Below are 57,358 nucleotides of genomic sequence, written 5' to 3'. Positions count from 1 at the left end.
TAGCGGCCTGCCAGACACCGCTGAATGATCAGGATCATCCATGAGCAACCCCAAACCCCGCATCGCCCTGATCGGCGAATGCATGATCGAACTGCAACAACGCGCCGATGGCAGCCTGCTGCAAAGCTTCGGCGGCGATACCCTGAACACCGCGGTGTACCTGGCCCGCGCCTTGGGCGACAGGGGCACGGTGGATTACGTCACGGCCCTGGGCGACGACAGTTTCAGCGATGCCATGTGTGAAAACTGGGCCGCCGAGAACATCGGGCTGCAACGGGTCCAGCGCTTGCCTGGACGCCTGCCGGGTTTGTATTGCATCCAGACTGACGCGGCGGGGGAGCGGCGATTCCTGTACTGGCGCAACGAGGCGGCGGTGCGCGATTGTTTTACCACCCCGGCCGCCGCACCGATCCTGGCCGCATTGCCGGATTACGAGGTGCTGTATTTCAGCGGCGTCACCCTGGCGGTGCTCGGCGAGCAGGGGCGTGGCAAACTCATCGAAACCCTGGTCGAAGCACGTCGGCGCGGGGCGCTGGTGGTGTTCGACAATAACTTCCGGCCCCGGCTCTGGGCCTCGATCGAAGCGGCGCGGGTGGCGTATCGCAGCGTCTTGCCCTATGTGGAACTGGCGCTGCTGACCGTAGAGGACGAGCAGGCATTGTTCGGTCATGCCGACAGCGAAGCGGTGTTCGCCGCCTATGCGCGGCTTGGTACGCCCGAGGTGGTGCTCAAGCGCGGTGCCGAGGCCTGCCTGATTCGTTGCGACGGCCAGTCCTATGAAGTCCCTGCCTTGCGGGTCGAGCGCGTTGTGGACACCACGGCGGCGGGGGACTCCTTCAGTGCTGCGTACCTGGCGAGTCGTTTGCTGGGCGGCAGCCCGTCGGAGGCGGCCGAGGCAGGGCACCTATTGGCGAGCCGGGTGATCCAGGTGCCGGGGGCGTTGATGCCCAAGGACTGACGACACGAGTATCAGGCTTTCCTGTGGCGAGGGAGCTTGCTGTGGCGAGGGGATTTATCCCCGTTGGGCGCGAAGCGACCTCAAGCAGGTTGAACGCAGTCGGGCTGATACACCGGGGTGCCAGGTCTTGGGACTGCTTCGCAGTCCAGCGGGGATAAATCCCCTCACCACAGGGACGGTGTTGGCAGCACACCATCATTTTCAATCCCGGTAGAACACCTGCACCAGGTGATACCCGAACTTGCTCTTGATCGGCCCATGCACCACCCGCAGCGGTTTCTTGAAAATCACCGCATCAATCACGCCGACCATCTGCCCCGGCCTGACTTCACCCAAATCGCCGCCGCGTTTGCCCGAAGGGCAGGTGGAGTATTTCTTGGCCAGCACATCGAAGGCTTCGCCCTTGGCGATGCGTTGCTTGAGCTGTTCGGCTTCTTCGGCGGTTTTCACCAGGATATGGCGGGCTTGGGCTTTCATTGCTGCGATGACCTGAACGGTGCGACGGGGCGGCGATTATGCCTCAAGTCAGTTGCCATGGTTGATCATCGTCCGGATCTTGTTGGCCAGCAGATCCAGGGTGAACGGCTTGGCCACCATGTCCATGCCTTGCTCGAGGAACCCCTGGCGTTCGGCGGCTTTCTGCGCGTAACCGGTCATGAACAGCACTTTCAGCCCCGGGCGGTGCTGGCGGGCGATTTCCGCCAGTTGCCGACCATTCATGCCCGGCAGCCCAACGTCGGTCACCAATAGGTCGATGCGCTGGTCCGATTCCAGCATGGGCAGGGCCGTCATGGCGTCCCGTGCTTCCAGAGCGGTGTAGCCCAAGGCCTGCAACAGGTCGAGCACCAGCATGCGCACGGCGGGTTCATCCTCCACCAGCAACACGGTCTCCCCGGCGATGGCCGGCGGTACGACGACCGTCTCTGGCGTCTCGGGTGGTTGGGGCGACGAAACGTGCAAGCGCGGCAGGTACAACTGCACCCGCGTGCCTTGGCCCGGCACACTGTCCAGGTTGAGGTGTCCACCCGACTGCTGGGCAAAGCCGTAGATCATCGACAAGCCCAGGCCGGTGCCTTGGCCGATAGGCTTGGTGGTGAAGAACGGATCGAAAGCCTTGGCCAGCACGGCGGGGGTCATGCCGCTGCCGTTGTCACTGACGGCGATCATCACGTAATCCCCGGCCTTGACCGGCTCCAGGGTGTTGATGTCCGTACCGTCGAGATAGACATTGGCGGTTTCGATGATCAATTCGCCGCCCTCGGGCATGGCATCGCGGGCGTTGATCACCAGGTTGAGCAGGGCGTTTTCCAACTGGCTGGCGTCGGTGTTGACCGGCCACAGCTCGCTGGCCAGTTGCAGCCGCAGCACGATGTGATCGCCGGTGGTGCGGCTCAGCAGGTCTTCGAGCGAATGCACCAGGTCATTGGCGTCCAGCGGTTTGCGGTCCAGGGACTGGCGCCGGGAAAAAGCCAGCAGCCGATGGGTCAGGGCCGCCGCGCGGTTGGCCGAGGAAACCGCTGCCTCGGTGAAGCGCCCGATCTCGGCGGTGCGACCGGCGGCGATGTAGCGTTGCATCAGGTCGAGGCTGCCAAGGATGCCGGTGAGCATGTTGTTGAAGTCATGGGCAATGCCGCCCGTGAGCTGGCCGACGGCTTCCATTTTCTGCGCATGGCGCAAGGCTTCTTCGGCGCGCTCGCGTTCGAACATCTCGCTTTGCAGGCGGTGATTGGCTTCGGCCAGTTGCTGGGTACGGGCGATGACGCGTTCTTCCAGTGTTTCGTTGAGGTTGCGCAGGGCCTCCTCGGTTTTCCGGCTCTCGGTTTCGTCGATCACGAAGATGTAGAAACCGTTCACCGCACCGTCCGCGCCATGGCGAGGCAGGTAGTTGATCAGCGAATGGCGCGGGCGCCCGTCGCGATGGTCCATCTGCACAGTGAAGCTGCACGGCTTGCCGGTCAGGGCATCGGCGATCTGCTGGGCCCGGGCGGCATAGGCTTCTTCGCCGAGCACTTCACGGATGGTCTTGCCGTAGAGCTCCTGCGGGGTCAGGCCGTACCAGTCCAGGTAAGCGCTATTGTTCAGACGGAAACGCTCTTCGCGGTCCACGTAGCTGATGAGGATCGGCATGGCATTGATGATCAGCTGCAGCTCGGTCTGGCTCTGGCGCAGGGCCTGCTCGGTGCGCTTGCGTTCGGTCAGGTCCAGCGCCGCGCCAAGAAAACGCTTGGGTCGGCCGTGGCGATCCTTGTAGCAACGGCCGCGCACGTACACCCAGCGCAACTCATCGTCGGGCTGCAGCAGTCGGTACTCCTCGGCGTATTCGGTGCCATGGGTGATGCAGTGCTTGATGCTGCGGGCAACCATCGCCCGGTCCTCGGGGTGCACGCCTTCGAGGTAGGCACTGATAGGCAACTGGCGTGACAGGCTGGGGTCGACGCCATGCAACAGGGCGAAGTGCGCATCGGCAATGAAGCGGTCTTCGCTGATGTCCCAATCCCAGGTGCCCAGCGCATCGGCGGCGGCCAGGGCCAGTTGCAGGCGTTCTTCGCTTTCGTGCTGGGCCTTGAGGCTGGCCTCGGAGCGGCGTTCGAACTCCATGGCCAGGCGGCGGCGTTCGCTGGTCTCGATGGCGGTGACCAGGATGCCGGCGACGCTGTTGCTTTCGTCACGCACCGGGCTGTAGGTCAGGTCCAGCCAGACATCACAGAGACGGCCGGCGAAGGGTACGCGCCATTGCTGGTCGCGGCAGGAGTGCGTCTGGCCTTGCAACACCCGGTGATAAATCCCTTCGGTCGTACTCTTGAGTTCGGGCCATGCTGTATGGGTCGGTTGGCCGAATGCCCGGGGGTGCTTGTCACCGGCCAGTCGGCCGAAGGCGTCGTTGTAGAGATGGGACAGCTGCGGTCCCCACAGCAAGGCCATCGCCATGGGCGAATGGAGCATGATGTCCACGGCGGTGCGCAGGCTCTGGGGCCAGTTCCGGGCGGCGCCCAGCGGGGTTAGGGCCCAGTCCACCTGGCTGATCAGGCGCTGTATATCGCTGCCGGCGGGTGTCGCGTTCATCAGGCGACCCCTGGCTGTCGTGTCTGTACCACGGCGTCTACTATCTTTTGAGGAAGGTAAGTGCGGGCGGGTCTGAAGAGGTTCATGTTCGGCTCAGCTTGTTTCATTGGTGTCTCGCGGAAGTTTCAGTCCATGGAAATCGATCCGTTGTTGCGAATCCTGGCGAGCCAGAATGGTTCCGACCTTTACATGTCCACGGGTGCGCCGCCGTGCGCGCGTTTCGAGGGGGTGCTCAAACCCTTGGGTAACGAGGCGTTCAAGGTCGGCGACATTGCCAGGCTCGCCGAGTCTCTGATGGACGCCGAACAGCGCCTTGAGTTCGATCGGGAATTGGAAATGAATCTGGCGATCTCCCTGGCCGGCGTCGGGCGGTTCCGGGTCAATATCTTCAAGCAGCGCAATGACGTGTCCATGGTGATTCGCAACGTCAAGCTGGACATCCCGCGCTTCGAAGACCTGAAACTGCCTCGAGTGCTTTTGGACACCATCATGCAGAAACAGGGGTTGATGCTGTTCGTCGGTGCGACAGGCTCGGGCAAGTCGACCTCCCTGGCGGCGCTGATCGATTACCGCAATCGCAACAGCAGCGGCCACATCATCACCATCGAGGACCCGGTGGAGTATATCCATCGGCACAAGAAATCCATCATCAATCAACGGGAAGTCGGTGTCGACACCCGCAGTTTCCATGCCGCCCTGAAAAACACGCTGCGCCAGGCGCCGGACGTGGTGCTGATCGGCGAAATCCGTGACCGGGAAACCATGGAGCATGCCTTGGCCTTTGCCGACACCGGGCACCTGGTGATTTCCACCTTGCATGCCCATAACGCCAACCAGGCCCTGGATCGGGTGATCAATTTCTTTCCGGAAGAACGCCGGCCGCAACTGCTCAATGACCTGGGCAACAACCTCAAGGCGTTTGTCTCCCAGCGCCTGGTGCGTACCCGCACCGGCCAGCGGCGAGCGGCGGTGGAGGTCATGCTGGGCTCGCCCACGGTGGCCGACCTGATCCGGCGCAACGAGCTCGGCGAGCTCAAGGGCATCATGGAAAAGTCAGAGGAGTTGGGGATGCAAACCTTTGACCAGGCCTTGTTCAACCTGGTGGTCGAAGGCGCCATCGATGAGGAAGAAGCGCTGAAAAATGCCGACTCGGCGAACAACCTGCGGTTGCGGTTGAAGTTGCATACCGAGTCGGGCGCGGTGCCACCGGCCGATCCGGCGGCGGGAGAGTGGGGGCTTATGGACTGATCGTGTCGGGGACCGCCCCTTGCCACAAAACTGCCTGTTGCGCTCAGTCGGCAAGCTCCGGCCGATCCCGAAACTGCTCCAACGCCTCGGGGTTGGCCAGGGCATCGGTGTTCTTCACTGCCTCGCCATGCACCACGTTGCGCACCGCCAACTCCACCACCTTGCCGCTGATGGTTCGTGGAATATCACTGACCGCGAGGATCTTCGCCGGCACATGACGCGGTGTGGTGTTGGCCCGGATGACCTGGCGGATCTGTTGCGCCAAGGCTTCATCCAGCGTCACGCCATCGCGCAGGCGCACGAACAGCACCACCCGGACATCTCCCTGCCATCGCTGGCCGATGGCGACGCAGTCCAGCACTTGCTCGACTTTTTCCACCTGCCGATAGATTTCCGCCGTGCCGATGCGCACACCGCCCGGGTTGAGCACGGCATCGGAGCGGCCATGGATCAGGAAACCGCCGTGGAGCAGTTCTTCGGCGTAGTCGCCTTGGGCCCATACGCCGGGAAACTGGGTGAAGTAGGAGGCGCGAAGCTTTTCCTGCCGAGGGTCGTTCCACAAACCAATGGGCATCGCCGGGAAATGCCGGGTGCACACCAACTCACCTTTTTCACCGATGACCGGATTGCCGCCCTCGTTCCAGACCTGCACGGCCATGCCCAGGCTCTTGCCCTGCATTTCGCCCCGGCGCACCGGTGACAGCGGGTTGCCGTTGACGAAGCAGGACACAATGTCGGTGCCGCCGGACATCGAGGCCAGGCAGACATCGGCCTTGATGTCGCGGTACACATAATCGTAGCTATGGGGCGCCAGTGCCGAACCGGTGGAGAGCAGGGTTTTCAGACTGTCGAAACGGTGCGTCTGGCGGGGCTTGAGGCCCTCGCTTTCCAGGGCGGCGAGGAACTTGGGGCTGGTGCCGAATACGCTGATGCGCTGCTGGTCGATCAGGTCCAGCAAGTGCTCGGGACCGGGGTGGAACGGCGAGCCATCATAGAGCACCACCGTGCTACCCACGGCGAGGGCCGACACCAACCAGTTCCACATCATCCAACCGCAGGTGGTGTAGTAGAACAGCCGATCCTCGGGCCCGAGGTCGACGTGCAGGCCGTGTTCCTTGACGTGTTGCAGCAGCACGCCACCGGTGCCATGGACGATGCATTTCGGCACGCCGGTCGTGCCGCTGGAATACAGGATGTACAGCGGGTGGTCGAAGGGCACGCTGACGAACGCCGGTTCGCCACCGCTTTGATAAAAGTCATTCCACAACGCGACAGCGGCCGGGGTCTTGAAGTCCTCGACGCGGGCGTCAGGCTGGGCATAAGGCAGTACGATCAATTGCTGCAATGACGGCAAACGTTCAAGGATTTCGTTGACCTTGGTTCGCTGGTCGATGACCTTGCCCGCGTAGCGATAACCGGCGCAGGTGATCAGCACCTTGGGTTCGATCTGGCCGAAGCGGTCGATGACCCCTTGGGTGCCGAAGTCCGGTGACGAGCACGACCAGATGGCCCCCAGGCTGGTGGTGGCGAGCATACCCACCAGGGTCTGCCAGGTGTTGGGCATGCAAGCGGCGACTCGATCTCCCTGGGTGACGCCGGCGGCTTTCAAGCTTGTTTGCAGGCCAGCGACATGGGCGGCGAGTTCGGCCCAGGTCAGTTGTTCCTGGCTGCCGTTTTCGTCGAGCGCCACCACCGCGACGGTGTCATCGCGGCGGCGCAGCAGGTGCTCGGCGAAGTTCAGGGTGGCCCCAGGGAACCACTGGGCGCTGGGCATCTGCGAACCTTCCACCAACACCGCGTCGGGCGCTTGGTGAAAGCGAATCTCGAAAAAATCGACAATGGCCTGCCAGAAGGCTTCGCGCTGGTCGATGCTCCAGGTATGCAGGGCCGGGTAGTCGTGCAGTTGCAGGTGATGTCGCGCGTTGACGAACTGGCGAAAGGCGTTCATGCGCGACTGGGCGATGCGTTCGGGGCTGGGTTGCCAGAGGATGTCGGACATGGGGTGCCTCTTGTTTTCTTATGTACACACTATAGAGCGACCCAATCCTGTGGCGAGGGGATTTATCCCCGTTGGGCTGCGAAGCAGCCCTCAAGCTGCAGACTCAATTTGCCTGACAGATCGAGGTGCCAGGTTTTAGGGTCGCTGCGCAACCCAGCGGGGATAAATCCCCTCGCCACAAGGAGTCGCAGGACCTTACTGAGCCAGCCACCCACCATCAATATTCCACGCCGCGCCGCGTACCTGGCTGCCGGCTTCGCTGCATAGGAAAAGCACCAGTTCCCCCAGTTGCGGCGGGGTGACGAATTCCAGGGACGGCTGTTTCTCGGCCAACAGGTCATGCTGCGCCTGTTGCGGATCGACGCCGGCGGCAATGCGATCATCGATCTGTTTTTGCACCAGTGGCGTCAGCACCCAGCCCGGGCAGATGGCGTTGCAGGTCACGTTGCTGGTGGCGGTTTCCAGGCCGACCACCTTGGTCAGGCCAATCACCCCATGCTTGGCCGCGACATACGCCGCCTTGCCCACCGAGCCGACCTGGCCGTGCACCGAGGCGACGTTGATAATCCGCCCCCAGCCCTTGGCCCGCATGCCCGGCAGGCTCAGGCGGGTGGCGTGGAACACCGAGGACAGGTTGATAGCAATGATCGAGTCCCAGCGCTCCACGGGGAAATCTTCCACGGCGGCCACGTGCTGGATCCCGGCGTTGTTCACCAGAATGTCCACGCCGCCGAACTCGCGCTCGGCGTAGGCGAGCATGTCGGCGATCTGCGCCGGGTCGCTGACATCGGCCGGATGATGACCGACCTTGCCGCCGAACTGTTGCACCTCGGCGATCACCGCCGAGGCATCGCCAAAGCCGTTGAGGATCAGGTTGGCGCCGGCCTTGGCCAGGCTCAGGGCGATGCCCAGGCCGATGCCGCTGGTAGAACCGGTGACCAGGGCGGTCTTGCCCGAAAGAGGGGATGTCATGGGAACCTCACACAATGCCAGTGGCGTAGAACACAGCGATCACGAAGAACACCGCGAGGGTCTTGATCAGCGTAATGCAGAAAATGTCTTTGTAGGCTTCGCGGTGGGTCAGCCCGGTCACCGCCAGCAGGGTAATCACCGCGCCGTTGTGGGGCAGGGTGTCCATGCCGCCGCTGGCCATGGCGGCCACCCGGTGCAGCACTTCCAGGGGAATGTTGGCGGCGTGGGCGGCGCTGATAAAGCTTTCAGACATTGCCGCCAAAGCGATGCTCATGCCGCCCGAGGCGGAACCGGTGATGCCCGCCAACAGCGTGACCGTCACGGCTTCGTTGACCAACGGGTTGGGGATGCTCTTGAGCCAGTCGGCCAGTACCAGGAAGCCCGGCAAGGAGGCGATGACCGCACCGAAGCCGTATTCCGACGCAGTGTTCATTGCCGCCAGCAATGCACCGCCCACGGCGCTCTTGCTGCCTTCGGCCAATTTGCTGCGGATAGCCCGGAAGCCGAACAGCAGGACCATGATGATGCCCACCAGCAACGCCGCCTGCACGGCCCAGATCGCGGTGAGCTTGGCGATGTCACTGGTCACTGGCGTCGCCATGCCCGGCAGCGCCAGGCTGTGGGTCTTGCCGTACCACTGGGGGATCCACTGGGTGAACAGCAGGTTCATGATGCCCACCGCCAGCAGTGGCGAAACGGCGATCCAGGGGTTGGGCAGCTTGATGTCCTCGGCGGTTTCCGGTTCGTTGCGCAGTTCGGTGCCGTAACCTTCGCCCACACGCTGGGCCTTGTTGCGCTGGCGTTGCAAAAACAGCATGCCGAGGCTGAACACGAAGAGCGTACCGATCACACCCAGCCAAGGTGCGGCCCAGGCGGTGGTGTTGAAGAACGTGCTGGGGATGATGTTCTGGATCTGCGGCGTGCCGGGCAGGGCGTCCATGGTGAACGAGAACGCGCCGAGGGCGATGGTGGCCGGGATCAAGCGCTTGGGAATATTACTCTGGCGGAACATCTCGGCGGCGAACGGGTACACCGCGAACACCACCACGAACAGCGACACGCCGCCATAGGTGAGCAAGGCGCAGACCAGCACGATCACCAACATGGCCTGGCGCGTCCCCAGCAAGCGAATCGCCGCGGCGACGATGGAGCGGGAGAACCCCGACAGCTCGATCAGCTTGCCAAACACCGCGCCGAGCAGGAACACGGGGAAATACAGTTTGATGAAGCCGACCATTTTCTCCATGAACACCCCGGTGAATGCGGGGGCGACGGCAGACGGGTCGGTGAGCAGGACGGCACCGAGGGCGGCGATGGGGGCAAAGAGGATAACGCTGTAGCCACGGTAGGCGGCGACCATCAGCAGCGCGAGGGCTGCCAAGGCAATGATCACACTCATGGTGTGTCTCCTGGATTGTTATTGTTGTGATGAAGCTGTGGGAGGGCTTTAGCGAGTTTTGTGCCAGGTATGTAACTGACTGAAATATAAGGAAATTAATTGAGGTTGTGGGATGCGAATGAGAGGTATGTCTCTGTTTTGAGAATTTTGTGGAGTGTGCAGGACCTCATCGCGAGCAAGCTCGCTCCCACAGTTGACCGTGTACTTAAGAAGAACACCTATCCCTGTGGGAGCGAGCTTGCTCGCGATGAGTGCAAAGCGCTCCAAAGCTAAAAGTCTATATTTTGAGAATTAAGTCTCTTTATTGAGACTCTGCAATCCCCAGCGCCACCATCTTCTTGTACAACGTCGACCTCCCCAACCCCAACCGCTCGGCCGCTTCCACCACCTTGCCCCCGCATTGCGCGAGGGTGGTTTCGATCAGGTGCCGGTCGAAGCGTGCCCGGGCCTGGCTGAAAGTTTCTTGCGGCAACGGTTCCAGGCTCGGGCTTGTCGTGTGGGTTACCGGTATGAACGTACCGATGGCCGCGCGGATGTCCGCCGCCGTGAGCACCAGGTCGTCGCTGAGCAACGCGGCGCGTTCCAGCACGTTGCGCAGTTCGCGGATGTTGCCCGGCCAGGCGTGTTGCCGCAGCAGGGCGAGGGCGGTGGGGTTCAGTTCATGCTGGCTGCGCAACTCTTCCAGGATCGCTTCGCTCAGGGCCGGCAAATCATCCAGGCGTTCACGCAAGGGCGGAACGTGGATCGGCAGCACATTGAGGCGGTAATACAGGTCGGCGCGAAACTCTCCGCGCTTGATCGCCGCCTCCAGGTCCATGGAAGTGGCGGCGATCACCCGCACGTCGCTTTGCAGCACCTCATTGGAACCCACCGGTTCGTATTCCTTTTCCTGAAGCACCCGCAGCAGCTTGCTTTGCAGCGGCAGCGGCATGTCGCCGATCTCGTCGAGGAACAGCGTACCGCCCTGGGCGATCTGCAGTTTACCGGCGCGGCCCTTGCGGTCGGCCCCGGTAAACGCCCCTGGCGCGGTGCCGAAGAATTCAGCTTCCAGCAGCGATTCAGGAATCGCCGCGCTGTTGATGCTGACGAACGCCTTGTGCGCCCGCGGCGAAGCACTGTGGATGGCCTGGGCCAGCAGTTCCTTGCCGGTGCCGGTTTCGCCGAGCAACAGCACCGGCGAATCGGCGCTGGCGCTGCGCCGGGCACGACGCTTGACCTCAAGGCCGGCGTTGCTGGTGCCAATGAAATGGGCAAAGTTGTACTTGGTCTGCCGCGCCCGCAGCAGCGAGCGGGTGGAGGCCAGTTCTTCCTGCATGCTCAGGTAGCGCTTGAGCATCGGCGACAGGCTGCGCAACTCATCGAACAAGGCAAAGCCGATGGCACCGATCACCGCACCCGCGCTGTCGTGGATCGGCAGGCGCATCACCACCAGCGGCTCCTTGGGCGTGTCTTGCATGTCCAGCAAGATCGGGCGCCCGGTGCGCACAACCTCCCGCAACAGGCTGCCGGGAATCACGCTTTCGCACGCCCGGCCAATCGCCTCCTGCGCCGAGTTCAGGCCGAAACGCCGGGCGTAGCGTTCGTTCATCCAGACGATATTCGCGTCACGGTCGACAATCACCGTGCCTTCGCTGGACTGCTCGATGATCTCGAACAACGAACGGATCGCCAGCGTGCGCACGCGCTTGTAATCCTTGAGGCTTTCGGTGGGGTTCATCGGGCATTTCCAGAGAGGAGGGATTTGCCGGCAGCCATGGACGGATGCCAAGAGCCGCATTATGCCGGGGGAAATCCCAGGATCGAAGCGCCGCCGCTACTTTCCAGCTAACTTGTACGGTTAGAAACTCTCCAAATGGATGGCCCCGGCCAAGCTGCCCGGAGCAATCAAATGTTTATCCGCCCGTGCGGTCGCCACCACCGTGCGCGGCGATGAACATGGCGACGGCCGCCCGGCAATAGGATTCGATTTCGTTGTCGTCCTTTGCCCTGGCCTCATCGAAGCGGGCGATCATCAGGAGATCAGATCCTTTGAACAGCGCGGCAAACAAGCGGGCGGATCCCAGGGGGTCGGGCACGTTCAGGACCGCCTTCGAGTGCAACTGACGCAACAGGGCCTCGATCTGGGCGATGACATAGGCGGGGCCGGCTTCGTAATGGCGCTTGCTTAACGATTTTTGATTCGTCTTGTCGGCCATGATCATGGCTTCGACACTGCGCACGTCGGGGCTCAACAACGTGTGCAGCAGGGATGTTCCCACTGCCATGAGTTGATCTGCCGCCGAACCGCCGACGCCTTCAATAAGGGCCTGCGGTGCAAATTGATGGCAGTGGGCCGCGATGGCCGCACTGAACAGCGCCTCCTTGTTCTCGAAGTGCCGATAGATGCTGAGCTTGGAGATCTTCGCCCGCTGGGCGACCTTGTCCATGGTCGTCGCTTGAAAACCCAACTCCACAAAAAGTTCGCCCGCAGCGTCGACTATAGTTTGGCCAAGGGCCTCGTTGGCAGGACGGCCGCGCCGGGTCTGGTTGTTTTCGGTCATAAAAAATTCCAGTACTTGACAGTATTCTAATTCTTGAATTACGGTACTTCAAAGTATCTTAAAGTTGCAAGCCAATCTTCCTTCATCCATACGCGGAGCCCATCACCATGAATGACGTCATCATCATCGGCGGCAGCTTTGCCGGGCTCGCCGCCGCCCTGCAGCTCGGCCGTGCCCGCCGCAAGGTCATCGTTCTCGATACCGGCCTGCCGCGCAATCGCTTCGCCGACCACTCCCATGGCGTGCTCGGCCACGACCACAAGCCACCGCTGGAGATCTTGGTCGAGGCGCGGCAGCAGCTGGCGCGCTATCCCACGATCCAGATGGTCAATGCCCGGGCCGAGAGTGTCTCCGGCGCCATCGATGATTTCTCCGTCCTCACGGGCGAGGGCGAAACTCTCAGGGCGCGCCGCCTGATCCTGAGCTATGGCGTTGCCGACCAGATGCCTGAAATTCCTGGCTTTGCCGAAGGCTGGGGCACCTCCATCGTGCCCTGCCCCTATTGCGACGGCTTTGAAGTTGCCGGCCGGCATTGGGGGCTCGTCTGGTCCGGCCCGGCGTCGCACAACTACGTCAGGCTGTACCATGACTGGACCGATACGCTGACAGTCTTCGCCAATGGTCACGACATTTCACCCGACATCCGGGCCGATCTGGCGCGCCGCGGCATCCCTGTCGTCGATGGCCGGATCACCGAAATCGACCATGACGAGAGCCATAACGCCACCGTCAGGTTCGACGTCGGTCCCGCTGTCGCGGTCGACATCCTGTTCGCGCATCCGCGCAACAAGCCGTCCGCACGCCTGCATGAATCGCTGGGCCTCGCCACGGTCGATACGCCCCAGGGCATCGCCCTCAAGGTCGACGAGCGCCGCGAAACCAGCGTGCCCGGCATCTATGCCGCCGGCGACCTCGCCAACCCCGCAATGCCCTCGGTCACCACGGCATCATGGCAGGGCGCAACGGCGGGTATCTTCGCGCAGCAGTCGATGCTGGTTTGAGAGCAATCAGCATCGATCACCCCAGTTTCAATTGCGCAATAGACAGGAGCGCCACCATGCCCGCCGTAAAACCATTCAAACCTCTAGACGAGAAATTTCCATTTGACCGCCAACTCGGTATCGCGGCCGCGCCTCTCGTGCTGATCAATCTCTTCACGGTCGTCGATCCCGCCGATGAAGCGGGCTTCCTGGACGCTTTCAAGGCAGCTGCCGAAGTCATAACGAAGCAACCGGGCTTCATTTCCATGCAACTGCATCGAGCGATCGGCGATAGCCCGACTTACCTGAACTATGTGGTGTGGGAATCCACCGAGGCGGTCCGCGCCGCCTTCACTGATCCCGCGTTCCTCGCGAAACTTCCTGCATATCCGTCATCCGTCGTGGCCAGCCCGCACCTGTTCCAGAAGGTCGCCGTCCCCGGCTTTTGCGTGGCCTGAAGAACGACTCAAGACGAGGAGATGTCATGACAGAGCAAAATGCCCATCAAGTCGCCGACTGGAATGGCCAAAGCGGAGAGTACTGGGCCGCCAACCAGGCTCGGCTCGACGCCATGTTTGCGGTGTTCGGCCGGGCCGCGATCGAAGCCGCCGCGCCCGCCATGGGCGAACGCGTGCTGGACATCGGCTGCGGCGCGGGCGCGTCGAGTCTGGCTCTGGCCTCCCGCGTCGGCGCGGGCGGCCATGTGCTGGGCGTGGACATATCCGAACCGCTGATCGGTCGAGCGCGCGCACTGGCGCCACAGGATACGCCGGCCCAGTTCCGGGTAGCCGACGCCAGCAGCGCCGAGCTGCCCGAGGGTGCGTTCGACATCCTGTTCTCGCGCTTCGGAGTCATGTTCTTCGACGATCCCACAGGGGCCTTCACCCATATGCGACGCGCGCTGCGGCCGGGCGGGCGGGTCGCTTTCGTCTGCTGGCGTGGCGTGGCCGAGAACGATTGGGTGCGCCTGCCGATGGCCGCAATCAAGGACATCGTCCCGCTACCCGCGCCGCCCGGTCCCGAAGCACCCGGCCCGTTCTCGTTCGGCGACCGGGGGCGGCTGACACGCATCCTGACGACGGCTGGCTTCACCGATATCGCTATCGCGCCCTTTGATGCTTCTATCCCGTTCGGTGAGGGCGGGACGCGGGACGAAGCGATCGACGACGCGGTGAAGATGGCGTTCGAGGGCGGCCCATTGTCGCTTGTGTTGGCTGATCAGTCCGACGACATCCGCGCCCGCGCCTGGGCCGCCGTTCGTGCCGTCTTCGCGGGTCTCCCTGGCGAGCGGTCGGTGATGATGGACGGCGCGGCGTGGATCGTCACGGCACGCAATCCTGCAAGCTGACAGGATTACCCGGGATGCGCCGCCGCCAACAGCTCCTTGGTGTAGGGATGCTGGGGTGAGTCGAACACGTCATGGCTGGCGCCTTGCTCGACCACTTTACCGTCCTTGATCACGATCATGTCGTGGGCCAGGGCGCGAATTACCGCCAGGTCGTGGCTGATGAACAGGTAGGTCAAGCCGTACTTTTCCTGGAGCTGACGGAGCAGGGCGACCACTTGCTTTTGCACCGTGCGGTCCAGGGCCGAAGTCGGTTCGTCCAGCAGAATCAACGCCGGCTTGAGCACCAACGCCCGGGCAATGGCGATGCGTTGGCGCTGGCCGCCGGAGAATTCGTGGGGGTAGCGATGGCGGCTCTGCGGGTCGAGGCCGACTTCCTTGAGCGCCTGGATCACCTGGGCTTCGCATTCTTCAGGGCTGGACGGGCTGTGCACCTCCAGGCCTTCGCTGATGATCTGCTGCACCGACATCCGTGGGCTGAGGCTGCCGAACGGGTCCTGGAACACCACCTGCATCTGCTTGCGCCACGGCCGCAGGGCTTTTTGCGACAGATGATCGAGGGCCTGGCCCTGGAAACGAATGCTGCCTTCGGACTCGATCAGCCGCAGGATTGCCTGGCCGAGGGTGGACTTGCCGGAGCCGGATTCGCCGACGATGCCCAGGGTCTTGCCGCGCTGGATGCTCAGGCTGATACCGTCCACGGCGTGCAGGTATTCCTTGCGCCGGAACAGCCCACCGGCCAGGGGAAAACTCACGCGCAGGTCTTGCACTTGCAACACCTCCTCGCGGTCGTCCCGGGGCAGGGCCTCGCCTTCCGGTTCGGCGTGCAGCAGCTCGCAGCTGTAGGGATGTTTTGGTGCGCTGAACAGGGTTTCGCACGGCGCCTGCTCGACGATTTCCCCGGCCTTCATCACGCACACACGCTGGGCGATGCTGCGTACCAGGTTGAGGTCGTGGCTGATCAACAGCAAGGACATGCCGAGCCGTTGTTGCAAGGACTTGAGCAGCAGCAGGATCTTGCGCTGCACGGTCACGTCCAGCGCGGTGGTCGGTTCGTCGGCGATCAACAGCTCCGGCTCGCAGGCGAGCGCCATGGCGATCATCACTCGTTGCCGCTGGCCGCCGGACAGTTGGTGGGGATAGGCCTTGAGCCGCTCGGCGGGTTTCTGGATGCCCACCAGGGCCAGCAGTTCCAGAATGCGCTGGCGCGCCGCTTTGCCGCCCAGGCCCCGGTGCAGCATCAGGGTTTCACCGATCTGCTTCTCGACGCTGTGCAGCGGGTTCAGCGAGGTCATCGGCTCCTGGAAGATCATCGCGATGCGATTGCCGCGCAACTCCCGCAGGGCCATGGGATCGGCCCCCAGCAGTTCCTGGCCGCGGTAGCGAATGCTGCCGGTGGTGCGGGCCTCTGTCTCGGGGAGCAATTGCAGGATCGAGTGGGCTGTCACTGACTTGCCGGAGCCGGACTCGCCCACCAGGGCCAGGCACTCGCCGGGGCGGATGTCCAGGCACAGGTTGCGTACCACCGTCTGGTCGTTGAAGGCCACGCTCAAGTCGCGGATTTCGATCAGGTTGTCGCTCATCTCAAGGTTTCGCTTCATGGCTGTTTTCAAGAGCGTGGGTCGAACGCGTCTCGCAACGCCTCGCCGATAAACACCAACAGGGAAAGAATCAGGGCCAGGGTAAAAAACGCCGTCAGCCCCAGCCACGGCGCTTGCAGGTTTTGCTTGCCTTGGGCGATCAGTTCCCCCAGCGACGCGCTGCCGGCGGGCATGCCGAAGCCGAGGAAATCCAGGGCGGTGAGGGTCGAGATTGCCCCGGTGAGGATGAAGGGCAAGTAACTCAGGGTGGCGTTCATCGCGTTGGGCAGGATGTGCCGCACGATCACCTTGCGATCACTGAGCCCCAGGGCCCTGGCCGCCTTGACGTATTCCAGGTTGCGCCCGCGCAGGAACTCGGCACGGACCACGTCCACCAGGGCCAGCCAGGAAAACAGCGCCATGATCCCCAGCAGCCACCAGAAGTTCGGCTCCACGAAGCCGGACAAGATGATCAGCAAGTAGAGCACCGGCAGCCCGGACCAGACTTCCAGCAAGCGTTGCCCGAGCAAATCCACCCAACCACCGTAATACCCCTGCAACGCACCGGCGGCGATACCGATCAGCGTGCTGATGGCGGTCAGTGCCAGGGCGAACAGGATCGACACTCGCGCACCGAAGATCACCCGGGCCAGCACGTCCCGGGATTGGTCATCGGTGCCCAGCCAGTTCACGGTCGAGGGTGGGCTCGGGGCCGGCTGGTTGAGGTCGTAATTGGGTGTGTCGTCGCTGAACGGGATCGGTGGGAACCACAGCCAGCCGCCGTCCTTGTGGATCAGGTTCTGCACGTAGCTGCTGCGGTAGTCGGCCTGGAACGGTAGCTGCCCACCAAATTCCTGTTCGGTATGGCGTTTGAACACCGGGAAATACAGCGAGCCTTGGTAGCTCACCACCAGCGGCTTGTCATTGGCGATCAGTTCGCCGCCCAGGGTCAGGATGAACAGGCCGATGAACAGCCACAGCGACCAGCAGCCCCGACGGTTTTTCTTGAAACGCTCGAAGCGCCGGCGACCCAAGGGTGAAAACTTGAACATCAGGCGTTCCTCGCGGCGAAGTCGATGCGCGGGTCCACCAGGGTGTAGCAGAGGTCGCCGACGAGTTTGATCAGCAGGCCGAACAGCGTAAAGATGAACAACGAGCCGAACACCACCGGATAATCCCGGGAGACTGCGGCCTCGTAGCTCATGCGTCCCAGGCCGTCGAGGGAAAAAATCACCTCGATCAGCAGCGAGCCGGCAAAGAACACGCTGATGAACGCCTGGGGAATACCCGATACCACCAGCAGCATCGCGTTGCGGAACACATGGCCGTACAGCACCCGGCGTTCGCTCATGCCCTTGGCTCGCGCGGTGACCACGTACTGGCGGGTGATTTCATTGAGGAACGAATTCTTGGTCAGGATCGTCAGGGTGGCGAAGCCGCCGATCACCAGCGACGTGACCGGCAGCACCAAGTGCCAGAAGTAGTCGGCGATCTTGCCCAGTGTCGACAGCGACTCGAAGTTATCCGACACCAGCCCGCGCACCGGAAACCAGTTCAACGACGTACCGCCGGCAAACACCACGATCAGGAACATCGCGAAGAGGAACGCCGGCATCGCATAACCAATGATGATCGCCGTGCTGCTCCACACATCGAATGCCGAGCCGTGATGCACCGCCTTGCGGATGCCCAGGGGGATCGACACCAGATAGGTGATCAATGTTGCCCAGAGCCCAAGGGAAATGGTCACTGGCATCTTTTCCAGGATCAGGTCGGTAACCGTGGCGCCGCGGAAGAAACTCTTGCCGAAGTCGAGGCGGGCATAGCTGCTGAGCATCAGCCACAGACGTTCATGGGCCGGTTTATCGAAGCCGTATTGTTTCTCGATGTCCTTGATCAGTTGCGGATCCAGGCCGCGACTGGCGCGGGAGCTGTTGGTCATGGTGTTGCCTGAACCGCCGACGCTGGCGCCGCCGATGCCTTGCAGGTGGGCGATGGCTTGTTCCACCGGCCCGCCGGGTGCGGCCTGCACGATGACGAAGTTCACCAGCAGGATAATCACCAGCGTGGGGACGATCAGCAGCAGGCGCCGTGCAATATAGGCCCACATCAATGCCGCCCTCCGGGTGTGCCACGCCTGATGAGTTCGGCGCGCATCTGCTCGTTGGTCAAGGGTGTGGGGCTCACTTCCCACCAGCTTTCGATGGCTTCGTCATTACTGGCCTGTACTTTCGGGATGCCGAAGCGGTTCCACCACACGGTCGAGCTGCCCGGCGGGTAATAGTTGGGAATCCAGTAGTGATTCCATTGCAGCACCCGGTCCAGGGCGTGGGCATGGCGCAGCATGTCGGCTTGGGTGCTGGCCTTGACCAAGCCGTCGATCAGCGCGTCCACCGCCGGGTCCTTCAAGGCCATGTAGTTGTTGGCCCCTGGATCATTGGCGGCCGCCGAACCGAAGTAGTTGTAGAGTTCCATGCCCGGCGAGGTGCTGACGGGGTAGCCGGTGATGATCATGTCGTAGTCGCGACTCATCAGGCGATTGACGTACTGGGAGGCGTCGATGCGGCGAATGCTCATGTCGATGCCGATTTGCGCCAGGGTACGTTTGTAGGGCAGCAGCAGGCGGTCGATACCGTTCTGGCTGTTCAGGAAGGTGAAGCTCAGCGGCTCGCCCTCGGCATTCACCAGGCGGTCGCCGTCCGGTTTCCAGCCGGCCTGTTCCAACAAGGCGAGGGCTTGCAGTTGTTTGTCGCGGATCACGCCACTGCCGTCGGTTTTCGGGGCCTGGAAGACTTGGGTGAAGACTTCGTCGGGAATCTTGCCGCGTAACGGCTCGAGGATCGCCAGTTCGCCGGCATCGGGCAGTTCTCGAGCGGCGAGGTCGGTGTTGGAAAAGTAACTCTGCTGACGCACATAGACGTTGCGCATCATCTGGCGATTGCTCCATTCGAAATCCCAGAGCATCGCCAGGGCCTGGCGCACACGACGGTCCTGGAACTGCGGTTTCTGCAGGTTGAACACGAAGCCCTGGGCGGTCTGGGGAGCCTGGGTGGCCAAGTGAGCCTTTTGCAGGCGACCGTCGTGCAGGGCCGGGCTGTCATAGCCGATGGCATAACCGGTGGCGGAGAACTCGCGATTGTAGTCATAGGCGCCACCGCGCAGCACCTGGCGGGCCACATCGGTGTCGCCAAAATACTCGATGCTGAAATGGTCGAAATTGTAGAGGCCGCGACTGACCGGCAGATCCTTGCCCCACCAGTCGGCATTACGTTCGAAGGTAATGCTGCGCCCGGAATCGACTTTGCTGACCCGGTAGGGGCCACTGCCCAGCGGGGGCTCGTAGCCGCCGCCGTTAGCGAAATCGCGGGTCTTCCACCAATGTTCGGGAAAGACCGGCAAAGTGGCGATGTCCAGGGGCAGGGTACGGCTTTCGTTGTTCTTGAAGTTGAAGCGCACGGTGCGTTCGTCCTCGACCACGACGTCCTTGACCGCTACGAACTGGGTGCGATAGCGCAGGCTGCCTTGGCTCATCAACAGCTCGAAGCTGTAGCGCACGTCCTGGGCGGTGATGGGCTTGCCGTCGGCGAAGCGGGCCTTGGGGTTCAGGTAGAAGCGCAGCGACAGGCCATCGTCGGCCCGCTCCATTTTCTGCGCCACCAGGCCATAGACGGTATAGGGCTCATCCAGCGAGCGCTGGGCCAGTGGCGAGTAGAGCATCCCGTCGATCTGGCTGACCCCGATGCCTTTGTCGATGTAGGGCAGGATATGGTCGAAGTGGCCGATCTCGACGGCCGAGCGGCGCATGGTCCCGCCTTTGGGGGCCTGGGGATTGGTGTAGGCGAAGTGGCCGAAACCTTCGGCATATTTGGCCGGTTCGCCATAGACGGTCAGGGCATGTTGCGGTGCTGCATCGACGCCGACGGCGCCTGTCAGCAGGGCCACGGCAGTCAATAGCAGGGAAGGGAACGCCAGTCGCATTGTCAGCCTTAAAGCCGGGTGATCGATGACACGATTTGTACGCGAGCGGCGCCTGGATCGCCAGCCCCGTGTGACCCAAACACAACGGCCCACCGAAGGGCGGGCCGTCATGTCGATAAATCGGGATCAGTCCTGGCGACTGGTCACTTCCAGCAGGTGATAGCCGAACTGGGTCTTGACCGGGCCCTGGACCACATTGATCGGGGCACTGAATACCACGGTGTCGAATTCCTTGACCATCTGGCCCGGGCCGAACGAACCCAGGTCGCCGCCTTGACGGCTGGATGGGCAGGAGGAGTTGGCCTTGGCCACTTCGGCGAAATCGGCGCCGGCTTCGATCTGGGCCTTGAGTTCGTTGCACTTGTCTTCGGTGGAAACCAGGATGTGGCGGGCAGTGGCTTTGGCCATGGGGGAAATTCCTTTCGCTGTATTTAAAGGTGTTGAGCCTACCGGATTCATGAACGGGTTGTTGTCAAAATTGCGTCAAAACCTTGGGCCCGGCGATCAAAGGCCGGCTTTGCGCAGGCGCTCGGCGTGACGCAGGTAAAGCTCTGTGGGGGCTGTACCCTTGCGTGATGTGCCGACTCCTGGGCTGATGGCCTCCATATGGTCCATTGGATAGTCGGAGCGAATGACCTTGCCCAGGTGCGAACTGAAGCGTCCGACCAGGCCGTCGTTCTGCTCGGCTTCGGTGATGAAGTAGTCGGAGAAGGCGCGGCAGAAACCCTGCAAAGGCTCCGATGCTTCCCCCGTAGCCTCGCGCAACGTACCGCTCCATGAGTAGTAGCGCACGCCATTGACCCGGTCCGGGCCGTTCCCGCCCCAGTTCTTCGGCAGGCCTTGGGGGTATTTGTCGTTGAAGGCGCCCACGGCCTCTGTGGTCAACGTTGCCAGCGCCGCGACGGCGCTGGGCGATAGCTGCGCCTGCCCGTCAAGCCGTGAGATGAAATCGACGAACAGTGTGGCGACGCCTCTTGCCACATGCCCTGGCAAACGTCCGGGGGTCAGGGCCTTGCGCAGGAAATCGGCCAGTTCGGAACCATGGTTGGGGCCGCTGACCGACGTGACCGAGGCAACTTTGTCGGGTGCCAGCGCGGCGGCATACCGGGCGGCCAGCGCACCCTGGCTGTGGCCGATCAGGTTGACCCGGGCGGCACCGGTGCCGGCCAGGACCCGATCGATTTGCGCCAGTAGTTGTTCGCCCCTGGCCTCGTTGCAATGGGAGGCCGACAGGTGTGGGATGAACACCCGGGCACCGCCTGCGCGTAGGGCTTGTTTGATGCCATGGAAAAGTTCGAAGCCGCCGATCTTGTCAAACCCGAACAACCCATGGACCAACAGGATGGGGAATTGAGTGGTTGCATTCCGTTGCATGTTCGTACCTTTTTCGAAGAGGTTCACGATGAATTTGCGACTTCACTCTAATCCAGGCCTGTAAGGGACGGTGTAGGAAGAAACCGCGCTGACGCGGGGAAACCGGAATAGAAAAAGTGGGAAGAATGGGAAATAGCCCGGCGCTGGCTAAAGGTGTAGGAGGTCTCCTATAACCGGAGTCGTTCGCAGCTACAGCTTTGAGCGCCAGGGACCACCGCTGTTGTCGTCTTGTCTGGCTGTGCGTTTGCCGCGAGCAGGTTTTAATGGCTCCATCGAGCGCCGTTATGCAAACGGTGCCTTCATCCAAGGACTGGAGCCTGCACATGATCACTTACCCCTCTCTTCAACGATCCCGTTCAACTTCAGGAGCAAGGCTGCCGCCACCGATCCTGGCAGCGGCCAGGGACGGGGTGATCGACCCCGCTTGGCGCAAGGCCGTCGTTACCGTCAAGCCTTATCCCATGATGGCGTGCGGGGATGAGGTGCTGCTGCGTTGGCATGGGCTCAACAACGAGGGAGAGCCTTATCGACATGAGGTGGCCGGGTTCGTCACGGAGCGGCAAGTAGGGCGCGACGTCGTGTTCGTCGTGCGCGAACCACACATCGCCGAGTTGGACGGTGGCTCGCTGGAGCTCTCCTACCAGGTGATGGGCAAACAGTTGCCGGCCATCCTGGTTTCGCAACACCTGCAACTGGACATCGGCGATGTATCGCCGCGACTGCTGCCTGCCGTTGCCAACGATGCGGTCGGTGGCAGCCTTGATCCAAGTCGGGTGCCCGATGGAACGTGGGTGACGATTCGGCCCTACGCCAGGATGGCGGTCGGCGATCGATTGATCCTGACGGCCAGCAAGGACTCCAACGCGCTTTGGCGCGATGTGCTGGAGATAGAAGCCCATGCTGTCGGTCGTGAGCTGTCGCTCTGGATCGATCATTCGCTGATCGCTCCCCATGTAGGACACGACCTGGCCTTGGCCTATGTCGTCAGGCGTGGACATTCGGTGCGCCGCGCCGAGCCCTTGTCGTTGCACATCGGTCCTCTGCTGCGTCCTGCGTTGAAGGCGCCCAGGATTCGGGAGATGAACGACGGGTGGCTGGATGTCGACGATTTGCAAGAAGGGGTGACGATTGTTATCGATGATCCCGGGCTTGAGGCGGGCGAGCTGGTCTGGTTGCAGTGCAACGGAAACTCGTCTTATGTGCGTGAACGCGAAATCACCGAGGCCACGGCAGGCCAACCGCTCGCTTTTTTGATTCCTGCGGTGTATTGGCAGGATCAAGGCGGCAGGTCGGTGGGCGTGTTCTATCAGGTCGAGCGTCTGGATGACGTCAGCCAGCGTTCCGAGTGGGTGACGGTCCGGGTGCGTTCCGGCGCGCCAGGCTGAGCGAAGCCCGGCACAACCTCTGTGGGAGCGCCGCCCCTGGCTCCAGGGGACGGCGCGTTCGAGGCTCAGGCTGGCAATTGCAGCTTGCGATGGGCTTCGCGCAGCAGCCGTTCGGTGGACTCCCAGCCCAGGCAGCCGTCGGTGACCGAGACGCCGTAGCGCATCGATGGGCCCAGCGGTTGGCAGCCTTCGAACAGATGGCTTTCGAGCATCATGCCGATCAGGGTGCGGTTGCCTTGCAGGCGTTGTTCCAGCACGTCATTGAACACCTGCGGTTGGCGCAACGGGTCTTTGCCGCTGTTGGCGTGGCTGCAGTCCACCATGATCCGGGCCGGTATCTTGAGGCGGGTCAGGTCGTGGTGTATCTGCGTGACGCTCTGTTGGTCGTAGTTCGGCCCGCGATGACCACCGCGCAGCACCAGGTGGGTGTCGGGGTTGCCTGGCGTCTGGATGATCGCCGGATGCCCCTGGCTGTCTACGCCGAAATGCCGATGGGGATGGGCGGCAGAACGCATGGCATCGCAGGCGATGCCGACCCCGCCGTCGGTGCCGTTCTTGAACCCTACGGGCATGCCCAGGCCGCTGGCCATTTCCCGATGGATCTGCGATTCGGTGGTGCGTGCGCCGATGGCGACCCAACTGAGCAGGTCATCGAAGTAGCTGGCGGCCATGGGTTGCAGCAGTTCGGTGGCGACAGGCAAACCAAGCTGCAACATCTCTCGCATCAGTTCCCGGGACAAGGTCAGGCCCGCGGCCATGTCATCGCTGCCATCCAGGCCAGGATCGTAGGCCAGGCCTTTCCAGCCTACGGTCGTGCGGGGCTTTTCCACGTAGGCGCGCATGACCAGCAGCATGCTGTCGCTCACTTCATGGGCCACGCGGGCCAGGTTGGCGGCGTATTCAAGGGCGGATTTCGGGTCGTGGATCGAGCAGGGGCCGACGATGACCAGCAGGCGGGAGTCCTCACCGTCGAGGATCGCGCGGATGGCCTGGCGATGGGCGCTCACTTGCTGGCTCAACGCGGTGCTGAGCGGTAATTGGTGCTTGAGTTGCAACGAGCTCGGCAGACGCAGGGTCAGGGCTTCGTTGGCAGGGTTGAGCGTGGACAGCGGCAAAGCGGAGACGGACGAATTCATGATCTGGCTTCCTGGACGGGCGGCGGGTTCGTTCCCGCGCGCCGGTCCTAGTGGGGTGTTCGACAATTGGCCGGATTGGCCCGCAATTGAGGCTTGCCACCGGTAGGTGACCGATCGGAGGCGGCAGGCTGTCCCGAGCGGTGGCTGGTAAATCGCCAGGCGGAAAAACTGTCGTAACGGTAATAAGTGGCGTAGTTCATGGCTCAATCCTCAAGTTGTCTGGTGTCGCAAATGTGTGGGGCCTGAAAAAACAAAACCCCCGGTCGGGAGGCCGACCGGGGGTTTGGAAAACTCTGGAAGGCGACCCGTTTAAAGTGGGCGCCGGTTGGGTATCAGGCGCGCCAGTGGCTAAACCAATACCCAAAATAAAAGCTGACCGGAGTTTGAACACTGTTCGCCCAGGCAGCCGCAACCGAGCGCGGGGCGCTGGCGGTTTGAAGCGATGAGAGGGCGTTGAACATGGTCTGTCTCCGATGAATGGCCCTGAGCTTACTAGAGGGCGGGGCGGCGGTTCAATCAGAAAATTCTATCGAGGGCATGCAATTGTTCGTCCCGGCTTGAGTCCGCTGGGCTTTATGACAAACTTCAGGTTTGCAGCGCCTCCCAAGGATGATCCATGACCGCTCCAGCCTTCGCCGCCGCCCAGTCGATCTCCATCGCGGGGGATGTACGCGCCAACCTCCTGCGTCATCAGCATTTCATGCAGGCGGCTGCTGAACAGGGTGTGCAGTTGCTAGTGTTTCCTGAGCTGTCACTCACCGGCTACGAAGGCGGCCTGGCGGCGGATCTGGCCATCCTGCCAGAGAATGCCATATTGCAACCGCTGCGCGACCTGGCCCGCGAGCTCGGCCTGACAGCGGTGGTGGGCATGCCGATTCGCCTGTCGGCGGACGCCTCGGTGTTGATCGGCGCGCTGGTCTTCGGTGCCGACGGCTCCCTCGGGGTCTACAGCAAGCAGCATCTGCACCCGGGGGAAGAAGTTGCCTTCGCCCCGGGGCATGGTGGCTCGATGCTGACAATGGGGCAGGATTGCATCGCCCTGGCGGTATGCGCCGATTTTTCCCACGCCAGCCATTCTGCCGCGGTAGCTGGGCAGGGCGCTACGCTTTATGCGGCGGGGGTGTTGATCACCGAGGCTGGCTACGTGTCCGATACGGCATTGCTGCAAGGATATGCCCGGCAGCATGCCATGACCGTGCTGATGGCCAATCATGGCGGCGCCACCGGAGGCTGGGAATCGGCTGGTCGCAGTGCCATCTGGGGGCCGGACGGTTCGCTGCTCGCGGCAGCGCCCGGCGCTGGCGAGCTGTTGGTGATCGCCCGACGCGAAGTCAACAGCTGGGCAGGACAAGTCGTGCCGGTGGCAGTGCTTGGATGAGGTGTTCATGAGCTTCGAGTGGCGTGCGGCAACGGCAGGGGACATTGACTTCGCCCGGCAGCTGACCTGCGACAACATGCTTGCTTATTACCTCAAGCATGATTTGCTCTGGCAGGATGAAGCGTTCGACTTGGCCTGGATCATTCGCCAGAACTGGATAATCAGTCGTGCTGGCCAGGCACTGGGCTTTGTCAGTCTCAGTCGTGATGCCCGGGCGTTGTATATCCGGGAGCTGCAGATCGACGAGGCGTTTCGCGGGCAGGGCGCCGGAACCTGGGCGATCGGACAGGTTTGGGACCTCGTGGGCCTGGAGCGTCGCCCGGCGCTGCGCCTGACGGTGTTCAAGGAAAATCCGGCCAGGGCGTTGTACGAACGCATGGGCCTGCGCGTCGTGGGCGAAGACGAATATTTCCTGAGGATGCAGCGAGACGCCGGTGCTTGAAGCCTCGGACGTTGTGCCAATAAAGATGTGTTGTAACTTTTATCTGTTCCTTTGCGCTAGGTCTGCCGGACGCTTTTTGCTAAGGTGTTGTGCAACCCAAATAAGACCAAATCGTGAGGTGTCTGCTTGATTAGGGTGTTAGTGGTCGATGACCATGATCTCGTCCGTACGGGCATTACACGAATGCTGGCTGACATCGATGGCCTGCAGGTAGTTGGCCAAGCTGAGTCCGGGGAAGAATCCCTGATCAAAGCGCGCGAATTGAAGCCCGACGTGGTGTTGATGGACGTCAAGATGCCTGGCATCGGCGGCCTTGAGGCCACGCGCAAACTGCTGCGCAGTCACCCGGACATCAAGGTGGTCGCGGTAACCGTCTGCGAAGAGGACCCATTCCCCACCCGGCTGTTGCAAGCGGGCGCGGCGGGCTACCTTACCAAGGGCGCTGGCTTGAACGAAATGGTCCAGGCCATTCGTCTGGTTTTTGCCGGGCAACGCTACATCAGCCCGCAAATCGCCCAGCAGTTGGCGATCAAGTCGTTCCAGCCGACCAATGATTCGCCTTTCGATGCGCTGTCGGAACGGGAAATCCAGATTGCCCTGATGATTGTTGGTTGCCAGAAGGTACAGATCATCTCCGACAAGCTGTGCCTGTCCCCCAAAACCGTCAACACCTACCGATACCGTATCTTCGAGAAGCTTTCGATCAGCAGTGACGTCGAATTGACACTGTTGGCGGTGCGCCACGGCATGGTCGATGCCAGCGCCTGAAAATGACTGAATTGTTTGATCCCAGCGCGTTCCTCTCCACCTGCAGCGGTCGCCCCGGCGTGTACCGCATGTTCGACAGCGAGGCGCGCCTGCTTTATGTCGGCAAGGCCAAGAACCTCAAGAAACGCCTGGCCAGCTACTTTCGCAAGACCGGCCTGGCCCCGAAGACCTCTGCCCTGGTGGGGCGCATCGCGCAAATCGAAACGACGATCACCGCCAATGAAACCGAGGCCCTGCTGCTCGAACAGACGCTGATCAAGGAATGGCGCCCGCCGTACAACATCCTGTTGCGCGACGACAAATCCTACCCCTACGTGTTTCTGTCCGACGGGGCGTTTCCGCGCCTGAGCATTCATCGGGGCGCCAAGAAGGCCAAGGGCAGGTATTTCGGCCCTTATCCCAGCGCCGGGGCGATTCGTGAAAGCCTCAGCCTGCTGCAGAAGACCTTCTTCGTTCGCCAATGTGAAGACAGCTACTACAAAAATCGCACCCGGCCCTGCCTGCAGTACCAGATCAAGCGCTGCAAGGCGCCTTGCGTGGGGTTTGTCGAGCCGCAGGTCTACGCCGAGGACGTGCGTCACTCGGTGATGTTCCTGGAGGGCCGCAGCAATGCGCTGACCGACGAGCTATCAGCAGCCATGGAGGACGCGGCGGTCAACCTTGAATTCGAACGGGCCGCCGAGCTGCGCGACCAGATCGGCCTGCTGCGCCGCGTGCAAGACCAGCAAAGCATGGAAGGCGGCAGTGGCGATGTCGATGTGGTTGCCGCGTTCATCAACCCGGGCGGCGCCTGCGTGCACTTGATCAGTGTGCGCGGCGGTCGGGTGCTGGGCAGCAAGAACTTCTTTCCTCAAGTGGGCATCGAAGAAGACGTGTCCGAGGTCATGGCGGCGTTTCTGGGCCAGTACTACATCAGCAGTCCGGAACGCGACTTGCCTGCCGAGTTGATCGTCAACGTGGTCCATGAAGATTTCCCGGCCCTGATCGAAGCCATCGACAAGCTCCGCGGTCGTGAACTGACCATCAGCCACCGTGTTCGCGGCACCCGCGCCCGTTGGCAACAACTGGCCGTGACCAACGCCGAACAGGCCCTGGGCGCGCGCCTGGCCAACCGCCAACACGTGGCGGCGCGGTTCGATGCCCTGGCCGAAGTGCTGAACCTGGACGAGCCGCCGCAGCGGCTGGAGTGCTACGACATCAGCCATTCCAGCGGCGAGGCGACCGTGGCGTCCTGCGTGGTGTTCGGTCCGGAAGGCCCGATCAAGTCCGACTACCGCCGTTACAACATCGAAGGCGTCACGCCGGGCGATGACTATGCGGCGATGCATCAGGCGTTGATGCGGCGCTTCGGCAAGCTGAAGGACGGGGAGGGCAAGTTGCCGGACATCCTCCTGGTGGACGGCGGCAAAGGCCAGTTGTCCATGGCCCGCGATGTGCTCAATGAGTTGATGGTCCCGGACCTGATCCTGCTGGGCGTGGCCAAGGGCGCGACGCGCAAGGCCGGTTTCGAGACCTTGTACCTGAACGATGCGGCCCATGAATTCACCCTCAAGGGCGATTCGCCAGCGCTGCACCTGATCCAACAGATTCGCGACGAAGCCCACCGTTTCGCCATCACCGGACACCGTGCCCGCCGTGGCAAGACGCGCCGGACGTCTACACTGGAAGGTGTGGCAGGCGTCGGCCCGATGCGACGCCGCGACTTGTTGAAACATTTTGGTGGATTGCAGGAACTGTCTCGTGCCAGCATCGAGGAGATAGCCAAAGCACCCGGTATCAGTAAAAAGCTCGCAGAGTCGATTTATGCAAACCTGCATAGCGAGTAGAATGCCCGTCAACCTCGTAGCCAGTTGTGCCGATGAATATCCCAAACCTGATTACCGTTCTACGCGTCCTGCTCATCCCGATCTTCATATTGCTGTTCTATTTGCCGTACCACTGGAGCTACGTGGCCTCCGCCTCGGTCTTCGCCTTCGCCGCCGCGACGGACTGGCTGGATGGTTACCTGGCCCGACGCCTTGAGCAGAGCACGCCGTTCGGTGCCTTTCTCGACCCGGTGGCCGACAAGCTGATGGTCGCGGTGGCCCTGGTGCTGCTGGTGCAGGAACATGGCAACCTTTGGCTCACCTTGCCGGCGGCGGTGATCATTGGGCGCGAAATCGTCGTCTCGGCGCTCCGTGAATGGATGGCTGAACTGGGCGCTCGTGCCCAGGTTGCCGTGTCGAACCTCGGCAAATGGAAAACCGCGGCGCAGATGCTCGCGCTGGTGATCCTGCTGGCCAACCCGTCGGACTTCAGCTTCTGGGTGCTGTTGGGCTATGCGCTGCTGCTGGTTTCCGCTGGGCTGACGTTGTGGTCAATGGTCCAATACCTGCGCGCCGCCTGGCCGCATCTGCGGACGGATGTAGAGCCGAAATAAAACTTTTTTGAATCAAAGGGTTGACGGCGTAATCTGAATCTATAGAATGCGCCACACCAAGACGCGGGAATAGCTCAGTTGGTAGAGCACGACCTTGCCAAGGTCGGGGTCGCGAGTTCGAGTCTCGTTTCCCGCTCCAAGATTCAGAAAAAAGCCACTCAGATGAGTGGCTTTTTTTTTGCGTGCGCCAGGCATGGCGCGTTGCGCGTAAGCGCAACCAGCTTGGTCGTGGTGGCCACGCTGGTGACTTGGAGGTGAAAGTCCTCTACACACCCGGCAAGGGGAAGTGTTAGCCAGAGGCAAGGGTGTCGCGGGTGACTGCGAATCCGAAGGAAGCCCGAGGCAAAATGCTGGCCTGACGAACAGGAAGCGGATTAGGCGGCGCAGCGGGGTAAGACGGCCGTAATCGTTAAAGCCCAGTACTTGCACGGAATGCTGTGACGTAGATCCGACAGGCATAAGCAGGAAGGTCGCGCGAATTACCCTGGGAGATCTGTACGCTTGCCAGTGTGCTACCGAGCGTCGAGAGGCGACGGGATGAGCGTGCAGAAGTCAGCTGAAGCCGTAGTAATCACCGAAACCGGGTCGATGAAGGGTCGAACAGGTTATGCCGCCAGTAGGCGTCAGAGTCTCGTCGAATGTCCGAAAAGCAGAAATCTCTCCACAAGAGGGCTGTAACCCCAAGTGCTGGACGGAATCCAGGGCTTGCGGCTGGCAGTGCGCAGGCATCGGCGGCGTCTGTGACGTGGACGAACGCGGAGCCGGACACGCTGATGGAGCGGGTGCTTGCACCCGCCAACCTGCGGCGTGCGTATCAACGGGGGGTCAGCAACAAGGGCGCACCGGGTGCCGATGGCATGACGGTGGAGCAATTGGCGGACTACACGAATCAGTATTGGCCGATCCTCAAGGCTCGGTTGCTGGCCGGCGAGTATCACCCGCAAGGTGTGCGCGCCGTCGAAACTCCTAAACCCAAAGGTGGAACACGGCGGTTGGGTATCCCCTGTGTCGTGGATCGACTGATCCAACAAGCTCTACTGCAACAGCTCACGCCGATCTTCGACCCTCTGTTTTCGGACTATAGCTATGGCTTTCGCCCGAACAGAAGCGCTCACCAAGCCATCGAAACAGCCCGCGCCCATGTGGCGGCGGGCCACCGTTGGTGCGTGGAACTCGATCTGGAAAAGTTCTTTGATCGGGTTAACCACGATGTATTGATGGCCTACGTCGAGCGCCAAATCGAAGACAAGCGGCGTTTGAAACTAACGCTGAATCGGGAAAAGAGCCGCGTGGCGCGGCCTTGGGTCTGTGACTACCTGGGCTATGGGAGGACCTGGCACCAACATCCGAGAATGAAAGTGGCGAGCCTGAGCTTGCATCGTCTACGCGACCGGCTCAGAGAGCTGTTGCGCGGAGCGCGGGGCCAAAAGATGGCGGGCGTCATCGAGCGGATAAACCCGATGCTGCGTGGCTGGGCAGGCTATTTCAAACTCAGCCAAAGCAGGAAGGCACTTGAAGAGCTGGATGGCTGGGTACGACGCAAACTTCGATGCATCCTTTGGCGTCAATGGAAGCAGCCCTCAACGAGGGCACGTAACCTGATGCGCCGGGGGCTCAAAGAAGAGCGGGCCTGCAAGTCAGCGTTCAATGGCCGAGGCCCATGGTGGAACTCGGGGGCGTCGCATATGAATCAGGCGTTGCCGAAGAAACTGTGGGATCAGCTCGGACTGGTCTCGATACTGGATACGATCAACGGCTTATCTGCATAACCTGAACCGCCGTATACGGAACCGTACGTACGGTGGTGTGAGAGGACGGCGGATGCAAATCCGCCTCCTACTCGATCTCTAGAAGAATACCGATGCTGGCGCGGTATCGGCATATTCCTTCATTAGCTGAATTTTTCCCTCCTTGACGATAAACAGGAAGTGGTATTCGTTCGTGTAAATTTGGCCATTGCTTAGTTGCGCCTCACCCGTAGCTTCGACGGCCAGGCGGCCGTCCTGCTCTGTGATTCCATGCAATGTAAAAACCATGCTCTTGATCATGGGACCTACCTGCTCGAAAAACGCCTCCAGTTGAGCCTTGTTAAGCGTTCCAGGTCCAGGCATCCAGAATGTCGCATCATCACTGGCCAGTCTGAGAGCAGCACCTGTGTCACCCGCTTCCATGTGTTTGAGGTACAGCAACACCACATAGAGGTCTTTAGAGTTTTCCATTCCAAGACCTCACCGGCGCCGCGGCAGCAGCATACTGATCAGAAAAGTGGCAAGTCGAAAGTTGAGCAAACGCAAACCGCCGCGCATTTCTTCGGGACGCAACTGGGCAACAATCGGCATGGCGCCGAAGGCAGTACCTTTGAGCAGCAGCAGGTCACCGTCGCGCTCAAGGGATTGGATCTGCATCAGTTCGCTACCATCAGGAGAGTAAAGTTTCATCACGCCACCTTGCTGAATAGGCTGAAGTTCATTTTCAAGTCATCGAACATGCGCATGGCCGTTGCTCGCCCGGCACCAAAGACGCCGCCACCTGGGTGCTGAAATGGGCCGACGAGGTAGAAACGATCAACGCCAGGTACTGTATTTCGACCTAGTTCAGGTGTAGGCCGATGAGCACCGAACTGATGTTGGTATCCGGCAATACCATGCAAATCACCCCGTTGGAAACTGGGTGATGTCCGTTGCATGTCGAGTGGCGAATCGATATGGCGGTCGATAATCAAGTTGCTATCAAGGTTGCGGAAATAGGGGCTCATTCGATCAATCAGTTGCTCTGCGTATTCATCCTTGAAGTCGTCCCAATATTCAGGGGTGCGGCCTTCCAATTGAAAAGGGACATACGCCCATGCATGCATCGTGGCCTTGCCTGAAGGTGCGCGAGTCGGATCGATGTTGGTGGGAGACGCGAGCGCTAGCAGCGGGTCTTTGGGGAGTTCGCCATATCGCACGTCGTCGAAAGACCTGCGGAAACGTGGCAGGCTCATTGGCAGAAGTTCGATGAAGGCCGCCTTGTCCACGTGATCGCCAGCCACAAAACGAAGCTTCTCATTGAGTGCAGCATGAATCGTAATGCATGCGCAGGGTGAATTAAGCGTTCGTTCGGCGCGCTCGAAAACTTGTGGTTCGACCCCCGCTTCGTCCAGGTAGCCGCGCAACAGATGCGGGTGAATTCCCCCGATCACGGCGTCGGTTGCTTCAAAAACGCGCCCGTCATGAGTTCGCACAGACCGTGCGCGACCACCGGAAACAGTGATTTTGGCAACATCGACATCGGCGAGCACTTCACCGCCGTGGTCGCGAATGCAGCGGATCAGCGACTCTGTCAGTGCACCGCTGCCGCCCACTGGAATACCAATGCCGTACTTCTCCATGAAGCCCAGGAACATGAACAGACTGATACCTGAGCCGAGTTCTTCTGGACTGGCAAGGTTTTCCCCAACCATTCGAGCAAAGTGCAGCCGTACTTTTTCGTGTTCAAACCACTCGGTGATAATGTCCCAACTGCTTCTCATCATCGTGGCGAACATTTCACGGCCCGGCTGGCTCTGGTCCATCATTGCGAATTGCGCACCCATTGGCACGGGTGCCGAATACAAAGTACCCAGCAACATCGGAAGATAATGTGCAGCGATATCGGAGAATTTCAGATAGGCCTCAGCGTCCTTGCGTGAGTACTTTGCCAATTCTTCATAATTCTTCTGGCGGTCGCGGTACAGGCTGAGCGTCGTTTCGTCGTCGAATACGGTGATCAGCGGCACCTCAGGATAAATGTACTTCAAGCCATATTTGCTTAGCAGGCCGAGCTCGTCGTTGCGAATCAGCGGATTGGCTTGAATAAAAATGTGGCCGACCGAGTGTTGGTCGTGACGGAAGCCAGGCACCGTCAGTTCCCGGGTCACTACACCTCCACCAAACCAGGCGTTTCGTTCCAGTACCAGCACTTTTTTTCCGGCCGCAGCCAGGTAAGCGGCTGCAACCAAGCCATTGTGGCCGGAGCCGATAGCGACGATATCGTAAGCGGATGTCATGTCATACTTCCTATTGTTCTTGTGAGGCTAGGTAAGCTCAGCCTTGATGCTAGGAAGAGGGGACGACGGTGACACCTATCCATCGATAGCGAGTAGCGCGAAGCCTGTCGGAAACGGCTCCGACAGGCTGTTTCGAGTCAGCTCAAGATGCCCAGTTGTCGGGCTCGTTCAGCGGCCTGGGAACGGCGGCGTACGCCAATCTTGTCGTAAATTTGCTGGAGGTACCATTTGACTGAGCCTTCAGTCATGCCGAGTTTCATGCCTATTTCCCTGTTCAAAAGCCCGACGGCTACCATCTCCAGGATGTCGAGTTCACGGCTGTTCAGCGCGCCGCATACGGGCGAGCCTTCCGGTTGCGGGTGGCTTACCGAGTTGGCCGACGCGCCGGATCGCCCCGCTTGCAGTCGGTTCAGCAAGTCGGCAGCGAAAGTGTCATTTTGCTCGCCTTCAAGCGCGGTGTCCTGAAGTTGGTCGATGAGGAGCCCCTGGAGCCAGGCGCCTTCATCCAGAAACACCCGAATGAAACCACAGGGTGCCGCGTAGGACATTGTCTTGCGCAACATTCTCATCGCTGCACGCTGGTCTGCGGCGAGCACCGACAGATGGGCGATGATGATGCCCCAACGAACCATGCTCCTGACCGCTTCAGCTTTTTCAAGATGGCGGTGCCAAAGCCTGGCGAGATTGATCGCATCGGGCAGGCGATCTTCAGCTTGGGCGACTCTGACCCAAGCTAAGGCTCTGGCCTCGTCGCGAGTGGTGATACGGGTATGAGGCGAGACGTCGCTCGCCTCGCAGCGCAGTCCATGCTTGCGTCCCAGACGAATGACTTCATCCGTTTCACCTTGGCGCAATAACCATTTGAGCCGTTCGGCGAGCGTATAAAGGCGAAGTCGTTCGAATTCATGCTCGGTTGCAAACACATCGGCTTCGTCAAGCATGCGCAAAGCCCCGGCTTTATCGCCGTCCAGCATCGCCAGGCGAGCCCGGGTCAGCCAGCCGGCGATCGCTTGGTCAACGAAGCCGATATAACCGGCCTGGGATAGATGTTCGTCCAGAAGCGCCCGTGCCTGACTGAGTTCATCACGTTCATAGTGAGCTTTGGCCAGGTGAACCGCGACCATGGCGGCCAGCGGCGAGCGTCGTCCCGCCAGCCGTTCGGCTGAGCGCAGCGCGGTGGTCAGTGCTTGAATTGCGGCATGAGTACGTCCGGCCATTAACCTGGATGGACCAAGAATCGCATTGTGAAACACTTGACCGAGGTCATTCGGCAAGCGTTGAAGGTATTCCGAAGCCTGGGTATTGAAACGCTCCACTTCCTCGAGTTTGTAATGCTCGCGGCGGGCATACATCAGAGCGGTGTAAAGGCTGGCACGTACCAGGGGGTGGGCGTCGTCATAGGTTTCTATCAGGCGCTGTGCCTGTGTTTGCACTTGGGGCATGTCGTCGCCGAGCATGTTCAGCATCAACTCGCGATGCTCAAGTATGTGCCGCAAATTCTTCAAACGAAGCTCAGGCAATAGCTGGTCATGCTCCAGCTGTTGGATACGTTGGCGGGCAATGCCCATCAATTTTTTGCAGGTTTCGAATTGCCAGAGCAGTTCCAACTGCCATACCAGCGCAAGCAGGATATTGGGGAATCGATTGATGATTTCGCCAGGCAGTTTTTCTGCCAATAACCATGCGTTTTCGTGAGTGCCAAAAATATCTTCACAGTAGGTATCCATGATTTCAGCGGCACGCAGCATGTCCTTGCCTGCCATGGCTTGGTTGAACGCTTCCATGTGATCGCCGCTCTGGCAAAACCAATCACTGGCTTGAGCGTGAAGGTGCATTAACTGCCCTTCATTTTTCTGCCGTAGTTCCCGGCGCAGGAACTCAGCAAACAGTGGGTGATACCGATACCAGGTCCTGTCGTCATCCATTGGCATCAAGAACAGGCCACGGCTCTCGCATTCGCGCAGCAGGTCCTGGCAGTTCTGTTGTTCTGTCAGCACATTGCACAGCGGTGCTGTCAGACGGTCCAGTACGGATGTCTGCAGCAGAAACTGGCTCAAGTGTTCGGGCTGCTGAGCCAGGACGTCTTGCAGGAAGAAGTCCGAGAATTGACGACGTTCTCCAGAGAAGTTCGCCAGATCCTGAATTTGCTCGGGATCGCGCTTGAGTAGCATGGCGGCAAGCGTCAGCCCTCCAACCCAGCCCTCAAGTCGTTGATGCAAGGCTTGGATGCGGCTCTCATCAATCGCGTCGACCCCGTGCTTTTCAAGAAGGCTGACAACTTCAGCCTCTTGGAAACACAGATCCCGCACGCCAAAATCTGAAACCTGTCCGTGCATCCGTTGCCGGGCAACGGAGAGACAGGGCTCGCCGCGAAACCCGAGTACAAAGTGCAAATTGGGCGGGGCATGCTCGATCAACATCGACAGCACCCTGACTGAATCACTGCCGGCCAGGTGATGTACTTCGTCGAGGAAGAGATACAGGGGGGGCGAGTCTGGCTTGCCTGACACGATGCTCAGGAGGCTGCTTAACGCCACGCTCAGTTTGGTTTCACCACCCCGACTCAGATGACCGTTCGGCGGCCCATCTTGATCGCCCAGCTCCAACACAGCTTTCAGATAGGCGACGAAGGTCGCCAGATCGCGATCGCTGGGGTCGATGGTGAGCCATGCGACGTAGCTGCCAGCAGCCAACAGATGCTGGTAGTACTGCATGAGCAAGCTGGTTTTGCCGTAGCCCGGCGGGGACTGGATCAGCACGAGTGGGATGAGGGCCGCGTCTTCGAGCCGCTTCAGCAGGCGCGGCCGGGGTATCAAATGCCCCGCGAGATGGGGTGGCTGCAGCTTCGACAAGTGCAAAAATATTTGCAGTGGATTATGTTGTTCACGGACAGGTTTATCGCTAAGGCTGCGCATCGTCGCGGAACTCCAGAAAGTACGGGCCGATGGTTCGGCCTCTTGTTGATCTCATTGGTCTGGCGATGGAAATGATCTGGTGCACGCCATCTTACCGCTTAGGTCCTGGCCTATGTCTACTTCAGCGCTACTGCGTCCGATGCAATGCGAAGATTTCGTTAGACGGATCGCCATGGACCGGATAGCGCTGGCAGACCAGAGGATCGTGGCCCGGCACCAAATGCGCGGATGACTCGGCCAACGCGAGCAGGCGGCGGTAGCCATCGAGCATGTCGCCGACGTTCAGGACTACCGGGAACGGCGACTCTTCGATGAAATTGTCGTAGTAATGGCTGGCGTCCGAAGCCAGGACTACCCAGCCCCGTTGAGTGTGCACCCGAACTGCCTGGAGGCCCTGGGTATGCCCACCGACAAGGATCAACTCGAGCCCCGGAGCGAGGGTTGTATCTCCTTTGTGAAAGACGACTTTTTCCTGATAGACGCCGCGCACGATGTTGACCACGTCTTCAACATTGAACGGTTTGCGCAGTGGCTTGTAGGCCATGTAGCGACCCGTCGCGTATTGCATCTCCGATTCTTGCAGATGAAAGCGCGAGTACGGCAGCAGGTCGACGTTGCCGGCATGGTCGTAATGCATGTGGGTGATGATGACGTCGGCGATGTTTTCGGGGCGCAGGTCGAGTGCTTCCAGCGCTTTGATCGGGCATCGAAGCAGCTTCCGGCCGCGAGCGTCGGCGGCAGCCTGGTTGAAGCCGGTATCGACCAGGACAGTGCGGCCCGCTCCCTGGATGACCCAGATAAAGTAATCCATGGGCATTGGCAGGTCGTGGGCGTCATGGGTTTCCATGAAGTTTTCGTGGCGTTGGCGGGCGACCTGAGCATAGCGCAGGGCAAACACTTGATAATTTGGCAGGCGATCCATGGTGGACACTCAGGCTATTTGAGGAGGACGGCGGACCGGGCACAGCCGCGCTGAACAGCCAATGCGCGCGCCGAATCGCGGCAGGACACCTTAGTAAAGTGAGCCTGGCTGTGCATCGGGGCGGCATTGGCAGGGCCTCAGGCGTGCTCGTTTTCCCAGACTTTGATCGCTTCACTCGCGACTCTGAAACCGGCCAGCGCCAGCGGTACGCCGCAGTAGATGGCTGCCTGCATCAGCACCGCACGAATTTCTTCCTTGGTCACGCCGTTGGTCAACGCTCCTTTCACATGAACCGCCAGTTCGTGGTGCTGGCTCATGGCTGTGAGCATCGCCAGGTTGACGATACTGCGAGTTTTGAAGGGGAGGGTGTCATCCCCCCAAACCTCACCCCAGCAGTACTCGGTCACCAGTTGTTGCATCGGCTTGTTGAAGTCGTCAGCCGCTGCCCATGACCTCTCAACGTGAGCACTTCCCAGAACCGCTTTGCGATTGGCAAAACCTTTGTCGAACGTCGCTTGATTGCTCATGTGCATTCCTTATTGTCTGGGTGGGCAAACGGGCACTTCGACGCCAGCCCATTGTTCTATCAGGCAAACGATGCGTGTGAAGTCTGCGTTGTCGCCGAACGCGGCGCGGGTCATATTCAGTACCTGGCGAACGGCGCTGCCGACGGGCATCGGAATGCCCATGGCTTCGGCTTCGTCCAGGCACAAACGGGTGTCTTTGAGCGACAGTGCGGTGGAAAAACCGAAATCAAAGGTGCGGGGCAGGACAGCCCGAGGCAGCTTGTCGGACGTGGCGCTGTTACGACCGCTGCCGGAGTTGAAAACGTCCAACATCACCTGGGGGGAGAGGCCCGCCTTGACCCCCATCACCAATGCTTCGGATGAGACTGCCAATGCAGTGACCGAAACCAGGTTGTTAACCAGTTTCATTGTTTGGCCCAGCCCTGGTTCTTCGCCACAGAGAATCACTTTGCCGAGGTTGCCGAGGATGGGCAGAAGCTCGTCACAGGTCGCAGCAGGACACGACACCATCAGAGCCAAGGTCCCTTTGTGGGCGCCTACCGCACCGCCACTGACCGGGCAGTCGACGGTGATGATGTTGTTTTTTTCCAGTGCTGCACCGACCAGTTTGGCAACCCGCGGGCCGGTAGTGGAGAGGTCAACGAAGACTCGCACCTTGGAGCCCTGGATCACACCGTCTTCACCCAGCACAACCTTCTGAACGACATCTGGAGTCGGGAGACTGGCGAACACAATTTCGGCTTGTGAGGCAACGTCCATTGGAGTGGTCGCCTGGAGTGCCCCGTGCTGTTTGAGCCGATCGACTGCGGCCTCGTTCAAGTCGAATACAGTCAGTTCATATCCGGCCTTGGCCAAACGTACAGCCATGGGTTCGCCCATGGTTCCCAGACCGATGAAGCCGATACTCGGTTTTGACATTATCTACTCCAGTGATTATTCAGTTGGCCAGCCAGCCGCCATCCAGCGGCAGCATGGTGCCGGTGATGTCGGTGCCGGCGGCGCCACACAAAAAAGTGATCAGTTCTCCCACATGTTCCGCCTGGTTGAAACGTCCCGACGGCTGTTTGCCCTCAAGGAAACGCTGTACGGCCTCTTCATCGCTCAGGCCTTCGCTTTCTTTCAGAGCCTCGACACGCACCGCAATCGATGGGGTCAGCGTCGAGCCAGGGGAGATTGCGTTACAGGTAATGCCGAAGTTGAGGTTTTCCAGCGCGACCACTCGGGTCAGCCCCAGAAGGGCGCTTTTTGTGGTGACGTAGTCGACCCGGTTGGGTGTGCCACGCGAACCATAAATCGAGGTCATGTTGAAAACTCGACCCCAACCCCGTTCGCGCATGCCAGGGAGCACCAGACGCACAGCATGGAATACTGCCGAAAGATTCACTGCCAACGCTTTATCCCAATCTTCAACGCCCAATTCATGCACGGGTGCGAAGCTGCGAGTGACGGCGTTGTTAACCAGGATATCGATGCCGCCCAAAGTGCTGATTGCGTCCTCAACCAACTCGGTGACCCCTTCGGTGGTGCTCAGGTCCGCGTTGAGGTAGCTGACAGAAGTGGCGTACTTATCGCTGAGGGTTAAGCACGTCGCGGCCATGCTTTCTACCGATGCCCGGCCGTGCAGGACAACCGAACATCCAACGCTGGCCAATGACTCGCCAATGACCAGGCCAAGCCCGGCGGTCGAGCCGGTAATCAGCGCACGTTTGCCTGCCAACACGCTCATGCGCGACCTCCGCTCAGGCTTGGCTGGCCAGTGCTTGGACCATTGAGCAAGGGTTGTAACAGCGCGCGGCCCAAGGCGATTTCCTCATCGTTGACCTCGTGCGCCAAACCGGGATAAACCCGCAGCTGAACCGCGGCCCCCATGGCCCGAAAGACTTCCAGGGTTTGTTCAGTGCGGGAGAGGGGCACCCAGGCATCGGCATCGCTGTTGGCGAGCAGTACGGGGGTATCGGCAAGTGTGCCGTTCAGTGCCCATTGAGTCCCCTCGGGGCCGATCAGTCCGCCGGTGTAAGCAATCAACGCGCCCCATCGCTGCGGGTATCGATAGACATATTCACTGGCCAGGCAAGCACCTTGGGAAAAACCAAGCAATGCGATACGTTCGCGCGGTATACCACGCGCCTCAAGGTCATGAATCAACCGATCAATACGCGCCACTGCGTGATCGAGCAGCGGTTGGTTGTTGGCCAGCGGCGCCATGAATTTGTCCGGGTACCAGGATTTTTCGAAGGCTTCGACGGCCTGGTAAGCCATACCGGGTAGGGCCAGGCGCTCAGCGATGGCGAACATGTCCGCGGGCCCCTGAGTCCGGCCATGGATGAGCAGGGTCACTGTCCCGACGTCCTCGGGCGCAGGGCCCGAGGCGTGGACAGGCATGTTCAGATGGACGTTATCGTTCATCACTCGGCCTCAATATTTCAGTGGCTCGAGATACGCCGCTATCTCTTGTGCGCGAGCGCCCAATTGCGGCGGGATCTGGATCGTCTTGCCGAGGTCTTCGAAGGCCTCATCGACCAGAAAACCTTCAGGCTTGGAGACGGTTGCCTCGAACAGCGCGCCGCCCGGTGTGCGCACATACACCGAGTCGAAATAGCCACGGTCTTTGCGGTCGGACACGTCGGTATAACCCAACCCTTCAAGGTGCAACTTGACGCTGCGCTGCACGTCCAGATCGGTCACTTCGAACGCGCAATGGTGCACGGTGCCTTCGCCATAGGCCCAAGAACCTTGCACCAGATCGGGTTCGTGCTGGAAGTCGATGATCGCGCCCGAGCCGCCATTGCCCACTTCATAGCGGCTGAACGCGCCATCGGTGTCTTTCAGTTTGCCGCTCCAACCGTAGTGCATGAACTCGGCGGAGTTCTCCATGTCACGTACCGATACGGTGATGCCGTGAGTACCGCGAATACCGAACTCCGAAGGCACCACACCGTTGGAGTAGGGTTTACGATCATCATCCGCAATGCCGACCAATTCATATTCGATGCCACACGGATGGGCAAAATGCAGTAGCTGTTCGCCGAAACGCTCATGGAACTCGGGTTTGAAACCGTGGTTCTCCAAGTGCCTGGCCCAGAAGGCCAGGGAAGAAACCGGGACGGACAACGCCAGCGTTTTGACCTGGCCACTGCCGCGACGAGCCATGCGGCCGGATTGGCGCATCGGGAAGCAGGTAATCAGTGTGCTTTCTTCGCCGATGTCATTACCGTAGTAGAAGTGGTAAATCGGGTCGGTGCCGTCGTACAGGCCGGTTTTCTTGACGCTCTTGAGGCCAAGCACCTTGGTGTGGAAGTCGTAGTCCTCCTGAGCACCACCGACGTTCAAAGTGATGTGGTGGTGGCGAAGGATATGCGGGTTGAGTTCCATGGTCGTTCTCCTGTTGTCGTTTTTGACGATCGACTGCGGTGGGTCAAGGACGATTGCCGGCATACGCGTTGGCGAGCAGTTCGCCAATGGCGCCAGGTTCGATAGGGCGGGGATTCCAATACGGTGAGGCGCAGGCGATTTGAGTCGCGCGGGCGACATCACTCTGTTTCATACCGATCTGTGCAAGGCTGGTGGGTACGCCTAGGCTTTTCGCCAGGTCGAACAAGCCTTGTGCTGCGTTTTCTGTTCCAAGTGCGCGGGCGATGCGCGCTATGGCTTGTGGCGCGGCTTCGGCGTTGTAGGCCACCGCGTGGGGCAGCACCACGGTATGGGTCTGCGCGTGGGGCAGGTCGAAGCTGCCACCAAGGGTGTGGCAAAGTTTGTGGTGGATCGACATGCCGACCGCGCCCAGACACGTGCCGCAGGCCCAGGCGCCGAACAGCGCGTCGGAGCGCGCTTCAACGTCACCCGGGTTCAGGTGAATGCGTGGCAGCGCGCAGGCAATGGCGGCAATGCCTTGTTCGGCGAGCATCGAGATCAGCGGGTTGGCATCTTTTGAATACAGCGCTTCTACGGCGTGGGCGATGGCGTTGAGGCCGCTGGTCACGGTCATTTCCGCAGGTAGCGACAGGGTCAGCTCGACGTCGTAAATGATCACTTCCGGCAGCACTTTGAGTGTGCGTTGGGTGGTCTTCAGGCCGTTTTCGGTCTGACCGATAATCGGTGTTGCTTCGGAGCCGGCATAGGTCGTCGGGATGACGATTTGCGGCAGGTCAGTATTCAGTGCAATGGCTTTGCCGAGGCCGATGGTCGAGCCGCCACCCAAGGCGATCACGCAGTCTGCGCGGCAACGCTCGACGGTCGCCAAGGCGTCGCGGGTGACGTCGATGGGTGTGTGCATCGTGGCGTTGGCATAGACGCCCACCGCCAGATCGCCCAATTGCTCCAGTAATTGCTCGCCGGCGCTACGCTGCTGTGGCGTAGTCAGCACCAAGGCTCTGGAACAACCCATTGCTCGCAGTTCATCCGCGGCCTGAGCGAGTGTGCCTGCACCAAAAATGACGCGTGACGGCAACGCGTTGTAGACAAAGGGTTGCATGCGGATCTCCTGTTCGACGGCGCAGAGTCGAGGGGGCCTGGCCTGCGCGCCTTTTTATGATGAAATCAGCATCCGGCATCTGCCTCACACCAATCACCTGCCGAAAGATAGTCAGAGGTCGGTCTGTGTTTAGCTTTCTTTGGATAGGAGCTTCGCCATGTGGGCGCAACTGCGCCGTCTACATTTGCGATTTCACTTCAGGAATTTGACTATCGCTCGCCGGGCATCGGCCGATTCATCCAAGACCAGATGACCGGCGTCGTCGAATACATGCAGGTCTGAGCCGGGTAGCAATCGCTGCCAGAACGGTGCCTGACCCGGCGGCACGATGCGATCCTGTTGTCCCCAGATCAGTTGTACCGGCACGTTGATCCGCTCGAGCAGGGCAGGCATCTGCGGGTTGACGAGGTGTCCGCCCCTGAGCATCTTGCCCACCGTGCCACCCTCACGCATACGCATTGCGTCAAACTCTTCGTCCGGCCCGGTGGGCAGGTAAGGCAGCAGCGTTTTCAGGTCGTTCACCAGATAACCGACGATGTCCTCGGGCGCAATGGTCATGAAATCCGGCTGCGGGTGTTCGGGCACATCCAGTCCTGCCGGTGCTACCAACACCAGTTTTTCCACTCGGTCGCCATGTCCCGCGGCGAACTCCGCTGCCAGGCGACCGCCAAACGAAAAACCCACCAGGTTCACGCTGTTCAAGCCCATGGCATCGAACAGCTTTGCATAGTGCTCGACGTAATTGGCCATGGATGAAATGCGCGGATTGTCGCCGGAGGATCCAAACCCTGGATGGTACGGAAGGATGACTTCAAAGTGATCGCTCCAGCCTTCGGCAAACGCCAGGCCATGCCAGGTTCCACCGCCATGCAGATATACCAGGGGGGCGCCTGTGCCGGCTCGGAAGACTGTTGTTTCACAGCCGTCGATCAGGTAGTTCTGGCGGTGATAGCCGGTATGTTCAACGCGACGATCACCGCAGGGTTGTTGTGACATGGGAGGCTCCTGTGTTTTTTTGGATAGGCCTCTGCCGGGAAAGCGGCAGCTTTTACCCAGCCTTCCTCTATTCGTGTGGATGGTCACCTATCGTTGGATAGCGTTGGATGTTTCGGTCCGGCAGGGTCAAGTCAGTCGGTTGGACGTTGGTTTTGCGTTGGGGCAGCCCGGCTTGAGCACCTGATTTCCCAATCTCTCTCGCGATAGTCATGACTCTATCTTTGGATAGGTGTTCGCCTGTCGCGGGCTCTTTAGTTTGAGCCTACAGCCAACCTTGCTGGCTGATGGGAAATGACTAACGGGCGTGCGCCCTTCGGGCAATCTTCACGAAGGTCGACTCAACAAGACCGGAGAACAACAATAATGAAATCCGAAGCAGGCGTTGTCCGCGCATCCGCGGCTGTGCTTAACCCAGCTGTACCTTTCTGCAAAAAAGCGGCTCTGGGCATTGCAGTCGCCGCAGGCCTTGGGATCGGTTGCGCTCAGGCCGATCAATTCAAGATAGGTGAGGAGATCGACGCGACCTGGAGCAACACGATCAAGTATTCCCTCGGGTCACGGCTCAGTTCTCCTAACGATCACAACCTGGCGAACGCCAACACGGACGATGCGGATCGAAACTTTGATCGCGGTTCGATCATGATGAATCGCTTCGATTTCCTCAGCGAATTCAACGCGCGTTATCAAAACTTCGGTTTGAGCTTGAGCGCCGCCGCCTGGTATGACCAGGCGTACATGTCGCATAACGACAATGACTCGCCTGGCACCTTCAACCCTTATTCAGTCGATCACGACGAATTCACTTCAGAAACCAAACAATGGGCGGGGCGCAACATCGAGGTGATGAACGCGTTTGTCTCCGGACAATTTACCCCGGGCGACATACCGGTGAGCGTGCGACTTGGACAGCACACACTGCTTTGGGGGGAGAGTCTGTTCTTTACCGATAACGGCATTGCGGCGGCCATGGCGCCGGTGGATGCCTACAAAGCCCTGACGGTACCGAATACCAAGGCTCAGGAATTGTTTCTGCCCACGAAGCAAATTTCCGGAAGCATGTTGTTAGGCAACGCCTGGACTATCGAGGGTTTCTACCAGTTCGAGTGGGATAAGACGCGTATTCCTCCAGTAGGCAGTTATATGTCTTCGGTAGATATTCTGGACCAAGGGGGGGAACGAATCATCGCGGCCCCCGGCACGTATCTCTACCATGGCAAGGACGAACATCCGGACGCCGGACAGTTCGGTCTTTCGGCACGCTGGCGCCCGGAGGATCTGAATCTCGACCTTGGCTTTTATGCGATTCGCTACAACGACAAGACGCCTCAAGTCGTGACCGAACTGTCCGGCGGTTTCGATCCGCAGTCGGGTTCTATAGGTTCCTACCACCTGCGATACCAGGAAAAAATCGAGCTGTATGGCATGAGCGCCAACATGACTTTCGGCCAGCTTAATGTCGGGGCCGAAATGTCTTATCGCCATGGTGTTGCACTGCGTGCCGCCAGCAACGTGCTGGATCCTGATGTCACCGGTGACACCCTGCATGCGCAGCTCTCAGCGATCTATGTGGGCAGTGCCGGTCCGCTGTGGGACAACGTATCGCTGGCCGGAGAGTTGGCCGGTCACAAGTTGATGAGGACCTTGCGCAACGGCGACCAGCGCGATCAAAGCCTGGATGACATCGCCTATGGCATGCGCGGTGTCGCGACCTTCGATTACTACCAGGTCACGCCGGGGCTCGACCTGCAAGTGCCGATTGGCCTGGGCTACAACTTTAAGGGGGAATCACCCGTCGCCGCCGCGTTTAACAACTATGGCTCGAACCAGGGCGGCGACGTTTCGGTGGGTATCGTGGGGATTTACCAACAGGACTGGAAGATCGGCCTGAATGCCACCCATTTCTTTGGCAGTGAGGGGGACAACTATTACACCGGTCGTGACTTCGTGATGGCGTCTGTGACTCGAACCTTCTAACTGGATGGGTATTAAACCGTGAACAAGAATAAAACCATGCGTGTGATGGCGGTGATTTCCCTGGCTCAAGCGCTCTGCGCCATGCCAGTCTGGTCCGCCGTAAGTCCCGAGCAGGCTGCCGAGCTTGGCAAGCGCCTGACACCGGTGGGGGCAGAGCAAGCCGCCAACGCCGATGGCAGTATCCCGGCGTGGACGGGTGGCCTTACTCAAGCACCACCTGATCACAAGAAAGGCAAGATGGACATCGACCCGTTTCCAAATGAGAAGCCGGTCGTGACGATCGATGCGAAGAACATGGAGCAGTACAAGGGCCGGTTGACTGAAAGCGTCCAGCGCCTGATGACCACCTATCCCAATTTCAATATCGAAGTTTATCCCACTCACCGGACGGCTTCGGCACCTAAGTGGTTTTACGACTACACCGCCAAAAATGCGCTCTCGGCACAGCTGAGTCCTGATGTGAAAACTGTTTCCGGGGCCTATGGTGGCACACCTTTCCCGATTCCAAAAACTGGAGGAGAGGTCCTCTGGAACCACTTCCTGTCCTGGAAAGGCACGGCGATCGAACAACAGATCAGCCTCTACATGGTGGACGGTAGTGGCCGTCGTTCGCTGACCTCGTCGATTCAGATCGATGATCTGTATCGCTACCACCTGCCCGGCGGCGAGAAAGACTTTGACGGCTTCTGGCAATGGCACCGCGCGTTGACGACGGCTCCTGGACGTAGTGCGGGCGAGGCGTTGGTCGGGATCTGGCCAACGGATTTCCAAAAGAATCAGCCAGGATCGTGGCAGTACATGCCAGGCCAGCGTCGCGTGCGCAAACTGCCGAACGTCCAGTTCGATACGCCGAACTTCTACGTCTCGGGCATGATGCAGTTCGATGAGGCGTATGGTTTCTTCGGTTCCCCGGAGCAATACGATTGGAAGCTTGTCGGCAAAAAAGAGCTCTACATCCCTTACAACACCAACAAGTTGCTGGCCGCCAAACCTGAAGATGCGTTCGGCCCCGGCTTCGTCAATCCAAAACTGGTTCGTTGGGAACTGCATCGGGTCTGGGAAGTGGAGGGGACGCTGCGCCCGGGCGTACGTAACGCTGTGCCACGTCGCAAGCTTTACATGGACGAAGACAGCTGGAACATCGTGATGACCGATCTGTGGGACTCGCAGAACAAACTCTATCGCGGTGCGATGGCATACACCGGGATCAATTACGACCTGCCTGGCGTGCTGGCGTTGCCTTTCAACAACACCGACTTCCAGCAGCAGGCCTACACCATCGGTAGCTTTATCGACCATTACACCCCGGTGGAGCCGAAACCACGCTCCTTCTTTTCTGCTGAATCGCTGACCCAAAGCGCACTGCGCTGACGTGAGCAGTGGTCGACCGGCACTTTCCGGTCGACCCGGGCAGAGTTTCCATTGGAGTGTGATTTATGTTCTCGAATCGAATCATGGCGGTTTTAAGGGGCATGGTGGCGAGTGCGAGCGTGGTGGCTTTTTTCGCTCATGCGCAATCCCCAAGACCGGCAGTACTGGATCGACCTGCCTTGCCGATTGCCCATCCCGAACATGCTTACTTATTGGGCGCTGCATTGGCCGGTAGTCGATGGGTATCGGTGGGAGAAAACGGATTGGTCATCTTTTCCGACAACCAGGGCACCAGCTGGCGCCAGGGCCAGGTTCCGGTCAGCGTGCTGTTGACGGCCGTGGCGTTTGCCGATGCCAGGGAAGGCTGGGCGATTGGTCACCTGGGTGTGGTCCTGCATACCCGTGATGGTGGTGAAACCTGGACCCGCCAACTCGATGGCGTGGAGGCCGCTGACTTGGTCTTGCAGGACGCCAAGGAGCGCGTTGTAAAGGATGCTGATGAGGCCGCACAAAAGGCCCTGGTACAAGCCCAGAACCTGGTCGCGGACGGACCTGACAAGCCCTTTTTGTCTCTGGCCATCGAAGGTCCGGGGCGACTGTTGGTGTTGGGGGCATTCGGCGCCGCATTTCGTAGCGAAGATGGTGGTCAGCACTGGCGCGTAGCAGGCCAGGCGTTTGCCAATCCAACGGGGCTGCATTACTACGGCGTCAGTCGCAGCGACAGCTCCACAATGGCCGTGGGCGAGCAAGGCCTGGCGCTACATTCTTTGGACGAAGGCGATTTCACGTCGGTCGAGCAACCCTATGAGGGCACCTTGTTTGGTGTTCAGGCATTGCACGACGGTGCATTCGTCGCATACGGCTTGCGTGGCAATGTCGTGCGCAGCCTCGATCAAGGACGCACCTGGACCCTGTCGACCAGCCCTGTCTCGGCGTCTATCCAGGCTGGGACGGTATTGGAGGACGGCACGTTGATACTGGCCGCCGAGAATGGTCAGTTGATCAGCAGCCGCGATGCAGGTGAGACCTTCACGCTGCTTGAACAACGCGCGCTACCTGCCGCCGCCATTGTGCCGGTATCGGCTCGCGACATTCTGGTCGTCGGCCCGCAGGGCGCGCAAGTCGTCAGCCTTGGGAAAAGGACAGAGTCGTGAAAGTCGATACTCAGCCAAGCAAACCTTCCGAATTTGATCCGCAAGCAGGCACCTTGCTGGAGCGGTTGCTCTTCAATAACCGTGGACTGGTGGTGCTGATTTGCCTGATCGCCACACTTTTTCTCGGGTACCAGGCACGTCACCTGGATCTGAACGCCAGTTTCAAGGCCGTCATTCCTAACGCCCATCCTTATATCCGGAATTACCTGGCTCACGAAGGTGAGTTGCAAGGTCTGGGTAACACCTTGCGCGTGGTGGTGGCGACCCAGGGGCCGACCATTCTTTCGCCGCATTACCTGGATGTACTGCGCCGTGTCAGTGACGAGCTATTCACGGTGCCCGGTGTCGAGCGCCCTTACATGCAGTCGTTGTGGACTCGCAGTACGCGCTGGCTAGCCGTGACCGAGGAGGGCATCGACGGGGGACCGGTCATGCCCGACAGTTTTGACGGCAGCACAGGCAGCCTTGAACAACTGCGCCTGAATATTCTTCGCTCCGGTGAGATCGGGCGCCTGGTTGCATCGGACTTCAAGTCATCGGTGGTCGTGGTACCGCTGCTCGATTACGACGCCCAGGCTCGGCAGGCGCTCGACTACGGCACGCTATCCAAGCAACTTGAAACCATTCGTGCGAAGTACGAAACCGAAGGTGTAGACATCCGTATCGTCGGGTTCGCCAAGGTCATGGGCGACCTGATTGACGGCCTGACCCAGATCCTGTTGTTCTTTGGCGTGTCGGTGCTGATCGCGGCAGTGATGGTCTACTGGTTTACCCGTTGCTTGCGCAGCACCTTGCTGGTGGTGGCCTGTTCATTGATTGCCGTGGTGTGGCAGTTGGGTATCCTGCCGATGATCGGTTTTCGGCTCGATCCCTATTCGATCCTGGTGCCGTTTCTGATCTTCGCCATCGGCATGAGCCATGGTGCGCAGAAAATGAATGGCGTCATGCAGGATATCGGTCGCGGCATGCATCGCACTTACGCCGCGCGCAACACCTTTCGACGCTTGTTCATGGCGGGTTTTACCGCGCTTGTCTGTGATGCTGTCGGGTTCGCGGTGCTGTTCATGGTGAACATCCAGGCGATCCGTGAGCTGGCGATCACGGCCAGTATCGGTGTTGCCATCCTGATCTTCACCAACTTGATTCTGTTGCCGGTGTTGCTGACGTTTACCGGCGTCAGCCCGTCGGCTGCACAGCGTGCGCTACGCCAGGAACAGGATGCGTTGTCCGGCAACAGTGGTCTGCTGTGGAAAATCCTTGATCTGTTCACCCGTCCACGCTGGGCGGCAGGGGCAATTATCACGGCATTGATACTGGCGGGCGGCGGTCTGATCATTGCTTCGCACCTGCAAGTGGGCGATCTGGACGCGGGTGCGCCAGAGCTGCGGGCGGACTCCCGGTACAACCAGGACAACGCCTATCTGACCTCCAACTACGCGACCAGCAGCGATGTGCTGGCGGTAATGGTGACGACGCCGCCGGATCAGTGCGCGAATTATGAAACCCTTACCAAGGTCCGTGACTTGCAAACTCAGCTTGGGCAAGTCCCGGGAGTCGAGGCCAGCAGTTCATTTGCCAACCTCGCGCGACAGATGGGGTCGGCATTCAATGAAGGCAGCATGAAATGGGCAGAGATTGTGCCTAATCAGAGCGTGCTGAATTCAATCATGACTCAGGCGCCGCGAGGGATGTTCAACGCCGACTGCAATCTCTTGACCGTCTATGCCTACCTGACTGACCACAAGGCCGCCACCTTGCAGCGGACGGTGGAAACGATCGAGGCGTTCGCCGCTAAAAACAATACCGACGAGGTCAGGTTCTTGCTGGCGGCGGGTAATGCCGGCATCGAGGCGGCGACCAATCAGGTGGTTAAACACAACAATTACCTGATGCTGTTTGGCGTGTACATCGCGGTCATTCTGCTCAGCCTGTTGGCGTTCCGTTCCTGGCGAGCGGTATTGGTGGCGATCCTGCCACTGATGCTCACCAGTATTCTGGCGGAAGCGCTGATGGTGATCTTCGGCATTGGCTTGAAGGTCGCTACGTTGCCCGTGACTGCACTCGGTGTTGGCATCGGCATTGATTACGCGCTGTACATCTTGAGTGTAATGCTTGCCTGGATGCGCCTGGGCGGTTCGCTTTCGGAAGCCTTCCACCGATCCCTTTTGTTTGTCGGGCGAGTGGTGATGTTGACCGGACTGACGTTGGCTGCCGGCGTGGCCACCTGGATGTTTTCCCCCATCAAATTCCAGGCCGACATGGGCCTGCTATTGGCCTTCATGTTCGTGGTCAACATGTTTGGCGCGCTGATTCTGCTGCCTGGCCTGGCAACCTTTCTGCTGAAAAGTGCGAAAGCCGATGATCCAGGCTTGTCACGAGAAGACCCTGCGTACCAGGCAACCCATCGCCCCGATACACAGCGCCCCGAAAGGTGCCTTGCTGAATCAGGCATCTAGCTGAAGTTGGCCGGCTATTCCGGCCAACCGTTACCAGGAGACAGAGGATGAGAATAAAAAAAATGATCCTGACTTTCCTTGCCTTGGCGGTCCTTGCTTTCCCTTTCTGGGTCGCAAGTCAGGAGCCACGGCAAAACGTTTCGTACCTGGCGAGCTGTCAAGAAATCAACGTACCCTGTTTCCTTCCTGTTGGCTTCAAGGGGTGGCCGCAATAGAGCCACGATGGTCATGACATTCGAACGATAGGGCTTCAGAGCCCAGAGTGGTGAAGCAGGCATCATGCTATGCGCGGACCTGGTGTTGCAGGTCTGCGCATTTTCATTTTCCAACTGGGCTGAGCCCAAGAGACCGGATCATCAAGGTATGGATGACGGCGGGAGCAGTTGGGCGGGCGCACGCAGGGCTTTTGCCTGTGTCGTTCAAACACAGCGGTAACGCTTGAGGGATAGCCAGTGATGTTGTGAACGGTGGACTGTTCGGGGTGATCCCCGTATCAGTCCCGGATGAGGCCTGAAGGACCTCCGGCGTGTGACGACGGAGGTTCGCAGCTCAAGGCTTTTGAGGTGATTCAGGTGGTTTTTTTTGCAGGTAACGAGTCAACGTTTCCAGCTCGGCATCGCTGATTTCAGTCTTGCGAAAGAACGGCATCACTGAAATGCCGTGACGGACGAAGTAGGTAACCATCGCAGGTGACAGATCCTGGCGGTCTTCAAGAGCGGCAGGAATCGCCCCCTTGTATTTTGCATTCAACGCCAGTGTGCCGGGTGTCTGATCACCGGGCGCGTGGCAGGCTGCGCACCATTTATCGAACACCTTTTTGCCTTGTTGGTCCTGATCAGCCCAGGCAGCACCCACGACGCAACCGAGCGTGATGCAAAGCAGTGTTTGCCTGAGACACTTCATTGCGCGGCCCTCTTCTTGTTGTTGCGCAAGTTCTTCGGCCAGATGCCGTATCGGCCGGGCGAAATAATTCCGTTAGGGTCAATCGCATCCTTGAGCGTCTCGTGAAACTTCAACAGGACATGGTCATTGAAGGAATAGGTATCCATGACGTCACCCTGAAACGAGGCGGCGGTACGGTATTCCCCCCAGCCATGTTCAGCGGCAATCCTGATGATTTTGCGGAACGCATCGCGGGACTTTTTATTGGTGGCTTTGTCCTTTGACATCATGAACGGAATGATGAATACAAATGAGCGCTCCCAGGACGGCACCGGAACGTTCATGGCGAAAATCATCGGGATACCCAACTCTTTCGCAGCTTTGCCCAGCACCTCATTGATCTTCAGGATGGCTTCGCCAGAGCGGGGGATAATCGGTGAGAACCAGGCATGACCGTCAGAAGGCGGTGCCGGGTTCCACGCCGAGCGGGCGCCAATGGCAAAGGTCCGCAGGTTCGGAATACCGAATTGTGCCGGGTATTGAATCTTTTTCTTTTGCTCTTCATCGAGGGGAAGGGTGTAGAACTCTTTTTCCTCGAAGCTTGCGTCGGGCGTCACCGCCCGATAGCGCTCCTGGACATGTTCCCATTGAGCACGGATAACCTTCTCCGGGCCATAGAAAGTAAAGGCGCAACTCCAGAACGGGATCTTGTTACGTAGGCCGTAGTCTTCATATTCTTCTGGCTTGGCTCCTCGTTGCAGCAGGCCCATGTACTCCGCGTCTCGTGGTTCCGGGCCATGCACCAGAAAGTCATGCAGCCCGGCCAGGCTGGGCGTTCCCAGGACCGGGCTGTTGATATCAGGGTAGCCGGTGAAAACCTTGCTGTTTTCCAGGTGAGTCATGGTGTCCACCAGTGGAATCAAGTCTTTGTACCGTGGCAAGTGCACCAACCCTTTGAGGAACGCTTCAGGCTCGGGCATCAACCAGAATCCCATCTTGGTCACTACGCCGAAATTTGATTGGCTGAAAATGCCATCGATCCATGGACCAAATCCTGACTTGTACATCTGCCAGGTTTCCGAGCCCGGCATTGCGCCCATCCCGGTACGCATCAGTTCGCCGTTGGCCAACACCACTTCCATACCGCAGTGAGCATCAAAGTGGTTACGAAATTGCGAGGAGGTATAGCCTGCGCCTCGGTCCATGGCATTGCCCAGCATGCTGCCCCAGCCTGGGTCAGGAACGTCGATCCACAGCTTGATGCCGTTCTCTTGAAGGTATTGGTACATGTCAAAGTAACTGACACCAGGCTCGACGACGCAGTAAGCCTGTTTTTCGTTTACCTCAAGGATACGGTTCATGCGCTTGAGATCCAGCACGACTGAACCTGAATAGACGGGTGCAGACCCGCCGTAACCGAGATTTTTTCCGGTAGAGATCGGATACACCGGGATTTTGTAGTGGTTGGCGATGCGCATGACTTGCTGTACTTGCTCGGTTGAGGAGGGCGCCACCGCCGCTGAGGCGATGCGTTCTTCAGGCTCCCCCCAGTACGGCGAGTAAGCGTCACGGTACAGGTCGAGGTCCTCGTCACGGGTGAAGACCCACTCCTGGCCGACCGTTGCGACGAAATCCTTGATGGCTTTTGCGAAATCCTGACTACTGATGCCGAGTGGCGTTCGCATGTAGGTTCCTCTTCAAGCGAAATGTTTTTATGGTTATTGATGCGGTCAAGCAAAGGCGGGGGCGATGACCCAGCTCACCAACGGGACGCTGAGGAGGGGAGTGCTCTGGGCCATTTGGACGTTACGTTCGATACAAGGCCCCTGGCCGCGTCGCCATGAGCATGAGGTGCTCAGTCTGGCCAGGCGCCCGCTCCAGTCCTGAGGGTTGGCTATCAGTTCGGCAAGTGATTCGATTTGGGAGGCGGGCGCCTGAATCAGGTGACGAATCGAACCTGTGTCGGACGGAGCATGCTCGACGCGCAGCACCACCCGCAGTCCGTAGCCGTGTGCCAGTTGCTCGATACAGAACAATGGCTGGCGAGCGGTCATTCCCGCAATGACAGCAGGTGACGTGCGCCACTCACGATTGAGCTTTTCCCAGAGCGCCGTTACATCCCCATCGATCGGTAGATGTCGAGCGCCGCTGCTGACGGCTTGGGCGCCATAGCGACGACTGGCTTCAAAGCGTTGATCGGATATTACCCAGCGAGGTTGCATCCCGGCCCAGCCGGTGAATGTCGATGCAATCGCCGCGGAGTCGAACTGGGCTATCAGCGGCAGTGAAGAGCCGGCAATGCCGGCCTTCAAAAAGTTTCGGCGGTTCACGGTGCTGATTCCTTTCAATGCTTTGCAGGAATGTTCACACCACCATGTGCACCCGCCGCAGGACCTTTTCCGGCTTTGTCTTGCACGAGAAGCGTGGTGCGCCAGTCTTCCTGGTAAGGCCGCCCGGAGAGATGAAATACAGAGGTCATGGCCTGGCGGCACATCTCTCGGTTCGCCATCAACGCAAAAAAATTCGCCTCGTCTTCCATGCGTTTGGCTGGGTCCGCTTCCTGAGTACGGCGTTTCATTTCGATCGCTGTGGGGTTGGCAATTTCGAGGAAGCAGCGACGACGCTCATAGGCGTACCAGTCCAGTGCATCGTCGCCAACGGTGCCATTGATCACGCCACCAAGGGTTCTGATCAGCATGCTGGCGTCCTGGATGCCCGAGGTGAAACCCATGCCGCCAATCGGGTTGGTGGCATGTGCGGCGTCACCTACCAGGAACACCCGGCCTTCGCGGTAGCTGCTGGCAGAACGTTGATGAACCTTGTACGAATTGGCCAGGATCACCTCACAGTGAGCATCCGGATCGGGAAGGATATGCTTGAATCTTGCCAGGATCCTGGCGATGCGTTCCTCTTCGGTCGCGTTTGCATCTTCGCCATAGGCGACGCGCCACAGGCCGTTGTCATTGATCTTGGCGACAACGCTCCAATGGTCAGGGTCCGCGACCATGGTCGACGGCACATACCCATATTTCTCGAAGTCGTACAGGACATTGGTGGCCATGAAGACATCATTCCAGGTGAAGCCTTCGAACTCGACGCTCATTGCTTTACGTACGCCCGACCGGGCGCCATCGCAGCCGATGAGCCAGTCTGCATCCAGACGATGGTGACCTTGCGGATCGGTAATACTTACCTGGACGGCATCGGTGGACTGTTCGAAACCAGTGAATTGGGTTTCCCAACGGATCTGCGCACCGGGCAATTCAAGGAAATGCTTGAGGATGATGTCGGCGAGAATGTCCTGGCCGAAATGCAGGTTATAGGCGTAAGGCGTCAGGTCGTCGATCCAGTGATAATCGAGGCGGCCAATATTTCCGGTCAGAGGGAAGCGAAGGTTGTATTCATAGCTCCAGGACGCAACCGCCTTGGCATCGTCGAGCAAGCCCAGCTCATCGATGGCTTTAATGGTGGAGGGCAGATAAACCATGGCACGGGGAGACCGGACAATGTCACGCTCCTGGTCAATCACCGTAACCCGTGCACCCTGGCGCGCTAAACCCAGCGCTGTCACCAGACCTGCAGGGCCGGCACCGACGACGACAACACGCTTTCCTGTAACCATTTCAGACTCCGGACGCTGATTGTTTTTATGTCTGGCCGAGGTACCAGGCTCGCTCAAAGGCACCAGGCAGAACCTGTAGCGTCATTGTCGGAGTGGGAGCAGGAGAGGAACACCTACCAAAAGATAGTGGGGTCTGCTGGACCGTGATCCGGTCTTTTACTGTCTTTTGGTAGGTGTTCTCCCTGAGCGGGATGCCATTGTTGGGTCACCCCGTCTTCAGGAGCGATTCACATGATATTTACCGTGGCTCAGGTTCAGTCGCCAAGCGAAGTGATATTCGATCCGGATTGCGCAGAGTTGAGCATCCTCTTCAGCAATGCCCATCGCGCGAGTGCAGGACGGCAGATGCTGGTGCGTTTCGACCGGCAAGCATTGCGCGAATTGGTCAGCGAGATTCGTCGCCTGGAGGCGTTGAGCAACCGGCCGCTGGATCGGCTGTTCAGTGACCTGGAGAGTGGTATGACGTGATCATCGCGATGATGCTGTTCACTTCCCGCTATCTTTAGGCAGGTGCCGCTCTCCGCCGGCTCGCGGAACATGGGTGAAAACTTTATCGGTTTTCCCTTTTCCGAAAATCGGCGATTGAGCGGGGACACAGCAATGACTGACATCGACATGCAAGTACCAGCCCTGACGCGACAGTTATCCGAGTTCATCGAGTGCGCCTGTTGGTCAGATATCCCTGAGCCAGTTCGGCATGAGGCAAAACGTGCATTGGTCAATTACTTCGCGGTTTGCATGGCCGGGGCAGGCGATCCTGATATCGATAAGGCCGCCGCTGTGTTCGAGCGTTTCAGTGCTGCCAATCAAGCGAGTGTAATAGGTCGTACCCTGCGGACGGACATGCTCAATGCCGCCTCACTCAACGCAATGAGCGCCAATGTCTATGATTATGACGACACTCATATCCCCACCATCATTCATCCCTCCGCGCCGATTGCCGCGACACTGTTTGCCTTGGCAGAGACTCAACAGATAACAGGAGAGCAATTACTGCTCGCCTTTATTTTAGGGGTGGAAGTCGCATGCCGGCTGGGCGTGGCCATTTCGCCCGGGCATTACCAGCGTGGTTGGCATATCACCTCGACGTGCGGCGTATTCGGCGCCGCAGCGGCAGCGGCTAAACTGCTTGGACTGGACTCACAACGCGTGGGATGGGCGCTGGGCAATGCAAGTGCACAATCCTCAGGATTGGTCGAGACCTTGGGGAGCATGTCGAAAAGCCTCGGTGTCGGAAACGCCGCGCGTAATGGTTTGTTGTCCGCATTGTTGGCCAAGGAAGGGTTTTCCGGACCCGAGCAGCCCATTGAAGGCGAGCGCGGTTTTCTACGGGTAATGGGGGATAACCCGGATTTTACAGGGGTTATCAATTCCTTAGGCCAGCGCTGGGAACTCCTGGCCAATACTTACAAACCCTATCCTTGCGGCGTTGTGCTCAATCCAGTGATCGAGGCGTGTATTGCTCTTTATCATGATCGGGATTGGTCGATCGATGATTTATCCCGCATCGAGGTGACCGGGCATCCGTTGCTGCGTGAGCGAACGGATCGTCCAGACATTCGTTCCGGGCGTGAATCACAGGTAAGCGCGCAACATGCAGTCGCGGTCACCCTGACGACGGGTAAGGCAGGGCTCCCTCAATTCAGTGACGCCGCTGTCTCTGACCTAGAGGTTCGGTCGCTGTACCGCAAGCTCGTGTTCCTGGATGACATGGACTATTCGGTGCAGTCAGCACAGATCCGCATTTTCCTTGAATCCGGCCAGACGAAGGTCTGTAGGGTAGAGGTAGCACACGGTAGCCTGGCGGCTCCACTGAGCGATAATGAGCTTGAAATCAAACTATGCGAACTCGGCGAATATGGCCGTTCGGGCTGTGATACCAGGATGCTCATAGATGCCCTGTGGTCATTCGAGCACGCTTTGGATGCTGGTGCTTTGATGAAACTCACCGTTCGAGCGTAAGCATTGCGAAGCAAGCACGCGGCGTGCGCCTGTACTGGGGTTTTCAACGCAACGTGACCGATTGCCCTTACTCAGCCACCATCAACAACGACTGCGGCACCGCACTCTGCGGATGCTGCGATTCCTGCAACCCAGCCAGCCTTGACCATCAGCAGGCGGCAGACACTCATCAACGGCTGCTGCCGCATCTGGATCTGGCGTTGTTGACTCTGGATGAGGAGCAAGCACCTGAGCGCAGGCGGCAAATACACGCGGGAGAACGGTGTCTACGCCTCCAACTACGTCTACGGCGCAAATGGCGACGCCCGTATCGGCCGCCTCTATTCGCCGCTGGACCAGGAAACCCTCAGCGCCGTCACCGGGCTGCGCGGCGAACTCGCCACCGGGCCGGTCAGCCACCGTATCAACCTGGCCGCCAACGGTATCTGGCAGGAGAAGCGCAACGCGTTCGAGAACACCGCGGCGGGCAGTCGCGGCTTTGGCAATCTGTACGAGGGCCAGCCCGTCGCCGAGCCGCCGGCCACCAGCGTCTCCGGCGATATCCACGACCCGGACACCACCGCCAAGGTGCAGAACCGTAGCCTGGCGGTGTCCGATACCCTGGGCTTGCTTGACGACCGCGTGCTGCTGACCCTTGGCGTGCGCCGCCAATCCATCGGCGCCGACGCCTGGAGCGCGGCCAGCGGTGCCCGCACCTCCAACTATCAGGAAAGTATCACCACGCCGGCCTATGGCCTGGTGATCAAGCCCACCGAGTACCTGTCGCTCTATGCCAACCGCGTCGAGTCGCTGCAACAGGGCCCGACCGCGCCGGCCGCCGCGCTCAACAACGGCGAGATGTTCGCGCCCTATCGCTCCAAGCAGACCGAGGTGGGCGCCAAGCTCGACTGGGGCACCTTCGGCGGCAGCCTCAGCCTGTTCCGCATCGAGCAGCCGCAAGGCGTGCTCGGTGGCGACGGCTACTACCGGGTGGATGCCGAGCAGCGCAATCGCGGCGTGGAATTGAGCCTGTTCGGTGAACCGCTGGACGGCCTGCGCCTGCTGAGCGGCGCCACCTGGACCAAAGCCGAACTTAGCGGCACCACCGGCGGTCGCGACGATGGTAACCAGGCGGT

The 57,358-nt window shown here is 59.9% G+C and carries 50 protein-coding genes, 1 tRNA gene and 1 pseudogene; 20 read left to right on the top strand and 32 right to left on the bottom strand.

Features of this window, described 5'->3' with window-relative positions; all coding sequences use genetic code 11:
- Positions 1 to 40 precede the first annotated feature (40 nt).
- On the top strand, positions 41 to 958 hold the full coding sequence (locus BT116_RS21565) for a sugar kinase (RefSeq protein WP_072347044.1): 918 nt from the start codon (positions 41 to 43) through the stop codon (positions 956 to 958).
- Between the two features lie 201 nt (positions 959 to 1,159).
- On the opposite strand, the gene BT116_RS21560 is transcribed toward BT116_RS21565, so the two are convergent.
- Entirely contained in the window at positions 1,160 to 1,435 is a 276-nt protein-coding gene (locus BT116_RS21560) for a peptidylprolyl isomerase (protein WP_003182808.1), read from the bottom strand.
- 48 nt (positions 1,436 to 1,483) lie between these two features.
- Positions 1,484 to 4,021, bottom strand: a complete 2,538-nt coding sequence (locus BT116_RS21555) for a hybrid sensor histidine kinase/response regulator (protein ID WP_072347043.1) — start codon at positions 4,019 to 4,021, stop codon at positions 1,484 to 1,486.
- Positions 4,022 to 4,153: 132 nt separating this feature from the next.
- On the opposite strand from BT116_RS21555, the gene BT116_RS21550 reads away from it, so the two are divergent.
- Positions 4,154 to 5,269, top strand: a complete 1,116-nt coding sequence (locus tag BT116_RS21550; protein WP_072347042.1) for a PilT/PilU family type 4a pilus ATPase — start codon at positions 4,154 to 4,156, stop codon at positions 5,267 to 5,269.
- A 43-nt stretch (positions 5,270 to 5,312) separates the two neighbouring features.
- Here the strand turns inward: BT116_RS21550 and BT116_RS21545 are convergent, their stop codons facing one another.
- From BT116_RS21545 to BT116_RS21525, 5 genes are all read right to left on the bottom strand, one after another.
- Positions 5,313 to 7,268: an acetoacetate--CoA ligase gene (locus tag BT116_RS21545; RefSeq protein WP_072347041.1), complete on the bottom strand. Its 1,956-nt coding sequence runs from the start codon at positions 7,266 to 7,268 to the stop codon at positions 5,313 to 5,315.
- A 195-nt stretch (positions 7,269 to 7,463) separates the two neighbouring features.
- On the bottom strand, positions 7,464 to 8,240 hold the full coding sequence (locus BT116_RS21540; RefSeq protein ID WP_072347040.1) for a 3-hydroxybutyrate dehydrogenase: 777 nt from the start codon (positions 8,238 to 8,240) through the stop codon (positions 7,464 to 7,466).
- 7 nt (positions 8,241 to 8,247) lie between these two features.
- The gene (locus tag BT116_RS21535; RefSeq protein ID WP_072347039.1) at positions 8,248 to 9,639 is read right to left on the bottom strand and encodes a GntP family permease; all 1,392 of its coding nucleotides are present in this window, start codon (positions 9,637 to 9,639) and stop codon (positions 8,248 to 8,250) included.
- Between the two features lie 301 nt (positions 9,640 to 9,940).
- Positions 9,941 to 11,356 (bottom strand): sigma-54 interaction domain-containing protein, encoded by a 1,416-nt coding sequence (locus tag BT116_RS21530; protein ID WP_072347038.1) that lies wholly within the window; start codon positions 11,354 to 11,356, stop codon positions 9,941 to 9,943.
- 175 nt (positions 11,357 to 11,531) lie between these two features.
- Positions 11,532 to 12,179, bottom strand: a complete 648-nt coding sequence (locus BT116_RS21525) for a TetR/AcrR family transcriptional regulator (RefSeq protein WP_072347037.1) — start codon at positions 12,177 to 12,179, stop codon at positions 11,532 to 11,534.
- A 107-nt stretch (positions 12,180 to 12,286) separates the two neighbouring features.
- Between BT116_RS21525 and BT116_RS21520 the strand changes: the two genes are divergently transcribed.
- Genes BT116_RS21520 through BT116_RS21510 form a run of 3 tightly spaced genes read left to right on the top strand, consistent with a single transcriptional unit; the run spans position 12,287 to position 14,507 of the window.
- Positions 12,287 to 13,180, top strand: coding sequence for an NAD(P)/FAD-dependent oxidoreductase (locus BT116_RS21520; RefSeq protein WP_072347036.1), 894 nt, complete (start codon positions 12,287 to 12,289; stop codon positions 13,178 to 13,180).
- 56 nt (positions 13,181 to 13,236) lie between these two features.
- Positions 13,237 to 13,617 carry an antibiotic biosynthesis monooxygenase family protein gene (locus BT116_RS21515; protein WP_072347035.1) on the top strand — a complete coding sequence of 127 codons (381 nt, stop codon included), beginning with the start codon at positions 13,237 to 13,239 and terminating at the stop codon, positions 13,615 to 13,617.
- Positions 13,618 to 13,643: 26 nt separating this feature from the next.
- A complete protein-coding gene (locus BT116_RS21510; RefSeq protein WP_072347034.1) occupies positions 13,644 to 14,507 on the top strand; it encodes a class I SAM-dependent methyltransferase in 864 nt (287 codons plus the stop codon).
- A 5-nt stretch (positions 14,508 to 14,512) separates the two neighbouring features.
- Here BT116_RS21510 and BT116_RS21505 read toward each other — a convergent pair whose 3' ends face one another.
- The 6 genes from BT116_RS21505 to BT116_RS21480 form a co-directional block, all read right to left on the bottom strand.
- Positions 14,513 to 16,087 (bottom strand): ABC transporter ATP-binding protein, encoded by a 1,575-nt coding sequence (locus tag BT116_RS21505; RefSeq protein ID WP_072347059.1) that lies wholly within the window; start codon positions 16,085 to 16,087, stop codon positions 14,513 to 14,515.
- 26 nt (positions 16,088 to 16,113) lie between these two features.
- Complete coding sequence (locus BT116_RS21500) at positions 16,114 to 17,136, bottom strand: ABC transporter permease (protein WP_072347033.1); 1,023 nt, start codon at positions 17,134 to 17,136, stop codon at positions 16,114 to 16,116.
- A complete protein-coding gene (locus tag BT116_RS21495) occupies positions 17,136 to 18,194 on the bottom strand; it encodes a microcin C ABC transporter permease YejB (protein WP_072347032.1) in 1,059 nt (352 codons plus the stop codon). The genes BT116_RS21500 and BT116_RS21495 overlap by 1 nt, the downstream gene beginning before the upstream one ends.
- Positions 18,194 to 20,062, bottom strand: a complete 1,869-nt coding sequence (locus tag BT116_RS21490) for an extracellular solute-binding protein (protein WP_072347031.1) — start codon at positions 20,060 to 20,062, stop codon at positions 18,194 to 18,196. Before BT116_RS21490 ends, BT116_RS21495 begins: the two co-directional genes overlap by 1 nt.
- 126 nt (positions 20,063 to 20,188) lie before the next feature.
- A complete protein-coding gene (locus tag BT116_RS21485; RefSeq protein WP_003200262.1) occupies positions 20,189 to 20,470 on the bottom strand; it encodes a peptidylprolyl isomerase in 282 nt (93 codons plus the stop codon).
- Positions 20,471 to 20,566: 96 nt separating this feature from the next.
- Positions 20,567 to 21,436, bottom strand: coding sequence for an esterase/lipase family protein (locus tag BT116_RS21480; RefSeq protein WP_063321973.1), 870 nt, complete (start codon positions 21,434 to 21,436; stop codon positions 20,567 to 20,569).
- Positions 21,437 to 21,759: 323 nt separating this feature from the next.
- Here BT116_RS21480 and BT116_RS21475 point away from each other — a divergent pair, with 323 nt between their 5' ends.
- Positions 21,760 to 22,821, top strand: coding sequence for a hypothetical protein (locus tag BT116_RS21475; RefSeq protein WP_072347030.1), 1,062 nt, complete (start codon positions 21,760 to 21,762; stop codon positions 22,819 to 22,821).
- 65 nt (positions 22,822 to 22,886) lie between these two features.
- Here BT116_RS21475 and BT116_RS21470 read toward each other — a convergent pair whose 3' ends face one another.
- Together BT116_RS21470 and BT116_RS31085 are read right to left on the bottom strand one after the other, a co-directional pair.
- Complete coding sequence (locus BT116_RS21470) at positions 22,887 to 23,957, bottom strand: 3-deoxy-7-phosphoheptulonate synthase (protein ID WP_072347029.1); 1,071 nt, start codon at positions 23,955 to 23,957, stop codon at positions 22,887 to 22,889.
- A 47-nt stretch (positions 23,958 to 24,004) separates the two neighbouring features.
- Entirely contained in the window at positions 24,005 to 24,157 is a 153-nt protein-coding gene (locus tag BT116_RS31085) for a hypothetical protein (protein WP_003200270.1), read from the bottom strand.
- A gap of 416 nt (positions 24,158 to 24,573) precedes the next feature.
- Between BT116_RS31085 and BT116_RS21465 the strand changes: the two genes are divergently transcribed.
- The 7 genes from BT116_RS21465 to BT116_RS21435 all read left to right on the top strand — a co-directional run bounded on the left by BT116_RS21465 (position 24,574) and on the right by BT116_RS21435 (position 30,733).
- Complete coding sequence (locus tag BT116_RS21465; RefSeq protein ID WP_072347028.1) at positions 24,574 to 25,335, top strand: carbon-nitrogen hydrolase family protein; 762 nt, start codon at positions 24,574 to 24,576, stop codon at positions 25,333 to 25,335.
- Between the two features lie 7 nt (positions 25,336 to 25,342).
- Entirely contained in the window at positions 25,343 to 25,777 is a 435-nt protein-coding gene (locus tag BT116_RS21460) for a GNAT family N-acetyltransferase (protein WP_072347027.1), read from the top strand.
- Between the two features lie 126 nt (positions 25,778 to 25,903).
- Positions 25,904 to 26,545, top strand: coding sequence for a response regulator transcription factor GacA (uvrY, locus tag BT116_RS21455; protein ID WP_003200277.1), 642 nt, complete (start codon positions 25,904 to 25,906; stop codon positions 26,543 to 26,545).
- 2 nt (positions 26,546 to 26,547) lie between these two features.
- The gene (gene uvrC, locus BT116_RS21450; protein WP_072347026.1) at positions 26,548 to 28,371 is read left to right on the top strand and encodes an excinuclease ABC subunit UvrC; all 1,824 of its coding nucleotides are present in this window, start codon (positions 26,548 to 26,550) and stop codon (positions 28,369 to 28,371) included.
- A gap of 32 nt (positions 28,372 to 28,403) precedes the next feature.
- Positions 28,404 to 28,964, top strand: coding sequence for a CDP-diacylglycerol--glycerol-3-phosphate 3-phosphatidyltransferase (gene pgsA / locus BT116_RS21445; RefSeq protein ID WP_018608070.1), 561 nt, complete (start codon positions 28,404 to 28,406; stop codon positions 28,962 to 28,964).
- A 63-nt stretch (positions 28,965 to 29,027) separates the two neighbouring features.
- Positions 29,028 to 29,103 (top strand) — tRNA-Gly (locus BT116_RS21440).
- 499 nt (positions 29,104 to 29,602) lie between these two features.
- On the top strand, positions 29,603 to 30,733 hold the full coding sequence (locus BT116_RS21435; RefSeq protein ID WP_083569175.1) for a group II intron maturase-specific domain-containing protein: 1,131 nt from the start codon (positions 29,603 to 29,605) through the stop codon (positions 30,731 to 30,733).
- Positions 30,734 to 30,811: 78 nt separating this feature from the next.
- Here BT116_RS21435 and BT116_RS21430 read toward each other — a convergent pair whose 3' ends face one another.
- The 12 genes from BT116_RS21430 to BT116_RS21375 all read right to left on the bottom strand — a co-directional run bounded on the left by BT116_RS21430 (position 30,812) and on the right by BT116_RS21375 (position 42,822).
- A complete protein-coding gene (locus tag BT116_RS21430; protein ID WP_072347025.1) occupies positions 30,812 to 31,183 on the bottom strand; it encodes a nuclear transport factor 2 family protein in 372 nt (123 codons plus the stop codon).
- A gap of 9 nt (positions 31,184 to 31,192) precedes the next feature.
- Entirely contained in the window at positions 31,193 to 31,402 is a 210-nt protein-coding gene (locus BT116_RS21425; protein WP_072347024.1) for a hypothetical protein, read from the bottom strand.
- Complete coding sequence (locus BT116_RS21420; RefSeq protein ID WP_072347023.1) at positions 31,402 to 32,991, bottom strand: phytoene desaturase family protein; 1,590 nt, start codon at positions 32,989 to 32,991, stop codon at positions 31,402 to 31,404. The genes BT116_RS21425 and BT116_RS21420 overlap by 1 nt, the downstream gene beginning before the upstream one ends.
- Before the next feature lie 137 nt (positions 32,992 to 33,128).
- Positions 33,129 to 35,906 (bottom strand): winged helix-turn-helix domain-containing protein, encoded by a 2,778-nt coding sequence (locus tag BT116_RS21415; protein ID WP_072347022.1) that lies wholly within the window; start codon positions 35,904 to 35,906, stop codon positions 33,129 to 33,131.
- Between the two features lie 127 nt (positions 35,907 to 36,033).
- Entirely contained in the window at positions 36,034 to 36,828 is a 795-nt protein-coding gene (locus BT116_RS21410) for an N-acyl homoserine lactonase family protein (protein ID WP_072347021.1), read from the bottom strand.
- Positions 36,829 to 36,965: 137 nt separating this feature from the next.
- A complete protein-coding gene (locus BT116_RS21405) occupies positions 36,966 to 37,355 on the bottom strand; it encodes a carboxymuconolactone decarboxylase family protein (RefSeq protein WP_072347020.1) in 390 nt (129 codons plus the stop codon).
- Positions 37,356 to 37,364: 9 nt separating this feature from the next.
- Positions 37,365 to 38,273: an NAD(P)-dependent oxidoreductase gene (locus BT116_RS21400; RefSeq protein ID WP_072347019.1), complete on the bottom strand. Its 909-nt coding sequence runs from the start codon at positions 38,271 to 38,273 to the stop codon at positions 37,365 to 37,367.
- A gap of 19 nt (positions 38,274 to 38,292) precedes the next feature.
- Positions 38,293 to 39,081 carry an SDR family NAD(P)-dependent oxidoreductase gene (locus BT116_RS21395; protein WP_072347018.1) on the bottom strand — a complete coding sequence of 263 codons (789 nt, stop codon included), beginning with the start codon at positions 39,079 to 39,081 and terminating at the stop codon, positions 38,293 to 38,295.
- A complete protein-coding gene (locus BT116_RS21390) occupies positions 39,078 to 39,761 on the bottom strand; it encodes an alpha/beta hydrolase (protein ID WP_072347017.1) in 684 nt (227 codons plus the stop codon). The genes BT116_RS21395 and BT116_RS21390 overlap by 4 nt, the downstream gene beginning before the upstream one ends.
- 9 nt (positions 39,762 to 39,770) lie before the next feature.
- The gene (locus BT116_RS21385) at positions 39,771 to 40,727 is read right to left on the bottom strand and encodes a VOC family protein (protein WP_072347016.1); all 957 of its coding nucleotides are present in this window, start codon (positions 40,725 to 40,727) and stop codon (positions 39,771 to 39,773) included.
- Between the two features lie 43 nt (positions 40,728 to 40,770).
- Complete coding sequence (locus BT116_RS21380; protein WP_072347015.1) at positions 40,771 to 41,826, bottom strand: maleylacetate reductase; 1,056 nt, start codon at positions 41,824 to 41,826, stop codon at positions 40,771 to 40,773.
- 192 nt (positions 41,827 to 42,018) lie between these two features.
- On the bottom strand, positions 42,019 to 42,822 hold the full coding sequence (locus BT116_RS21375) for an alpha/beta fold hydrolase (protein ID WP_072347014.1): 804 nt from the start codon (positions 42,820 to 42,822) through the stop codon (positions 42,019 to 42,021).
- A gap of 363 nt (positions 42,823 to 43,185) precedes the next feature.
- Here BT116_RS21375 and BT116_RS21370 point away from each other — a divergent pair, with 363 nt between their 5' ends.
- From BT116_RS21370 to BT116_RS21355, 4 genes are all read left to right on the top strand, one after another.
- Positions 43,186 to 44,796, top strand: a complete 1,611-nt coding sequence (locus tag BT116_RS21370) for a DUF1302 domain-containing protein (RefSeq protein WP_170845970.1) — start codon at positions 43,186 to 43,188, stop codon at positions 44,794 to 44,796.
- Between the two features lie 18 nt (positions 44,797 to 44,814).
- A complete protein-coding gene (locus BT116_RS21365) occupies positions 44,815 to 46,167 on the top strand; it encodes a DUF1329 domain-containing protein (RefSeq protein ID WP_139209469.1) in 1,353 nt (450 codons plus the stop codon).
- 65 nt (positions 46,168 to 46,232) lie between these two features.
- On the top strand, positions 46,233 to 47,321 hold the full coding sequence (locus BT116_RS21360) for a WD40/YVTN/BNR-like repeat-containing protein (protein ID WP_072347012.1): 1,089 nt from the start codon (positions 46,233 to 46,235) through the stop codon (positions 47,319 to 47,321).
- Positions 47,318 to 49,777 (top strand): efflux RND transporter permease subunit, encoded by a 2,460-nt coding sequence (locus BT116_RS21355; protein ID WP_072347011.1) that lies wholly within the window; start codon positions 47,318 to 47,320, stop codon positions 49,775 to 49,777. Before BT116_RS21360 ends, BT116_RS21355 begins: the two co-directional genes overlap by 4 nt.
- A 549-nt stretch (positions 49,778 to 50,326) precedes the next feature.
- Here the strand turns inward: BT116_RS21355 and BT116_RS21350 are convergent.
- The 4 genes from BT116_RS21350 to BT116_RS21335 are packed head-to-tail and all read right to left on the bottom strand — an operon-like array spanning position 50,327 to position 54,281.
- Positions 50,327 to 50,680 carry a c-type cytochrome gene (locus tag BT116_RS21350; protein ID WP_083569173.1) on the bottom strand — a complete coding sequence of 118 codons (354 nt, stop codon included), beginning with the start codon at positions 50,678 to 50,680 and terminating at the stop codon, positions 50,327 to 50,329.
- On the bottom strand, positions 50,677 to 52,344 hold the full coding sequence (locus BT116_RS21345) for an FAD-binding oxidoreductase (RefSeq protein WP_072347010.1): 1,668 nt from the start codon (positions 52,342 to 52,344) through the stop codon (positions 50,677 to 50,679). The genes BT116_RS21350 and BT116_RS21345 overlap by 4 nt, the downstream gene beginning before the upstream one ends.
- A gap of 45 nt (positions 52,345 to 52,389) precedes the next feature.
- The gene (locus BT116_RS21340) at positions 52,390 to 52,989 is read right to left on the bottom strand and encodes a hypothetical protein (protein ID WP_072347009.1); all 600 of its coding nucleotides are present in this window, start codon (positions 52,987 to 52,989) and stop codon (positions 52,390 to 52,392) included.
- A 14-nt stretch (positions 52,990 to 53,003) separates the two neighbouring features.
- On the bottom strand, positions 53,004 to 54,281 hold the full coding sequence (locus BT116_RS21335) for an FAD-dependent oxidoreductase (protein WP_072347007.1): 1,278 nt from the start codon (positions 54,279 to 54,281) through the stop codon (positions 53,004 to 53,006).
- A 231-nt stretch (positions 54,282 to 54,512) separates the two neighbouring features.
- Here BT116_RS21335 and BT116_RS21330 point away from each other — a divergent pair, with 231 nt between their 5' ends.
- Together BT116_RS21330 and BT116_RS21325 are read left to right on the top strand one after the other, a co-directional pair.
- Positions 54,513 to 54,749, top strand: coding sequence for a hypothetical protein (locus BT116_RS21330; RefSeq protein ID WP_072347005.1), 237 nt, complete (start codon positions 54,513 to 54,515; stop codon positions 54,747 to 54,749).
- Between the two features lie 132 nt (positions 54,750 to 54,881).
- A complete protein-coding gene (locus BT116_RS21325; protein WP_072347003.1) occupies positions 54,882 to 56,243 on the top strand; it encodes an MmgE/PrpD family protein in 1,362 nt (453 codons plus the stop codon).
- Between the two features lie 67 nt (positions 56,244 to 56,310).
- Here BT116_RS21325 and BT116_RS30745 read toward each other — a convergent pair.
- Positions 56,311 to 56,385 (bottom strand): annotated as a pseudogene (locus BT116_RS30745) (class I SAM-dependent methyltransferase); the annotation flags it as partial.
- A gap of 71 nt (positions 56,386 to 56,456) precedes the next feature.
- Here BT116_RS30745 and BT116_RS21320 point away from each other — a divergent pair.
- On the top strand, positions 56,457 to 57,358 hold a 902-nt coding region (locus BT116_RS21320), incomplete at its 3' end, for a TonB-dependent receptor (protein ID WP_256574485.1).

This window comes from Pseudomonas sp. NFACC16-2, assembly GCF_900119205.1.
Taxonomy (GTDB): Bacteria; Pseudomonadota; Gammaproteobacteria; order Pseudomonadales; family Pseudomonadaceae; genus Aquipseudomonas; species Aquipseudomonas fluorescens_Q.
This window is presented reverse-complemented; position numbering and strand designations above follow the sequence as displayed.

Excerpts from the sequence above, each read along its gene's own strand:
- BT116_RS21525 (WP_072347037.1), bottom strand. The coding sequence starts at position 12,179 with ATGACCGAAAACAACCAGACCCGGCGCGGCCGTCCTGCCAACGAGGCC.
- BT116_RS21500 (WP_072347033.1), bottom strand. The coding sequence starts at position 17,136 with ATGTTCAAGTTTTCACCCTTGGGTCGCCGGCGCTTCGAGCGTTTCAAG.
- BT116_RS21360 (WP_072347012.1), top strand. The coding sequence starts at position 46,233 with ATGTTCTCGAATCGAATCATGGCGGTTTTAAGGGGCATGGTGGCGAGT.
- BT116_RS21345 (WP_072347010.1), bottom strand. The coding sequence starts at position 52,344 with ATGCGAACGCCACTCGGCATCAGTAGTCAGGATTTCGCAAAAGCCATC.
- BT116_RS21395 (WP_072347018.1), bottom strand. The coding sequence starts at position 39,081 with ATGAGCGTGTTGGCAGGCAAACGTGCGCTGATTACCGGCTCGACCGCC.
- BT116_RS21435 (WP_083569175.1), top strand. The coding sequence starts at position 29,603 with ATGTCCGAAAAGCAGAAATCTCTCCACAAGAGGGCTGTAACCCCAAGT.
- BT116_RS21470 (WP_072347029.1), bottom strand. The coding sequence starts at position 23,957 with ATGAATTCGTCCGTCTCCGCTTTGCCGCTGTCCACGCTCAACCCTGCC.
- BT116_RS21375 (WP_072347014.1), bottom strand. The coding sequence starts at position 42,822 with ATGTCACAACAACCCTGCGGTGATCGTCGCGTTGAACATACCGGCTAT.
- BT116_RS21535 (WP_072347039.1), bottom strand. The coding sequence starts at position 9,639 with ATGAGTGTGATCATTGCCTTGGCAGCCCTCGCGCTGCTGATGGTCGCC.
- BT116_RS21495 (WP_072347032.1), bottom strand. The coding sequence starts at position 18,194 with ATGTGGGCCTATATTGCACGGCGCCTGCTGCTGATCGTCCCCACGCTG.
- BT116_RS21555 (WP_072347043.1), bottom strand. The coding sequence starts at position 4,021 with ATGAACGCGACACCCGCCGGCAGCGATATACAGCGCCTGATCAGCCAG.
- pgsA (WP_018608070.1), top strand. The coding sequence starts at position 28,404 with ATGAATATCCCAAACCTGATTACCGTTCTACGCGTCCTGCTCATCCCG.
- BT116_RS21335 (WP_072347007.1), bottom strand. The coding sequence starts at position 54,281 with ATGGTTACAGGAAAGCGTGTTGTCGTCGTCGGTGCCGGCCCTGCAGGT.
- BT116_RS21370 (WP_170845970.1), top strand. The coding sequence starts at position 43,186 with ATGAAATCCGAAGCAGGCGTTGTCCGCGCATCCGCGGCTGTGCTTAAC.
- BT116_RS21565 (WP_072347044.1), top strand. The coding sequence starts at position 41 with ATGAGCAACCCCAAACCCCGCATCGCCCTGATCGGCGAATGCATGATC.
- BT116_RS21460 (WP_072347027.1), top strand. The coding sequence starts at position 25,343 with ATGAGCTTCGAGTGGCGTGCGGCAACGGCAGGGGACATTGACTTCGCC.
- BT116_RS31085 (WP_003200270.1), bottom strand. The coding sequence starts at position 24,157 with ATGAACTACGCCACTTATTACCGTTACGACAGTTTTTCCGCCTGGCGA.
- BT116_RS21385 (WP_072347016.1), bottom strand. The coding sequence starts at position 40,727 with ATGGAACTCAACCCGCATATCCTTCGCCACCACCACATCACTTTGAAC.
- BT116_RS21520 (WP_072347036.1), top strand. The coding sequence starts at position 12,287 with ATGAATGACGTCATCATCATCGGCGGCAGCTTTGCCGGGCTCGCCGCC.
- BT116_RS21420 (WP_072347023.1), bottom strand. The coding sequence starts at position 32,991 with ATGACATCCGCTTACGATATCGTCGCTATCGGCTCCGGCCACAATGGC.
- BT116_RS21540 (WP_072347040.1), bottom strand. The coding sequence starts at position 8,240 with ATGACATCCCCTCTTTCGGGCAAGACCGCCCTGGTCACCGGTTCTACC.
- BT116_RS21410 (WP_072347021.1), bottom strand. The coding sequence starts at position 36,828 with ATGGATCGCCTGCCAAATTATCAAGTGTTTGCCCTGCGCTATGCTCAG.
- BT116_RS21480 (WP_063321973.1), bottom strand. The coding sequence starts at position 21,436 with ATGCAACGGAATGCAACCACTCAATTCCCCATCCTGTTGGTCCATGGG.
- BT116_RS21415 (WP_072347022.1), bottom strand. The coding sequence starts at position 35,906 with ATGCGCAGCCTTAGCGATAAACCTGTCCGTGAACAACATAATCCACTG.
- BT116_RS21380 (WP_072347015.1), bottom strand. The coding sequence starts at position 41,826 with ATGCAACCCTTTGTCTACAACGCGTTGCCGTCACGCGTCATTTTTGGT.
- BT116_RS21560 (WP_003182808.1), bottom strand. The coding sequence starts at position 1,435 with ATGAAAGCCCAAGCCCGCCATATCCTGGTGAAAACCGCCGAAGAAGCC.
- BT116_RS21545 (WP_072347041.1), bottom strand. The coding sequence starts at position 7,268 with ATGTCCGACATCCTCTGGCAACCCAGCCCCGAACGCATCGCCCAGTCG.
- BT116_RS21485 (WP_003200262.1), bottom strand. The coding sequence starts at position 20,470 with ATGGCCAAAGCCACTGCCCGCCACATCCTGGTTTCCACCGAAGACAAG.
- BT116_RS21530 (WP_072347038.1), bottom strand. The coding sequence starts at position 11,356 with ATGAACCCCACCGAAAGCCTCAAGGATTACAAGCGCGTGCGCACGCTG.
- BT116_RS21490 (WP_072347031.1), bottom strand. The coding sequence starts at position 20,062 with ATGCGACTGGCGTTCCCTTCCCTGCTATTGACTGCCGTGGCCCTGCTG.
- BT116_RS21330 (WP_072347005.1), top strand. The coding sequence starts at position 54,513 with ATGATATTTACCGTGGCTCAGGTTCAGTCGCCAAGCGAAGTGATATTC.
- BT116_RS21390 (WP_072347017.1), bottom strand. The coding sequence starts at position 39,761 with ATGAACGATAACGTCCATCTGAACATGCCTGTCCACGCCTCGGGCCCT.
- BT116_RS21325 (WP_072347003.1), top strand. The coding sequence starts at position 54,882 with ATGACTGACATCGACATGCAAGTACCAGCCCTGACGCGACAGTTATCC.
- BT116_RS21425 (WP_072347024.1), bottom strand. The coding sequence starts at position 31,402 with ATGAAACTTTACTCTCCTGATGGTAGCGAACTGATGCAGATCCAATCC.
- BT116_RS21550 (WP_072347042.1), top strand. The coding sequence starts at position 4,154 with ATGGAAATCGATCCGTTGTTGCGAATCCTGGCGAGCCAGAATGGTTCC.
- uvrC (WP_072347026.1), top strand. The coding sequence starts at position 26,548 with ATGACTGAATTGTTTGATCCCAGCGCGTTCCTCTCCACCTGCAGCGGT.
- BT116_RS21505 (WP_072347059.1), bottom strand. The coding sequence starts at position 16,087 with ATGAGCGACAACCTGATCGAAATCCGCGACTTGAGCGTGGCCTTCAAC.
- BT116_RS21350 (WP_083569173.1), bottom strand. The coding sequence starts at position 50,680 with ATGAAGTGTCTCAGGCAAACACTGCTTTGCATCACGCTCGGTTGCGTC.
- BT116_RS21465 (WP_072347028.1), top strand. The coding sequence starts at position 24,574 with ATGACCGCTCCAGCCTTCGCCGCCGCCCAGTCGATCTCCATCGCGGGG.
- BT116_RS21510 (WP_072347034.1), top strand. The coding sequence starts at position 13,644 with ATGACAGAGCAAAATGCCCATCAAGTCGCCGACTGGAATGGCCAAAGC.
- BT116_RS21515 (WP_072347035.1), top strand. The coding sequence starts at position 13,237 with ATGCCCGCCGTAAAACCATTCAAACCTCTAGACGAGAAATTTCCATTT.
- BT116_RS21400 (WP_072347019.1), bottom strand. The coding sequence starts at position 38,273 with ATGTCAAAACCGAGTATCGGCTTCATCGGTCTGGGAACCATGGGCGAA.
- BT116_RS21405 (WP_072347020.1), bottom strand. The coding sequence starts at position 37,355 with ATGAGCAATCAAGCGACGTTCGACAAAGGTTTTGCCAATCGCAAAGCG.
- BT116_RS21475 (WP_072347030.1), top strand. The coding sequence starts at position 21,760 with ATGATCACTTACCCCTCTCTTCAACGATCCCGTTCAACTTCAGGAGCA.
- BT116_RS21430 (WP_072347025.1), bottom strand. The coding sequence starts at position 31,183 with ATGGAAAACTCTAAAGACCTCTATGTGGTGTTGCTGTACCTCAAACAC.